This is a genomic window from Pseudomonas sp. PME37.24/025, assembly GCF_055556615.1.
The window spans coordinates 1-57671 of sequence record NZ_JBVHNK010000013.1; the positions used below are offsets into that span (position 1 = coordinate 1).

General features: G+C 54.5%; 40 protein-coding genes, 1 tRNA gene and 10 pseudogenes (1 of these 51 running past the window's edge). 26 read left to right on the forward strand and 25 right to left on the reverse strand.

Translation table 11 applies throughout. From position 1 onward, the window contains the following. Positions 1–461: 461 nt before the first annotated feature. Entirely contained in the window at positions 462–1460 is a 999-nt protein-coding gene (locus tag ACZ3HH_RS22735) for a LacI family DNA-binding transcriptional regulator (RefSeq protein WP_465807884.1), read from the reverse strand. Between the two features lie 311 nt (positions 1461–1771). Here ACZ3HH_RS22735 and ACZ3HH_RS22740 point away from each other — a divergent pair, with 311 nt between their 5' ends. Then, entirely contained in the window at positions 1772–2770 is a 999-nt protein-coding gene (locus ACZ3HH_RS22740) for a LacI family DNA-binding transcriptional regulator (RefSeq protein WP_465807886.1), read from the forward strand. 245 nt (positions 2771–3015) lie between these two features. Here the strand turns inward: ACZ3HH_RS22740 and ACZ3HH_RS22745 are convergent, their stop codons facing one another. The 8 genes and pseudogenes from ACZ3HH_RS22745 to ACZ3HH_RS22780 form a co-directional block, all read right to left on the reverse strand. Then, complete coding sequence (locus tag ACZ3HH_RS22745; RefSeq protein ID WP_465807888.1) at positions 3016–4323, reverse strand: dicarboxylate/amino acid:cation symporter; 1308 nt, start codon at positions 4321–4323, stop codon at positions 3016–3018. A gap of 168 nt (positions 4324–4491) precedes the next feature. Then, on the reverse strand, positions 4492–5235 hold the full coding sequence (locus tag ACZ3HH_RS22750; RefSeq protein WP_465807890.1) for a proteasome-type protease: 744 nt from the start codon (positions 5233–5235) through the stop codon (positions 4492–4494). A 79-nt stretch (positions 5236–5314) separates the two neighbouring features. After that, entirely contained in the window at positions 5315–6094 is a 780-nt protein-coding gene (locus ACZ3HH_RS22755; protein ID WP_465807892.1) for a transglutaminase family protein, read from the reverse strand. Then, complete coding sequence (locus ACZ3HH_RS22760; RefSeq protein WP_465807894.1) at positions 6091–7041, reverse strand: alpha-E domain-containing protein; 951 nt, start codon at positions 7039–7041, stop codon at positions 6091–6093. Before ACZ3HH_RS22760 ends, ACZ3HH_RS22755 begins: the two co-directional genes overlap by 4 nt. Positions 7042–7044: 3 nt before the next feature. Then, positions 7045–8454 carry a circularly permuted type 2 ATP-grasp protein gene (locus tag ACZ3HH_RS22765; RefSeq protein ID WP_223432649.1) on the reverse strand — a complete coding sequence of 470 codons (1410 nt, stop codon included), beginning with the start codon at positions 8452–8454 and terminating at the stop codon, positions 7045–7047. Between the two features lie 643 nt (positions 8455–9097). Further along, complete coding sequence (gene ansP / locus ACZ3HH_RS22770; protein ID WP_465807896.1) at positions 9098–10585, reverse strand: L-asparagine permease; 1488 nt, start codon at positions 10583–10585, stop codon at positions 9098–9100. A 103-nt stretch (positions 10586–10688) separates the two neighbouring features. Further along, positions 10689–11966: an oligosaccharide MFS transporter gene (locus tag ACZ3HH_RS22775; RefSeq protein WP_465807898.1), complete on the reverse strand. Its 1278-nt coding sequence runs from the start codon at positions 11964–11966 to the stop codon at positions 10689–10691. 1034 nt (positions 11967–13000) lie between these two features. Further along, positions 13001–13160: pseudogene (locus ACZ3HH_RS22780) on the reverse strand (IS66 family transposase); the annotation flags it as partial. 88 nt (positions 13161–13248) lie between these two features. On the opposite strand from ACZ3HH_RS22780, the pseudogene ACZ3HH_RS22785 reads away from it, so the two are divergent. Further along, a pseudogene (locus ACZ3HH_RS22785) lies at positions 13249–13416 on the forward strand (transposase domain-containing protein); the annotation flags it as partial. A gap of 13 nt (positions 13417–13429) precedes the next feature. Here the strand turns inward: ACZ3HH_RS22785 and ACZ3HH_RS22790 are convergent. Further along, complete coding sequence (locus ACZ3HH_RS22790) at positions 13430–13732, reverse strand: antibiotic biosynthesis monooxygenase family protein (RefSeq protein ID WP_465807900.1); 303 nt, start codon at positions 13730–13732, stop codon at positions 13430–13432. Between the two features lie 535 nt (positions 13733–14267). On the opposite strand from ACZ3HH_RS22790, the gene ACZ3HH_RS22795 reads away from it, so the two are divergent. Further along, on the forward strand, positions 14268–15827 hold the full coding sequence (locus ACZ3HH_RS22795) for a BCCT family transporter (RefSeq protein ID WP_465807902.1): 1560 nt from the start codon (positions 14268–14270) through the stop codon (positions 15825–15827). Between the two features lie 983 nt (positions 15828–16810). On the opposite strand, the gene ACZ3HH_RS22800 is transcribed toward ACZ3HH_RS22795, so the two are convergent. Next, positions 16811–17026: a hypothetical protein gene (locus ACZ3HH_RS22800; RefSeq protein ID WP_103393408.1), complete on the reverse strand. Its 216-nt coding sequence runs from the start codon at positions 17024–17026 to the stop codon at positions 16811–16813. Positions 17027–17382: 356 nt separating this feature from the next. Here ACZ3HH_RS22800 and ppk2 point away from each other — a divergent pair. The 7 genes and pseudogenes from ppk2 to ACZ3HH_RS22835 all read left to right on the forward strand — a co-directional run. Beyond that, a pseudogene (gene ppk2, locus ACZ3HH_RS22805) lies at positions 17383–18284 on the forward strand (polyphosphate kinase 2). A gap of 69 nt (positions 18285–18353) precedes the next feature. Beyond that, positions 18354–19973: an inorganic phosphate transporter gene (locus tag ACZ3HH_RS22810; protein ID WP_465807905.1), complete on the forward strand. Its 1620-nt coding sequence runs from the start codon at positions 18354–18356 to the stop codon at positions 19971–19973. A 54-nt stretch (positions 19974–20027) separates the two neighbouring features. After that, positions 20028–20471, forward strand: a pseudogene (locus ACZ3HH_RS22815) (GNAT family N-acetyltransferase); the annotation flags it as partial. Then, a pseudogene (locus ACZ3HH_RS22820) lies at positions 20472–20606 on the forward strand (malate:quinone oxidoreductase); the annotation flags it as partial. A gap of 367 nt (positions 20607–20973) precedes the next feature. Beyond that, positions 20974–22608: a malate dehydrogenase (quinone) gene (gene mqo / locus ACZ3HH_RS22825; RefSeq protein WP_465807907.1), complete on the forward strand. Its 1635-nt coding sequence runs from the start codon at positions 20974–20976 to the stop codon at positions 22606–22608. 990 nt (positions 22609–23598) lie between these two features. Continuing rightward, complete coding sequence (locus ACZ3HH_RS22830; protein ID WP_465807909.1) at positions 23599–23895, forward strand: HNH endonuclease; 297 nt, start codon at positions 23599–23601, stop codon at positions 23893–23895. A 207-nt stretch (positions 23896–24102) separates the two neighbouring features. After that, positions 24103–24471, forward strand: a pseudogene (locus tag ACZ3HH_RS22835) (AAA family ATPase); the annotation flags it as partial. A gap of 221 nt (positions 24472–24692) precedes the next feature. Here the strand turns inward: ACZ3HH_RS22835 and ACZ3HH_RS22840 are convergent. After that, a pseudogene (locus ACZ3HH_RS22840) lies at positions 24693–24968 on the reverse strand (Na+/H+ antiporter NhaA); the annotation flags it as partial. Between the two features lie 15 nt (positions 24969–24983). Continuing rightward, positions 24984–26114 (reverse strand): substrate-binding domain-containing protein, encoded by a 1131-nt coding sequence (locus ACZ3HH_RS22845; RefSeq protein ID WP_465808179.1) that lies wholly within the window; start codon positions 26112–26114, stop codon positions 24984–24986. A 326-nt stretch (positions 26115–26440) separates the two neighbouring features. On the opposite strand from ACZ3HH_RS22845, the gene ACZ3HH_RS22850 reads away from it, so the two are divergent. From ACZ3HH_RS22850 to ACZ3HH_RS22860, 3 genes are all read left to right on the forward strand, one after another. After that, the gene (locus ACZ3HH_RS22850) at positions 26441–26698 is read left to right on the forward strand and encodes a carbohydrate porin (RefSeq protein ID WP_465807911.1); all 258 of its coding nucleotides are present in this window, start codon (positions 26441–26443) and stop codon (positions 26696–26698) included. Between the two features lie 628 nt (positions 26699–27326). Continuing rightward, positions 27327–28973 (forward strand): glycoside hydrolase family 13 protein, encoded by a 1647-nt coding sequence (locus ACZ3HH_RS22855; protein ID WP_465807913.1) that lies wholly within the window; start codon positions 27327–27329, stop codon positions 28971–28973. Positions 28974–29754: 781 nt separating this feature from the next. Continuing rightward, positions 29755–29976, forward strand: a complete 222-nt coding sequence (locus ACZ3HH_RS22860) for a hypothetical protein (RefSeq protein WP_465807915.1) — start codon at positions 29755–29757, stop codon at positions 29974–29976. A gap of 5 nt (positions 29977–29981) precedes the next feature. On the opposite strand, the gene ACZ3HH_RS22865 is transcribed toward ACZ3HH_RS22860, so the two are convergent. Next, positions 29982–30752 carry an aminotransferase class I/II-fold pyridoxal phosphate-dependent enzyme gene (locus tag ACZ3HH_RS22865; RefSeq protein WP_465807917.1) on the reverse strand — a complete coding sequence of 257 codons (771 nt, stop codon included), beginning with the start codon at positions 30750–30752 and terminating at the stop codon, positions 29982–29984. Positions 30753–30834: 82 nt separating this feature from the next. Between ACZ3HH_RS22865 and ACZ3HH_RS22870 the strand changes: the two genes are divergently transcribed. Next, entirely contained in the window at positions 30835–31281 is a 447-nt protein-coding gene (locus tag ACZ3HH_RS22870; protein ID WP_465807919.1) for a MarR family winged helix-turn-helix transcriptional regulator, read from the forward strand. A gap of 173 nt (positions 31282–31454) precedes the next feature. On the opposite strand, the gene ACZ3HH_RS22875 is transcribed toward ACZ3HH_RS22870, so the two are convergent. Then, a complete protein-coding gene (locus tag ACZ3HH_RS22875; RefSeq protein WP_223432665.1) occupies positions 31455–32375 on the reverse strand; it encodes a LysR family transcriptional regulator in 921 nt (306 codons plus the stop codon). 138 nt (positions 32376–32513) lie between these two features. Here ACZ3HH_RS22875 and ACZ3HH_RS22880 point away from each other — a divergent pair, with 138 nt between their 5' ends. Further along, a complete protein-coding gene (locus ACZ3HH_RS22880; protein WP_465807922.1) occupies positions 32514–33431 on the forward strand; it encodes a DMT family transporter in 918 nt (305 codons plus the stop codon). 291 nt (positions 33432–33722) lie between these two features. Here ACZ3HH_RS22880 and ACZ3HH_RS22885 read toward each other — a convergent pair. Beyond that, a pseudogene (locus tag ACZ3HH_RS22885) lies at positions 33723–35146 on the reverse strand (IS1182 family transposase). A gap of 334 nt (positions 35147–35480) precedes the next feature. Here ACZ3HH_RS22885 and ACZ3HH_RS22890 point away from each other — a divergent pair. Beyond that, the gene (locus tag ACZ3HH_RS22890) at positions 35481–35930 is read left to right on the forward strand and encodes an antitoxin Xre/MbcA/ParS toxin-binding domain-containing protein (protein WP_465807924.1); all 450 of its coding nucleotides are present in this window, start codon (positions 35481–35483) and stop codon (positions 35928–35930) included. A 65-nt stretch (positions 35931–35995) separates the two neighbouring features. Here ACZ3HH_RS22890 and trpC read toward each other — a convergent pair. Both trpC and ACZ3HH_RS22900 read right to left on the reverse strand, forming a co-directional pair. After that, positions 35996–36208, reverse strand: a pseudogene (trpC, locus tag ACZ3HH_RS22895) (indole-3-glycerol phosphate synthase TrpC); the annotation flags it as partial. A 54-nt stretch (positions 36209–36262) separates the two neighbouring features. Next, a pseudogene (locus ACZ3HH_RS22900) lies at positions 36263–36824 on the reverse strand (inositol monophosphatase family protein); the annotation flags it as partial. Positions 36825–37639: 815 nt separating this feature from the next. Here ACZ3HH_RS22900 and ACZ3HH_RS22905 point away from each other — a divergent pair. Next, entirely contained in the window at positions 37640–38077 is a 438-nt protein-coding gene (locus ACZ3HH_RS22905; RefSeq protein ID WP_465807926.1) for a hypothetical protein, read from the forward strand. 235 nt (positions 38078–38312) lie between these two features. Beyond that, positions 38313–38444 carry a hypothetical protein gene (locus ACZ3HH_RS22910; protein WP_465807928.1) on the forward strand — a complete coding sequence of 44 codons (132 nt, stop codon included), beginning with the start codon at positions 38313–38315 and terminating at the stop codon, positions 38442–38444. A 1265-nt stretch (positions 38445–39709) separates the two neighbouring features. Here ACZ3HH_RS22910 and ACZ3HH_RS22915 read toward each other — a convergent pair. Next, complete coding sequence (locus ACZ3HH_RS22915; protein WP_465807930.1) at positions 39710–40285, reverse strand: hypothetical protein; 576 nt, start codon at positions 40283–40285, stop codon at positions 39710–39712. A gap of 1085 nt (positions 40286–41370) precedes the next feature. Here ACZ3HH_RS22915 and ACZ3HH_RS22920 point away from each other — a divergent pair. The 8 genes from ACZ3HH_RS22920 to ACZ3HH_RS22955 all read left to right on the forward strand — a co-directional run bounded on the left by ACZ3HH_RS22920 (position 41371) and on the right by ACZ3HH_RS22955 (position 53270). Continuing rightward, the gene (locus ACZ3HH_RS22920) at positions 41371–42360 is read left to right on the forward strand and encodes a DNA-binding protein (RefSeq protein WP_465807932.1); all 990 of its coding nucleotides are present in this window, start codon (positions 41371–41373) and stop codon (positions 42358–42360) included. Positions 42361–43625: 1265 nt separating this feature from the next. After that, positions 43626–44393, forward strand: a complete 768-nt coding sequence (locus tag ACZ3HH_RS22925; RefSeq protein ID WP_465807934.1) for a hypothetical protein — start codon at positions 43626–43628, stop codon at positions 44391–44393. Positions 44394–45049: 656 nt separating this feature from the next. Beyond that, entirely contained in the window at positions 45050–45688 is a 639-nt protein-coding gene (locus ACZ3HH_RS22930; protein ID WP_465807936.1) for a hypothetical protein, read from the forward strand. After that, positions 45678–47555: a DNA-binding domain-containing protein gene (locus ACZ3HH_RS22935; RefSeq protein ID WP_465807938.1), complete on the forward strand. Its 1878-nt coding sequence runs from the start codon at positions 45678–45680 to the stop codon at positions 47553–47555. Before ACZ3HH_RS22930 ends, ACZ3HH_RS22935 begins: the two co-directional genes overlap by 11 nt. Further along, the gene (locus ACZ3HH_RS22940; protein WP_465807939.1) at positions 47494–48486 is read left to right on the forward strand and encodes a TniB family NTP-binding protein; all 993 of its coding nucleotides are present in this window, start codon (positions 47494–47496) and stop codon (positions 48484–48486) included. Before ACZ3HH_RS22935 ends, ACZ3HH_RS22940 begins: the two co-directional genes overlap by 62 nt. Continuing rightward, positions 48483–50600, forward strand: a complete 2118-nt coding sequence (locus tag ACZ3HH_RS22945; RefSeq protein WP_465807941.1) for a TniQ family protein — start codon at positions 48483–48485, stop codon at positions 50598–50600. The genes ACZ3HH_RS22940 and ACZ3HH_RS22945 overlap by 4 nt, the downstream gene beginning before the upstream one ends. A gap of 495 nt (positions 50601–51095) precedes the next feature. After that, the gene (locus ACZ3HH_RS22950; protein ID WP_465807943.1) at positions 51096–52226 is read left to right on the forward strand and encodes a carbon-nitrogen hydrolase family protein; all 1131 of its coding nucleotides are present in this window, start codon (positions 51096–51098) and stop codon (positions 52224–52226) included. 3 nt (positions 52227–52229) lie between these two features. Continuing rightward, positions 52230–53270 (forward strand): AraC family transcriptional regulator, encoded by a 1041-nt coding sequence (locus ACZ3HH_RS22955; protein WP_465807945.1) that lies wholly within the window; start codon positions 52230–52232, stop codon positions 53268–53270. A 3-nt stretch (positions 53271–53273) separates the two neighbouring features. Here the strand turns inward: ACZ3HH_RS22955 and ACZ3HH_RS22960 are convergent, their stop codons facing one another. From ACZ3HH_RS22960 to lon, 6 genes are all read right to left on the reverse strand, one after another. Beyond that, positions 53274–53456 (reverse strand): hypothetical protein, encoded by a 183-nt coding sequence (locus ACZ3HH_RS22960; protein ID WP_465807947.1) that lies wholly within the window; start codon positions 53454–53456, stop codon positions 53274–53276. 161 nt (positions 53457–53617) lie between these two features. Beyond that, complete coding sequence (locus ACZ3HH_RS22965) at positions 53618–54451, reverse strand: DUF2242 domain-containing protein (RefSeq protein WP_465807949.1); 834 nt, start codon at positions 54449–54451, stop codon at positions 53618–53620. Positions 54452–54680: 229 nt separating this feature from the next. Next, a complete protein-coding gene (locus ACZ3HH_RS22970) occupies positions 54681–56552 on the reverse strand; it encodes a SurA N-terminal domain-containing protein (RefSeq protein WP_460145304.1) in 1872 nt (623 codons plus the stop codon). 102 nt (positions 56553–56654) lie between these two features. Continuing rightward, positions 56655–56731: transfer RNA gene (locus tag ACZ3HH_RS22975), tRNA-Asp, on the reverse strand. 53 nt (positions 56732–56784) lie between these two features. After that, the gene (locus tag ACZ3HH_RS22980; RefSeq protein ID WP_002552737.1) at positions 56785–57057 is read right to left on the reverse strand and encodes an HU family DNA-binding protein; all 273 of its coding nucleotides are present in this window, start codon (positions 57055–57057) and stop codon (positions 56785–56787) included. 149 nt (positions 57058–57206) lie between these two features. Then, positions 57207–57671 carry the end of an endopeptidase La gene (gene lon, locus ACZ3HH_RS22985; RefSeq protein ID WP_007901802.1) on the reverse strand. The gene runs 1932 nt beyond the window's last position, so the window shows 465 of its 2397 coding nt (coding positions 1933–2397); its start codon lies beyond the right edge, outside the window; its stop codon occupies positions 57207–57209.

Below are 57671 nucleotides of genomic sequence, written 5' to 3' on the forward strand. Positions count from 1 at the left end.
AAGCTCGACAGTCTGGGCGTGAAGCTGTTTGCCAGCGGGAATGGCGGACGTGTCTCGATTCCCAAGGCATGGCCTCTGGCCTCGGGATGGCTATGAGCAGCATCGTTCGAGTCGCAAGAAATCAGGGCCCTGTGTCATGATCCTGCGTTAACCTGACCGGCCTCGCCTCGCATTAACTTTCAGTGAAAGGGTTACTCCCAGTGGTGCTGAAAACATGACTGAACGTTATATTTACAGCACCACCGTCGAGGTCGAGCGAGATGACCAAAAGAGGGAAAAATTGACCAAAAGGTCCATTTTATCGAAAGCAAGCAGGCTAGTAAGGTCTCGTAAGGTCTCGTAAGGCGAATGCAGCACGAACGCGACCCTCGCGTAACGCTACTGAAGTTCACCCGAGATAAGAACGCATGCTGTGCCTTGCCTATCTGGCTGCCGAATGAATTGTCCGCCGCCCATAGTCGTCACCATGACTCACGCTCAACGAGGGGGCATGTAACCCTGTGAATAGTGGGTTCATCCCGGCTTTCAATCACATGCTGGGCCGCGCGACGGCCCATCTCGTAGTACGGCAGCTGCACAGTACTCAGCGGTGGATAGAACAACTCGGCAACGCCAATCATGTTGTCGTAACCAAGGACAGCAACATCGACTGGAATGCGCAGGCCTCGACCGAGCAGGTATTGATAAGCAACCAGGGCGATACGGTCATTGCCACAAATAAGCAAGTCAAAAACCGGCTTGCCCTTTGAGCCGCGCAATTGCTGTTCCAGAGCTACAACCGTTTCCCCATAGGCGTCATCGGTGGACAGACTGTACTGGGGAACATCGACCGCGGACAAGCCGGCCTCTGTAAGGGCGCGAACCAATCCCTCTTGGCGCTGCTCCCAGGCCAAGTTGCTTTGAGGCAGGTTGATGCACAGCGGTCGCCGGTAGCCTCGATTCAACACCTGTCGTACGGCCTGATACTGACCTTCTGCGTCGTCGGGTATGTAACAGGCCACGCCGGGTTCTGAACTGATGCAATTGCTCAGCACCAGAGGCAGGCTGCGCAGTACCTGGGGAATCTCGACTATGCGTAACTGCATGGTACTGAAAATGATTCCATCGGGCTGATACGACAGCATCAGGTCGATGATTTGCGGGCTAGGGGGGGTTTCGAATACGTTGATGATAAAGATGTTCCAACCATTTTCCCGTGCAGTGCGCTCTAACGAGAGCTGCATATCCACGGCAAATGGAGTGGTTGCGGTATCTAGCGCGAAGACGCCAATGGTCTTTCCACAGGAATGACCGCCACGAATCTTGCGCGCAGAAAGATTGGGGACGTAGCCCAACGTCTCGACCGCTTGACGAATTTTCGTCAGGGTTTCCTGATGGACCTTTCCCGGGGTATTGAGAGCCCTGGACACTGTCATAAAGGAAACCCCCGCCATCCTAGCGACATCTTTAACCGAAGCCATTCACGGGTGCCATTGATTGTGTGGCCGGCATCATGTCATGCCAGACAAAAGCATGCCAACACGGTGTCGGCAGCAGACGGCGAGAATGGCATTTCAGAGGGGGTGAGGGTCTTCGTGAGCGACTACGAACTACGTAACACCCTCAAACAGCAAGTCCATCGCCATCGCCACTGAGTATTCCGGCGGCCTGAGGGGACGTATTGTTGAGAACCTACTTAATAGTCAAGTTATTTGCGCCACCATTGGCATGGTGTCATGCTCCCGACGGACATGACTTTCATGCATGGAGAATAAATCAATGGCATCCGTAAATGGCCTCGGTTAAAGATGTTGCACGGTTGGCAGGGGTATCCCTGATGACCGTGTCTCGAGCTATCAATACACCCGAAAAACTCAATGCCGACACGCTGACAACTGTCCTGCGAGCCATCGAGACACTGGGCTATGTGCCCAGTCTCTCCGCACGCAAAATACGCGGTGGTCATTCCAGCAGCAAGCTGATCGGTGTTTTCGCTCTTGATACTGCGACCACCCCTTTCGCCGTGAATATGCTGCTCTCGCTAGAGCGCACTGCACGGGAAAATGGTTGGAATATCTTTATCATCAACGTATTCGAAACCCCACCTAGCCCGCAAACCATTGACCTGATGCTGTCCCATCAGCCCGATGGAATCATCTTCAGTACCATGCAGTTACGCATAGTCGAGATCCCCCAGGTACTGCGCAGCCTGCCTCTGGTGCTGAGTAATTGCATCAGTTCGGAACCCGACGTGGCGTGCTATGTCCCCGATGACGAAGACGGCCAGTATCAGGCTGTACGTCAGGCACTTCAACGTGGCTACCGGCGGCCGCTGTGCATTAACCTGCCTCGCCAAAGTATGGCTTGGAAGCTGCGCCAACAGGGTTTGTCGCGGGCGCTCATCGAGGCCGACATCTCCCTGGACAGCGTTCAGCAATATGATCTTTCTGCTGATGATGAATATGGAGAAACCATTGAAGAGCTCAAACGCCAATTGGGCGAGCCACGGACAAAGCCGAACTTTGATCTGCTGATTTGTGGTAACGATCGTATTGCCTTGATTGCCTACCAGTTCCTGCTCGGCCAAGGCTTGAAGATTCCGGCCGACATTGCAGTGCTTGGCTTCGACAATACGGTCGGAGTTGCCGAGTTGTTTTATCCACCGCTGAGCACTGTGCAATTACCCTATTACGAGATGGGACGCAGCGCAGCGCAGCACTTGATTCAAAACAAGGACGAACCCTTCGTACACAAAATTCCCTGTCCCGTTGTCAAGCGTATGTCCTGGTGACCCGAATCCTCAAAGAAAGACCAAAACACGTTCGTCATTGATATATGTGGCCGTTTCGGCTCGACCTGCCTCCGACCCGCAACCCTGTGTGTGCCTGCATTCGATCACTCCGGAAAGCGGAGAGCGGTACATGGTGGCAAGCGTCGGTTCCCACCAGCCGAGCCATATCAATCAAATCGGAAATGACCGCCTGCCCGAAGTTACGCGCATTAGCGTAACCTCGGGCATATGAAGGTGATGATTTCTCAGGCCTTCACTGACGCCCCCATTGAGGCTGCACTCTCGCGGTCAAGCATTTGCGCGTGCACCTGTGCCTCCTCTTCACTCATCAATTCGCCCTCCCACTTGGCCACCACAGCGGAGGCGATGGAGTTGCCGACGGCGTTGGTTGCCGAGCGGCCCATGTCGAGAAAGGTATCGACGCCCAGAATCAGTAATAGCCCGGCTTCTGGAATATTGTATTGGTTCAGGGTGGCAGCAATCACCACCAGGGAAGCCCGCGGTACACCGGCCATGCCCTTGGAGGTCAGCATCAGAATCAGCAGCATGGTGATCTGGGTGCCGATGGACAACTCGATACCGTATGCCTGGGCAATGAACAGCACGGCGAACGTGCAGTACATCATCGAACCATCGAGGTTGAACGAGTACCCCATCGGCATGACGAAACTGGAAATTTTGCGCTTCACGCCAAAGCGGTCGAGTGCATCGAGAATCTTCGGGTAGGCCGACTCGGAACTGGCGGTAGCAAATGACAGTAGAAAGGCTTCCTTGATCAGCACTACCAGTTTGAACACCCGCGGTCCGAGAAACAGCAGGCCAGCCAACACCAGCAACCCCCACAGCATGAACAGCCCAAGATAGAAATCGCCCATGAAGACGGCGAACTTCAACAAAATGGCCAAACCGTTCACCGATACGGTCGCGCCCATGGCTGCCATCACCGCGAGGGGTGCCAGTTTCATCACGTAACCGGTGATTTTCAGCATCGCGTGGGACAACTCTTCGATCAGACCCACCAGACGTTCGGCCTTTTTGCCCATGGCCGCTAGCGCGACGCCGAAGAACAAGGAGAACACCACGATCTGCAGGATTTCGTTATTGGCCATCGCCTCGGCAAAAGATTTGGGTACCAAGTGGAGGACAAAATCCTTCAAGGTGAAAGCCGACGTCGCCAGGTTGGTATGGGCACCAATATCGGGTAGCGGAAGACCGAGATTGTGGCCGGGCTGCAGCAGATTGGCCATGATCAGCCCCAACACCAACGAGACCAGTGAAGCTGTCACGAACCAGCCCATGGACTTGGCGAATACCCGTCCGACCGAGGAGGCATCACCCATATGCGCAATGCCGACCACAAGGGTCGAGAACACTAGCGGCCCGATCAGCATCTTGATCAGGCGTAAAAAGACATCCGAGACAATGGAGATATACCCCGCGACTTTAGTCGCCGACTCCTTGTCCGGAAAATTGATGAATACCATGTAGCCAATCACGATCCCCAGCACCATGGCGACCAGAATCCACGCTGCTGCCGGTAGTTTACGTTTCATAAAACACCTCTAATTCAATCAAGTGCTAATTGCCTCAATGGCAACCGCTCATTCGCAATGCGTTTCATGCGTACAAACCTGAACATTCAAAATTCATTCAAGAAAGCCGACTCGGCAGCAGACAAACCGCCCTGAAATCAGGGCGACGCCTGTAAAAAAGGTGACAAGCTAGTTGGCAGCCGCCGACATGTAGGCTTCAGGCGGCTCCGGCAGTGCGGTAAGCATGTCGTGCAGTCCAGCAGCCCACTGCGTTCGGATACGCATGAAGTAAGGGTCATCAGCCGTGATGCGGTAACTTTTCGCACGGAAAAAACTGTCTTTTCTGTACACCAGCAGATCCAGCGGCATACCCACCGACAAGTTACTGCGCATGGTCGAGTCGAACGAGATCAGCCCACAACGCAGGCCCTTTTCGAGTGATGCGCGGTGCGTCAGATTGCGATCGAGGATCGGCCTGCCATATTTGCTTTCACCCAGCTGCAGGAAAGGAGTGTCCTCTGTTGCTTGAATGAAGTTGCCTTGCGGGTAAATGCTGTACACCTCCATGGACCCGTCCGCGATCTGCCCGCCGACCAGAAAGGAGCAACTCAAGTCGGTCTTGCCTGCCAATTTGGTGCGATCCCGGCTGACGACTTCGCGAATGGTTTCGGCCACCAGCACCGTGGCGTCATATAGCGTGCGGACATTCAACAGATGCGGGCCTGACCCGCTGGAACGCTGCTCTAGCAAGTTGACCACCGATTGCGAAGTGGCCAGATTACCAGCGGTTTGCAACACAATCAGGCGTTCGCCCGGTGTACTGAAAATAAACAACTTACGGAATGTGGATATCTGATCGATACCGGCATTGGTCCGGGAGTCGGAGATGAACACCAGCCCGTCGGCGAGGTGCATGGCGACGCAATAAGTCATTTGCGCTAACTCGTGAATTTTTGATGAAGGTCCATATCGCCCCCATGACGGTATGGCCAATTACTGTGAAAGTTTCAGACTATTGGAGCTGAACCTTTACCCGAGCCAGCATCGACTCGACCCCGCCGCCACGCCGCATGCCGCGTACCGGGCAGGCATCCAGGTAATCCAGGCCCACCGCCAGTTTCAGATGACGCTCGGGCCGGGCCAGCCGATTGGTGACGTCGAAGCTGTACCAGCCATCATCGAGCCAGGCTTCGGCCCAGGCGTGACTGGCCAGATGGCTTTCATCTTCGGTGCACAAGTAACCGGAGACATAGCGTGCAGGAATTCCCAGGCTGCGGACGCATGCCAGGAAGACGTGCGTATGGTCCTGACAGACACCGACTTCTGCGGCAAAGGCTTCGGCGGCGGTGGTGTCCACCGTTGTAGCACCCGGGCTATAAACCATGTGATCGGCCAGGCCATTCATCAAGTCAATCAGCGCCCCGCGATCGCGCCGCGTACCGCAGTACAGCAAGGCAAAAGCGTTTAAGGCGTCATCGGCCTTAGTCAGATGGCTGGTGCGCAAGAACGGCAACGGCGACTGGGTGTCGTGCTCCACGTCCAGCGTCTGGTCGATTTCAACCTTGCCATAAGCGGTCAGTATCAGGGCGCCGTGAGGTTCGTCCATCGTCAATACATGCAATATGTTGCCGTAAGGATCGAGTTGACTGCGCACCAGGCCTGGGAGCTCCAGGTGCCACTCCAGAATGTGCTGGCGCTCGGTGTTCTTGGGCGTCAAACGCAAGAACTGAATGCTGGTGAAGACTTCGTCGGCATAGCTGTAGGTAGTGTCATGGCGTATGGATAGTTTCATACGACCTCCAGATAAGACTCGTGAACGGTCTGGCCCAGATGGCGAACCTGGGAGATGAGATCAGCCAGCCAGAGGTGCAGGCCTGAGGCTAATATCTCGTCGATGCCGGTGTAGCGCAGCCGTGCATTCAATTCGGCGGCCAAACGCTGGGCCGCCCGCCCGTTACTGCCCGGCAGGCTGGCGAGGATTTGGTCCAGTTCCTCGATGCAGGCGTGCAACGAACGCGGCACGTTGGCGCGCAACAGCAACATCTCGGAGACCTGCTCAGCGCCTGGTGCATTGCGGTAGATCTCGTTGAAGGCTTCGAATGACGACAAGGCCCGCAGCAAGGCGCTCCATTGGTAGTAGCCGCGCGCCGAGTTATCACTGACCTCCTCCGACTCCTCGCCGAACATTTCGTAACGGGAATCCAGCAGACGCAGGGTGTTGTCGGCCCGTTCGAGGAAGGTGCCCAAGCGAATAAAACAGTAGGCATCGTTGCGCATGATGGTGCCCGAGGTTGTACCGCGGAATAGATGCGAGCGCTCCTTGACCCATTCGCAGAAATGACTGATGCCGTAACGGCCCAGACCGTTCCTGGCGATGTTACGCATCTCCAGCCAGGTGGCGTTGATGTTCTCCCACATATCGGCGGTGATGCGTCCACGCACCGCATGAGCATTGGCCCGAGCGGCCTGCAAACAGCAATAGATACTGCAAGGATTGGTCTCATCCAGGGCGAAGAAATGCAACATGTGCTCGATATTGAGCTCGCCATAACGCTCGTTGTAATCGTCCAGCGTGCCGGCAGCGAGTAACGACATCGCCAGTTCGGCACGACCATCGGTGCGTCCGGTCTGGGGCATCAGCGACACCGAGTAACTGACTTCGAGCATGCGCGCCAGGTTTTCAGCGCGCTCCAGGTAACGGGACATCCAGTAGAGGTCCGAAGCGGTTCTTGAAAGCATGTCTTAGTCCTCCACTACCCAAGTGTCTTTGGTGCCGCCGCCCTGAGACGAATTCACCACCAGCGAGCCTTCGCGTAATGCGACGCGGGTCAGGCCGCCGGGCACCAGACGGGTTTCGCTACCCGACAAAACAAACGGACGCAGGTCGATGTGACGTGGCGCGATGCCGCTTTCGACAAAGGTTGGGCACGTCGACAGGGACAGCGTGGGTTGCGCGATATAGGCTTCGGGACGTGCCTTTAGTCGGGCGCGGAAGTCTTCGATCTCTGCCGCCGTGGCCGCCGGGCCGACCAGCATTCCATAGCCGCCGGAGCCTTGGGTTTCCTTAACTACCAACTCGGGCAGATTGGCCAGCACGTGGGACAACTCTTCGGGTTTGCGACATTGCCAGGTCGGTACGTTCTTGAGGATCGGCTCTTCGTCGAGATAGAAGCGGATCATGTCACCTACGTACGGATAGATCGATTTGTCGTCAGCCACGCCGGTGCCGACAGCGTTTGCCAGCACCACATTGCCCGAACGATAGGCGGCAATCAGACCAGGTACGCCGAGCATGGAGTCGGGATTGAACGACAGCGGATCAAGGAACGCATCGTCGAGGCGTCGATAGATCACATCTACTTGTTTCGGGCCGGCGGTGGTGCGCATGTAGACGTGATCGTCGCGGACAAACAGATCAGCGCCTTCCACCAGTTCCACACCCATTTCACGGGCCAGAAACGCATGTTCGAAATACGCGCTGTTGAAGCGTCCCGGGGTCAATACCACGGCCGTAGGGTTGTCCAGGGGACTGGAACACTTGAGGGTATCCAGCAGCAGGTTGGGGTAGTGATCGATGGGCGCCACACGCTGGGCGGCGAAGAGTTCGGGGAACAAACGCATCATCATTTTGCGGTCTTCAAGCATGTAGCTGACGCCGCTAGGGGTGCGCAAGTTGTCTTCCAGCACGTAGTAACTGCCATCACCGTCGCGAACCAGATCGATCCCGGCGATGTGCGCATAGACGCCACGATGCAGATCCAGGCCCTGCATCGCGACCTGATAACCTTCGTTGGCCAATACTTGTTCGGCCGGGATGATGCCCTCTTTGAGAATGCGTTGACCATGGTAGATGTCGGCCAGGAACATGTTCAAGGCCTGGACCCGCTGAATGCAGCCACGCTCGACCGTATGCCATTCGCTGGCCTTGATGCTGCGCGGAATGATGTCGAACGGAATCAACCGCTCGGTCCCCTGCTCATCGCCGTTTAAAGTGAAGGTGATGCCGGCTCGATGGAACAACAGGTCAGCTTCGCGACGACGTTGATCCAGCAACTCTACAGGTGTGTCCGCCAACCAACGCGCGAACTCTTGGTAATGTGGGCGGCAGCCACCACTCGCATCATACATTTCGTTAAAAAAAGCTCGGAACATAGCCACTCCTTGCCGCAATACAGACGGCATTTTCTTATAACTTAACTATTTCAACGGCCCTGCGTTGTTTAGTATTGCTCTGTCAAGCACTTCAAATTTACGTCGTTAACTTCCTGCCACATGCGGAATATGCTCCCCATGATTTTATGCGATCTGTTGCGTGGCCAACCTGGTTGGCTGGAACCCAATTTATGACGCTTTACTATCACTGAAGGCCATTGCCCTTATACTCCAGCAAAAGTTGTGCCCAAGTACTAAAAAAAAGAAAAATCTTCTATAAATATATTTTCGAGGACGTTTTTTTCCACTTTCAGAGCAAATAAACAATCCAACCCCTAAAACGATTCTCATCTTATATTTTGCCCAGCTCTTGAGTGGGCGAAATTGGTGCAATTTATAATTCAGGTATTTTTTATGCACCAATAAAGGGATTCTTCTACTCCGCGATCTTTATAGCCTCGCAATATAAGCGTTCAGGGCTGCGCGTCGATTACACATAGATGCACCATTAACGATCAAAAAAAACGCCAAAGATAGGCCGCATGAATTAAGCGCCAAGTATTGATGCAAAAGTAATGCAACGAAAGGACGGCCTAACCTTGCGGCCCTGCCCGTCTATATAACGGAATAGATCAACTTGGGATTATTCGAGCACCTTCTGGGTCAGAGTCACGGATGGCATCGTCGGGGTCAACATAACAGACTTGGGATTACGCAAGAGATACCAGCCGCCAATCAACAAGAGTGCGACAAAAGGTATCGTGGCCACAGTTAATGTTCCATTTGGATAATCAAAGGCCATCATTACCAGTACGCCCGCCAGAAATAGTAAAGTAAGCCACGAGGTTACCGGAGCCCCCGGCATCTTGAACGACACTGCCTGCGCCTCCCCTCGCTTTACCGCACGACGGAACTTCATCTGACAGACAACAATGAATGCCCACGTACTGATTACGCCCAGCGAGGAAATGTTCAGCACAATTTCGAATACCCGCGACGGCATCAGGTAATTCAGTACAACCCCTACCACGTAGAAGGCAACAGTCACCAAAATCCCTGCGTAAGGCACCGATTGCGCGCTCATACGCGACATGAAGGTTGGCGCCGAGCCCCCCATTGCCAACGCCCGCAGGACGCGTCCGGTTGAGTACAACCCAGAATTGAGACTGGACAGAGCAGCAGTCAACACGACCAAATTCATGACCGAACCGATCCCTGGAATACCGAGGGCTGCAAAGAAGGTAACAAATGGACTCTCCCCTGCTTTATAGGCGGTCCAAGGCAGCAGGCACACCAGCAAAATCACTGCGCCCACATAGAAAATCGCAATCCGCCAGATAACGCTATTGATGGCTTTAGGCAGTACAGCTTTAGCGTCCTTACATTCTCCCGCGGCAACGCCGATCAGTTCGATACCGGCATACGCGAACACCACCCCTTGCACCAGCACCAGGGCTGCCAACAGCCCATGGGGAAAGAACCCACCGTTTTCAGTGATCAGGTGCAGTCCTGTAGCATGACCGCCCACCGCGATTCCGCCGCCGAGCATGATCGACCCAATCACCAGGAACAACGTCAGTGCTGAGACCTTGATCAAAGCAAACCAAAACTCCATTTCACCGAACCACTTGACCCCAATCAGGTTCATTACGGTGACAAGAGCCAGCGCCACCAAAGCTGACATCCATTGCGGCACAGCCGCGAAGGCATCCCAGTACTGCATGTACAGGGCCACGGCTGTGATATCGACAATCCCGGCCATGGCCCAATTCAGGAAGTACATCCAGCCTGCGACATAGGAGGCCTTTTCCCCCATGAACTCTCGCGAATAGGACACGAAGCTGCCGCTTGTAGGCCGATGCATCACCAACTCACCCAGCGCGCGCAAGATGAGAAATGCAAAAAAGCCGCACACCAGATAAACGAGGGCCAATGAAGGTCCGGCAATCTGCAATCGCGCACCGGCCCCAAGAAAAAGTCCCGTACCGATAGCGCCTCCCAACGCAATCATTTGTACATGGCGCTTGCTCAGGTTCTGGTGATATCCCGCTTCGTGGGAGGCTAACCACGCGCTCTTATCGCCGTGTTCCGAGGGTTCCATTGACTGCCGTCCTTTTGCATTTGTTGACATGGGCGAATCTCCACTAGATAAAAAGCCATTACGGTGTTTTCAGGAATGCCCGATCAGCATCAAAGCGCATGAACGCGGCAGCATGCATGCGCTTTGATACTTACTAGGGTTTGCCTGATTGAGCCATGACAGGAAGCTCGATCAAATCAAGAGTTCTTGCCTGGGATGATTGACGGCCCGGGTCCGCCCGTAACAATGACCATGACAGCAGCAGACAGACGCCTACTACGCCAGCCATCATTACGTAAACGCTTGAGAAACCGACATGGTCGTATCCGTATCCCACAACAGATGACAGCAGCATCGCGGTTAATTGCTGGGAGAACTGGAATCCCAACACGTAGACGGAGGCCGACAGCCGGGAATCAAAATTGATCGAAATGTACTTGAATACTGAGACCAGCAAGATGGGGACTTCAATGGCGTGCAACATCTTGCAGGCGGCGATGGTCCAGGCATCCACTGCCAATCCGGAGCCAAGAATACGGATGAACATGATGCTGCCACCCAGTATCAATCCATACTTGGCGCCTGTACGTCCGACCACCCAGGGTGCGAACAACATCAAGACAGCTTCGAGCAAAACCTGGGATGAATTCAGGTACCCATAAGCTCGGGTGCCTTCCTCCGGGGTTGAAAAAAACGAGGAAAAATACACCGGAAACTGCTGTTCGTAGATCATGTAGACCCCACACACTCCGGTCAGGTACAAGCTGAATGCCCAGAAGCGCGGCAGTGTCAGCAACTTCCAGAGGTCGTTCATTCGAACTGGCAGGGCAGTTTCACCACCCAATTGCGGTTTTTTGAACTGAGTCAGATCCAGCCGGAACAGGATCAACAAGAACGCAACCCCGGCGGCGCTGCTCATGTAGAACGCAATATTCGGATCAATGTTGAAGACCGCGCCGGCGACGCCTGTCGCACTCGCCCAGCCCAGCGACCCCCACATTCTAGTAGTGCCGAACTCGAAGCCCGCATGACGCGACAGTCGCTCCGTATAGGACTCGATGACACCCACGCCCGCGAGCATGGAAAACGCCAGGAAGGCCGCGCCGACCACAGCTCCCAATACCACGTTGTGGGCCAATAGATTGGCATAGACGTAGATTGCAAAGGGGGCAGCAGCGCAGAGGAGCACACCAATCCATACCAGCAGTTTTTTGGACAGGCCAAGCCGATCCTGAAGAGCACCATAAAACGGCTGGATTAGTAGCGCCGCAATCGCGTTGGCGCCAAAGATTAAGCCGGTTTCCGTTCCATTCAGGCCGATGATTCGATGGAGCCATATCGCGAACAGCGAATAGCTGGATGACCACGCGAAGAAGAAGAAAAACAGCAGACCGCTGATGAGCCAGTACTCACGTCTTACTGATATTTGCATGTGACGTCCATCTTTGTTTTTATTGAAGTTAACGTTAACAGCGCGACGCATTACGCAACTTTCAACTGCCTGCTGTCAAGTGGCATTGAGCAATAAAAGTTCTAGAGCGGGTTGAACAAGCCCAGCAAAAGCGACTTCTCTTGCTTGCCCCGCTAAACGGTTTAGGTCTCGGGGAGCTCAGTTTCGCCTGAAGTACGCGGCTTTATTCGAAGGTTTCTGGCAGTACCCAAATACAAAAACAAGAAGTTTTCATACGAGCTTTTACGACCCGAGTCGTGCGTTTCGGCTCGCGGGGGCGATTGAATCGAAATGATAATATTCTCGATACCCAGAGCAATTTCTAACATCTTCAGGATGAACACGTTCCAGATTTCCGATTGACAATCCATAACGTCAAAACAATTGCTCAGATCAATTTGACGATGATTGAACGCTCAAATGAGCGACCACTCACTGGTCCATTTACAATTCTCAATCGAACTGAAGCTGCTGGCTGATTGATTTTGAATCAATATATTGACGTCAATTATCAATATACTGGCTTAACTGGAATCTTCAGCCTAAATTACTTTAAGATGAGTGCAACGAGTACAGTTGCTACATATAGATAACCTTGCCCACAGGGCTGACGCCAACCAATCAGGCAATTTATCATTGCAATGTTAAAGAGACCAAAACGAACAACACTAACCCTGTGACCAATTCCAACGACGGCCAAGTCGACGAAATACGCAGTTAACGAAGCCCCGCTTTCCCTGAGTCAAGGCGACATTGGCAATCGAGATGTCAGGCTGCGTGCACGTTAACGAGAAACTGAATTACACCCGATGTATTCAGGGTCGAAGTCCATGTCCGCGGCGAAACTCTGATCCAGGCGCCGGTTCCGGGCGCATGTCATCGACCAAGGTATCCGACCGCTGGTTTGCTGGTGCACGTCATGGATCGGCAAGTTCGCTGACCATCTGCCTCTTTACTGCCAGGAGTCGATTTTGGTGGAGCCGGCAAGCAATTCCACCTTTCACATTGGCTCAATGGCAGTGGCTATTATCGGGTTCGTGATGGATCAGAGTGCGCGGAAAACTGCGACGGCAAAGCGGGCGTTTAGGTTTTTGCCGAACCTCAGTCGAAGCGGGAGCAAGTTCAGCGCTTTAAGTTCGGCTTGGCCCCAATATCGGTGTCGATCAGGTCATCTACGCCACCGAATACGACAAGAAAAAGCCGTCCGGTTATGGATGCTCTACATGCCTGGATGGTTGCCCAGCGCCTACTTACCAGCCTGAAACGCCTGCGTAGCGGCAAACGGGCAGCGGCGATCATGAGTTTGATCCAGTCGGCGCGACTCAACAGGCATGATCCGTATGCTTATTTGAAGGACGTCCTCACGCGCCTGCCGACGCATCGAGAGAACAAAATTGCCGAGCTGCTGCCACATAGGTGGCAGCCTGCGTGATGGCAAATGGGATCTAAGCTGGGATCGTTGATCCAAGGTGCAAAACGGTCGCTGGGCCTGCCCTGAAGGTAGGACTGTATGCGTCAGCTGCAATCATATGAGGCGTAATGTCATGCGCTTCCAGGGCTGATTTCGACGCCCATCGCTCAATCAAAACAAATTGGTCTTCATCGTCAGTGACCCTATGAAGGTCGTATTGCAGGCACCCATCTTCATTTCTGACAAATGGGGCAAGTTTTTCAAACGCATCAATTTGCTCTGGTCCTCGCCCCGCCTGCGTAGAAATCAAAATTACCAGTTTTACTTCACTAGACATAAACAGGCTCCATGCTGGTATCAGAAATTTGATTGCAGATTGCTATGACCACCGGTGTGATGGTCATGGCAAGAAAGCATGATTTTGCCTCATGCCGCAAGCTAGAGCGGTTACTCGCCCTTAGTCTTGTGGGAAGGTGTGTTCGCCAGTCGCTTACAAACGGAGCCGTCGGCGATCTGTTGAGACGACAATTTAGCTGACTCAGGCCCTAGCATTTCGAGCAAGGATGGCAGCATCGGATGCCTATCTACCGCCGCTTGCTGAACGAGCGTGCGGTAAAGCGCGCTACCGAACCTCTTACGTCAAGCCTTTCAAAGCCCGTCGACCAGGAATGCCTTCACCCAGGTGCGTCCATGGCCAGCATTGATACCCCGCATTCTTCCGTCCACATGCTTTGTACAGCCGACACAGCTGTCGTTTTTGGACAAGTGTTAATCGTCTTCGCGTAAGCCGCAGTTCATCTGGCGAGCCACCATAGGGGGGCAATACCTATGACCCGTCGCTGCGGGTTGTACACCTTACTGGAGGAGGGAGTATGCAAAAAACATCTGAGTCACCCATCGACAAGGTCGTTTTCTGGGTGGCGGCCGTGATTTCAGCTTCATTCGTCGCCTGGGGCGCGCTCTTGCCCAAGGCCATGGCGACGACGTTGCAGGTCGTGTTAGACACTATCATCGACGAGTTCGGTTGGAGCTTTGTCGTCTCCACCGTGTTCTTCTTGGGCTTCGCACTGTTTCTGGCCTTCAGTCGTTTCGGCCGAATCACGCTGGGCAAGGACGGGGAGCAACCCGAGTTCAGCACGTCGTCGTGGATCGCGATGATGTTCAGCGTCGGCATGGGAATCGGGCTGATGTTCTGGGGTGTGGCCGAGCCGATCACGCACTTTGCGACGCCACCACACGGACTGGCACAGCCGCACTCCAAGGAAGCAGCCAAGCTGGCAATGGAGTATGCCTATTTCCACTGGGCGTTCCACCCTTGGGCGATCTATGCCATCGTTGGTCTGGTTATTGCCTATTTCTCTTTCCGCAAGGGGCTTCCGAACCTGATATCCAGCGCCTTTACGCCGCTGATCGGCGAGGCCGGTGTGCGTGGACCGTTGGGCAGGTCGATCGATGTGCTGGCGGTTCTGGCCACTCTTTTCGGCACTGCCACCTCGCTCGGCCTGGGCGCGCAGCAAATCAACAGCGGCCTGAACTACCTGTGGCACACCGGCGAATCGAATGGCATCGCGTTGACGATTATCGGGATGATGACGGTGCTCTTTATCCTCTCCGCGGTATCCGGCGTGGGCAAGGGGGTGCAGTTCCTAAGCAACGTCAACATGGTGGTTGCAGCGCTGCTATTGCTGTTCCTGGCGACGGTGGGCCCCAGCGTGTTCATCATGAACACGCTGGTCGAGTCGCTGGGCGAATACATCCGTGAGTTGGTGCCGATGTCATTTCGCACTGCGGCATTCAGTGACGGCAAGTGGCTCGCCGGTTGGACTATCTTCTACTGGGCTTGGTGGATCTCCTGGGCACCATTCGTGGGCACCTTCATCGCACGAATTTCGCGCGGCCGCACCATTCGTGAGTTCGTCATCTGCGTTATCTTCATTCCTAGCGGGGTGACGATGGTGTGGTTCTCAATCATGGGGGGCGCGGCCCTGTACTCGGAGTTGGCAGGCGCCGGCGGTATCGCCGCCGTAGTGAGTGACCAGGGGCCGGCAGTGGCGCTCTTCGCGCTGCTGGCTCAGTATCCCGCCGCGACGCTGACCTCGTTTGCAGCCATGGTGCTGGTCGGCGTGTTCTTCATCTCGGGGGCCGACGCAGGCTCCATCGTCATGGGCATGCTGTGCGCCCGCGGCAATCTGGAGCCGCCGCGCTGGCTGGTGGTGCTGTGGGGTGCTTTGGCCGGAGCGGCAGCCTCGGTGCTGCTGGTGATGGGCGGACTGGGTGGGTTGCAGACCGCAGCCATCATCGTCGCCGCGCCGTTCCTGCTGGTGATGATGGGGATGTGCGTGTCATTGTGGAAGGCCCTGCTGGATGATCTGCAGTCTAGCGAGCTGCGCGAACAGGGTGACGTCCCCACCGATCCAGAGCCTGCCGCTTAGGATTGAAAATCTAATCAGGTACTACGTTGCGCGAGCCGAGGCGGTGCTGCTTGCTAGAGCAGTAGTGCCTTCTCGACCCTCGCCATGTCGACTTCACACCGAGGCCAGGCCGCTACGGCGGCGAGAGAACGCAAATCTCGGCCCATAGCGGCTATTTTGCTTCTTCAAAGCCCCAATACTGGCTTGACCGCGACATGAAATCTGACCAACAGACTCGAGCATACAGTGAGCGATGAGAGAAATTGAGATGGATGAGCAAAAATTCGAGAAGTACAACGCCGGAGCCCCGGCACAAGTGACTCACTCCAGAATCCAGCAACTAACGCCTGGTGCATACCTACGTTGAGGAATTCTCTGTGGCCAACCTCATCGATACACCCTCTGTGCGAATGACACGCTTCATTCCTCGGAAGTCTTTAGCCTCCTCTTTTTCATAGAAATTGGTAATCAGATTTAATTGCTCAGCCTGTCTGGCAACCCTGCTACCCGTGAGCCTTGATGATTTCAGTTCCAGGGGAAATGGATCCGGGCCTGCTAGCGCGCAGAGGTCGCTATGTCGAATGATATTGGTCAAATCTCACATGACAACGGGAACACCCATCTCTATCCCTTTCTGAAGCATTGCGTATTCGTGCCCGAAACCCTCCTTACCATAGAGAGCACCTGCAGTCGGCTTGACCGCGTACTGATCGTCAATAGGTGCCTTACGGCGTGCTGGCTCTGATACACGGAGGCGATCCCATCACCGAAGCATCGCCATAAATAGGCTAGATGACGGACTTCCTTAATCCTCCCCATGAGGCCCCTTTCGAAGTTTCTTGAGCACGCTGGCGCGAGCCTTGACCCCTTTACCGCCCGTACGAAACTCTGGCTTTATGCAGCCTATCGACGCTGGGTCGCCCCACCGGGATAGCTCGGGATAGGTCAACACGCCCTTGGCCCGACCAGTGCGGCATACAGACGAAGAATCGTCACCGAGCCAATCACGCGAGCTTTATGGCTCCGCCCTGGATATCGTCACGCGCCATTCGTAAGTCATTAGCGTCTTGGTTGAGCCGGTGAATCATGTTGAGCAACCGTTGGCGTAGCACTTCGTCTTGGAGCTGCTCAGCAGCACGCATCACATCAAGCGCCGCTGCCTCATTGTTGGTGGCAACGGCGTCGAGCAGTTTGCGCATGCTTCTTGATGGTCGATTCATCTCCAACTCCCTGGATTTCAGTGACGCGAATCATATGGCCAGAATGTTTCGTCAGTATTTCAGCTGCCCGAACAGGCTTGAATCACGCTCCGGTTCATTTGACGCTAGCTGGAGGCACAACATTAGGGGTCCCTTCAGAGCATTTGGCGTCCATGCAGGGTTGGCGTCGGCTCCAAACAACCTAGCTCGAATCCGACGAGACCCTGCCGCCTAACCAGTGATGAACTCAACCCTGACCAAATCATCAATACTCCCGCCATGACCGTAGATAAATCGATTCAGCAATGCGCGTGTAACCACTTGGTAACAATTTGCGACTAGCATTGCGCCGCCATCCACGACGCGAGTTTCTCACCATGCCTTCAACCCAAGACACCTTGATACAGCGCATCCACCGCGAGCTGCTCGATCATAGTGACGAAGAGCTGGAACTGGAACTATCCGAAGACGGGCATGACCTGAATGCGCTGTTCGATGAGCACGCTCAGGAAGGAAAAAGGAAGCCCGACGACTTTATTTCAGCGAACTGTTCCGCCTGCAAGGCGAACTGGTGAAGCTACAAAGCTGGGTGGTCAAGACCGGCCACAAAGTAGTGATCGTGTTTGAAGGACGCGATGCAGCCGGCAAAGGTGGTGTCATCAAGCTCATCACCCAACGACTCAATCCTCGGGTATGCCGTGTCGCTGCCCTGCCTGCGCCCAACGACAGCGAACGTACTTCCAGCGCTACGTCTCGCACCCTGCCGGCAGCAGGTGAAATCGTGCTGTTCGACCGCAGCTGGTACAACCGCGCCGGGGTCGAAAAGGTCATGGGGTTTTGCAATGACGATCAGTACGAAGAGTTCTTCCGCACGGTGCCAGAGTTTGAGCGGATGCTCGCCCGCTCCGGCATTCAGTTGATCAAATACTGGTTCTCCATTTCCGACCAAGAACAAAACCTGCGCTTTCTCAGCCGCATTCATGACCCGCTCAAGCAGTGGAAACTCAGCCCCATGGATCTGGAGTCCGGTCGGCGCTGGGAGGCCTACACCAAGGACAAGGAAATCATTCGAACGCACCCACATCGCCGAAGCGCCATGGCGGGTGGTTCAAGCCGACGACAAGAAAAAAGCCCGACTCAACTGCATCCATCATCTGCTCGGACAAATGCCCTACGAGGAGCTAGAGCTACCGGTGATCGAACTGCTACAGCGCGTGCGGCAGGACGATTACTCCGCAGCCCTACGCCATCGGAACTCATCGTGCCTCAGGTCTATTAAGACAGGCCGAACTGGGGTGCCCTGCACCGAGCGCCCCACCTTCACATCCTCAATGAACCGGATTTCATCATGACGACCCAGACCCTGGCCACGGACTCATCGAGTTCAACCGCCCACGATTCAAGACCGCAACTCAACCGCAAGCCGAGCATGATTACCCTCGTGGTATTTTTCGCCGTGCTGGGCATCGGACTGCTATTTACCGCCTACAGCCTGATGCACGACATGCACGAACTCGGCACCGTGGTGACCACATGGACGCCGTTTCTGATGCTGGGCGTTGCGCTGCTGATCGCCCTGGGCTTTGAATTCGTCAACGGCTTCCACGACACCGCCAACGCGGTGGCCACGGTGATTTACACCAACTCGATGGCGCCGAATTTCGCGGTGGCCTGGTCGGGGTTCTTCAACTTCCTAGGGGTGCTGCTGTCGAGCGGCGCGGTGGCCTTCGGTATCATCGCATTGCTGCCGGTGGAACTGATTCTGCAAGTCGGTTCCTCCGCCGGTTTTGCGATGATCTTCGCCCTGCTGATCGCTGCAATCCTGTGGAACCTCGGCACTTGGTGGTTGGGCTTGCCGGCCTCCTCGTCCCACACACTGATCGGTTCGATCATCGGCGTCGGCGTGGCCAATGCCTTGATGCACGGGCGCGATGGCACCAGCGGCGTGGACTGGGCGCAAGCGACCAAGATCGGTTACGCACTGTTACTGTCGCCGCTGGTGGGTTTCGGTTTTGCCGCGCTGTTACTACTGGCGCTGCGGGCCTTCGTCAAGAATCGTGCGCTGTACAAGGCCCCGCTGGGCAACACTCCACCGCCTTGGTGGATTCGCGGCATGTTGATTATGACCTGCACCGGCGTATCGTTCGCTCACGGCTCCAATGACGGCCAGAAAGGCATGGGCCTGATCATGCTGATCCTGGTGGGCACCCTGCCGATGGCGTATGCATTGAACCGCACCATGCCCGCCGATCAGGCCTTTCAGTTCGCCGCAGTGGCCGAAGTCACCCAGCAAGCTCTGGTAAAAGCTGCACCGCAATCAGCCACGGGCGATCCCCGTCAGGTGCTGTCCGAATATGTGCGGAGCAAGGAAGCTACGCCGCAGCTGGTTCCTGCCCTTGCTGCTCTCACCGGCAGCATCGGCGCTCAGGTCAAGGGTTACGGCTCACTGGCCAAGGTACCAGCCGAGGCCGTGGGTAACGTGCGTAACGACATGTACCTGACCAGCGAAACCATTCGCCTGATGGACAAGAACAAAGTCGGTAACTTTGACGCCGACACTAGCGGCAAGCTGCAACTGTTCAAGCAGCAGATCGACAACTCCACGCGCTTCATTCCGTTGTGGGTGAAAATCGCCGTGGCCATCGCCCTCGGCTTGGGCACCATGGTGGGATGGAAGCGCATCGTGGTGACGGTGGGTGAAAAAATCGGCAAGACCCACCTGACCTACGCCCAGGGCGCCTCGGCGGAAACTGTGGCCATGCTGACCATCGGCGCCGCCGACGTGTTCGGCCTGCCGGTGTCCACCACCCACGTTCTGTCGTCAGGCGTGGCTGGCACCATGGTCGCCAACGGTAGTGGCTTGCAGATGCGCACCATCCGAAACCTGCTGATGGCCTGGGTACTGACGCTTCCAGCAGCGATTCTGTTGTCCGGCAGCCTCTACTGGCTGTTCACCAAGCTGTTTTGACCCCTCTATCGCCAAGGTCTCACCCAGTGAGGCCTTGAGCCCCTTCGTCGTTGGTTGCCCATCAATAGCCAGATTCTGCAGATGGTTGTCAACAATTTAACCGACATCAGCATGATGGGCATCGCACCGAGCAACCCGTTGTACAACGTTTATCAATACACGGTGGGCTACGAGGTTCATCTCACCTCAAAGCGCTCGGCGGCACCAAAGGCATCGCTGTCGAACTGATCGTTGCAACGGATGACGAAGACCCCGAGACGGTCATCGGCTTTCTGCTGTACCTGCCGGTCAAGGACGATCCCCAAGCGTGCGGCCTGGCGTATATGGCGGTGCAGGCCAGCCATCGGCGAGGGGGTGTCCCCCCGGGCGATGCTGCAAGACATGCTCGGTCGCTACCCGCATGCCGAACTGACCTGCACGGTCGCCAAGGTGCCCTGGTTCGGTCGATGGGCTTCCAGGTATTGCGCGTGGCGCCGCACTCAGGTGCTGATGAACACCACCCGCCAGTTCGTTGCGCACCTGCAAACCACGCCGAAGTTCGACTTGAAACTGTCTAGCGAAGTGCAAGACATCACCAAGAACGCAGACGGCAGCTGGCGCGTCAGCTACAAAAACCTGGATGACGCGCAACGCGAAGGCGTTTGTGCTGGAAGGTTTTAGCAAAGACCCCGTGAGGGCCTCGTCCCGTCCAGACTGTTGAGTCATTTCGGGCAGGCAGGCTGGTCGAGGCGTGATATTCTGTCGCATTGACTTGGTTTGACTTATTCAGTTTTTAAGTCCACAGACGTACCGACAGAATCAATGTCGCTCAAGTAGCTGAGCCAATAATGATAAGAAGCCAGTGCACGAGGGACATATAACTGAGGTCGAGGGAGACACGTCGGCCTTGTGTGCCCACCTCGTAAATGCAGGACCCACGGCACGCTGCCTGCGTACCCGTACACTTGGGTTGCTCATGATTGAGGGTTGGGGCGGATGGCGTTTATCATAGGTGCTACAGATGTTTAAGAAACTGAACACAGCCCTGCTGGGGCTGGCTTTGTCGATGGGGATCACATCCGTTCACGCGGAAGAGGCAAAGAAAGTCGATGTGCTGCTCATTGGCGGCGGCATTATGAGTGCAACGCTGGGTGTCTGGCTCAATGAGCTGGAACCCGACCTGTCAATGGAAATGGTCGAGCGCCTCGACGGCGTCGCCCAGGAAAGCTCCAACGGCTGGAACAACGCCGGTACCGGTCACTCCGCCCTGGCCGAGTTGAACTACACCCCGGAAGACGATAAGGGCAACGTCCAGATCGCCAAAGCCGTTGAAATCAACGAAGCCTTCCAGATCTCCCGTCAGTTCTGGGCCTGGCAAGTTCAGCAAGGCGTGCTGAAGAACCCGCGTTCGTTCATCAACTCCACTCCGCACATGAGCTTCGTGTGGGGCGATGACAACATCAAGTTCCTGAAAAAGCGCTACGAAGCCCTGCAGGCGAGCCCGCTGTTCGCCGGCATGCAGTACTCCGAAGACCCGGCTGTGATCAAGAAGTGGGTTCCGCTGATGATGGAAGGGCGTGACCCGAACCAGAAAGTCGCGGCTACCTGGAGCCCGATCGGCAACGACATGAACTTTGGCGAGATCACCCGCCAGTTCGTCGCGCACCTGCAAACCACGCCGAAGTTCGACTTGAAACTGTCTAGCGAAGTGCAAGACATCACCAAGAACGCAGACGGCAGCTGGCGTGTCAGCTACAAAAACCTGAAAGACGGCAGCAAAACCGAAACCGACGCCAAGTTCGTGTTCATCGGCGCGGGCGGCGGCGCCCTGCACCTGCTGCAAAAGTCCGGCATTCCTGAAGCCCAGGAATACGCAGGCTTCCCGGTGGGCGGCTCGTTCCTCGTGACCGATAACCCGACCATTGCCGAGCAGCATCTGGCCAAGGCCTACGGCAAAGCCTCCGTTGGCGCACCGCCAATGTCGGTTCCGCACCTGGACACCCGCGTACTGGACGGCAAGCGCGTCATCCTGTTTGGCCCATTCGCGACCTTCAGCACCAAGTTCCTGAAAGAAGGCTCGTACCTGGACCTGCTGACCACCACGACCACGCACAACGTGTGGCCAATGACCAAGGTCGGCATCAAGGAATACCCGCTGGTCGAGTACCTTGCAGGCCAACTGATGCTGTCTGACGAAGACCGCATGAACGCCTTGAAAGAATACTTCCCGAACGCCAAAGCCGAAGACTGGCGCCTGTGGCAAGCCGGCCAACGCGTGCAAATCATCAAGCGTGATGAAGCGGCCGGTGGTGTGCTGAAGTTGGGTACCGAGATCGTTGCTTCCGCAGACGGCACCATCGCTGGCCTGCTGGGCGCATCGCCAGGCGCATCGACTGCCGCACCGATCATGCTGACCGTGCTGCAGAAAGTGTTCAAGGACAAGGTGGCAACGCCTGCCTGGCAGGAAAAGCTGCATCAGATCGTGCCGAGCTATGGCACTCAGCTGAACAGCAACCCTGCGAAAGTGGCTGAAGAGTGGGCTTATACCGCTAAGGTGCTGGAGCTGACTCCGCCGCCGGCGATTGGTCAGGTGGCGGCTCCGGCTGCTCCTGCTAAGGCGCCGAAGGCTAATGCTGCGACGGATATGGCTCTGTAACTAGAGGCCTTGTCAAAAGCCCACTGAACCGGTGACGGTCAGCGGGCTTTTTTGTGGGCGGGATTCAGTGCAGATGATTCGCGAGAGCAGCCAAAAGGAGATGCTTTTGTGGCGAGGGAGCTTGCTCCCGCTGGGCTGCGAAGCAGCCCCAGAAAGGTAATGAATCATTCAACGTTGTACATCAATTCCAAGCTATTTATCCATTCATTCGTCGCGTTGAATTTTGCGCAATAAACGTCCCTTTCTGCTCCACTTAAATTAGTAAAAAACGAGGCGAAGTAATTGTCGTTGTAATAGCCCTGAGCGCCTTGCATATCGCCTGACTGTTGGCGCTGATTGAAAACTGACCCACCCTGCCGATTGAAAATTGACCCAGGGCGGATTGCTGAGTTTTACATCAGCAATTGTGGATAAGCTTAGCAGCAGTGTCCCGCTGACATAGGCATTAAGCTCCACCGCATGCAGGCATGCGGCAGGGTATTCCCGGTGTAGATCAAAACGGTTCATCGTCCTCTGTACCGTCATCGTCCTTGCGCTTTCGCTCACGTGATTTGATCTTTGCTCGGCGAGCATGCTCTTGTTGGTGGGCAGTCAAAGAACTTGCGCCGTGCATGGGCCAAGCAGCCGATCTCGGTCACGCCAAGTTCGAAGCTGGCATCACCGAAATCGACTGCCTTTGGACGGCGACTCAACGAAGGCTCAGGCACTCCCCCCCAGCAACCATAAATCTTCAGCCCCCTCGCATCTCGGGCTAGCTAGGCTGGCTCAATACTGCTGCGTTACGATGGACAGTCATCTTGACTCCTGTACGAGGATTGCCCTCCAAGTGGATCATGTTCAAAAGATGCCTGTCAGTGATGCTCGAAAACTTTTGCGCCATGTGCCGGGCAAGCGCATCACTGGCAGTAGTCAGAATCAGACTCATGGAAGCATCGACGTCGCGACCAAACGGAAAATGTCCAACATCGCCACACGATTGAGGTCATCCAAATGCGCTATGAGCGCAGCCCCGAGGCCCGGGACGCCTGTATCCGTCATCACGGTGCGGTGTGTGCAGCCTGCGGATTTGAATTCGGAAAAGCCTACGGCGCCATTGCTCAGAGCCTCATTCATGTGCACCACATCGTCCCCCTCAGCGAAATCGGCAGGGAGCACAAGCTCGATCCCATGACGGATCTGATACCACTCTGCGCCAACTGTCACGCGGTTGTTCACAGGCGAAAGAAAGCGATGGGTCTTGATGAGCTTCGAGAGTACTTGGCTTCAGCAAAGACGATGCTTGGCTGAGGGGCTGCACCCAGCACGGATGTCGTCCAGCAGATAGCGCAAACAGCTGCTCCCACAAATATGCCAACAAAGCCCAGCTCCACCAGATTGGTTCAAGAGATTGGACTGCCGTTATGCAGTCGCTTCTTCGCGTAAGCGGCTACCACTGCGAAGCGACCCGGCAAACGGGCCGCAGCAATCATGAGCTTGATTCAGTCGGCTCGTATGGATGTCGGGCGCAGTGGTTACATGGTCGCTAATGAGCTTGCGCTGAGTAATCTTCGTTTGGGCCGCACGGTCATCGTTGATTGTGTCAACCCCGTCATCGAAAGCCGAATCGCGTGGAGCGAAATCGCCTCACACTCTGGTGTTCGATTAGCAAATATCCAAGTGATTTGCTCCGATAAGCATGAACATCAGCGCCGGGTAGAAACATGGATGGTTGATACTCCCGGGCTGACTCCACCGACCTGACAGTCTGTACTGGATCATGAATATGTGCTGTGGGACAAAGCTCCGTTTTGCATAGACACAGCCCTGACCTCTCCAGTGCAAGCGGTCTCGATGATCATCAATCAATTCCTGTCCAGTGAGTAGCGTCGACTAAGCCCAAGGTGGCAGATGAAGCTTGCTGCTACGTGGGGATGCCCGTAGACCCACACTGCATTGATTCGTCACTCCCTATTGATGTAAGAGAACGCCTGATCACCAAAGATTCTTTAATTATCAGGTGACGATAGCAGGCCCGATGGCTCTCCGAAGATCCGAAGAAGCAGAGAACGAATTGGACTGGGGGATTATCGCAACCCCCTCTTCGGTCAGGATGAAGTTGATACCTTCAAGCGGCCGGGTATCAGCAGAACGACAAGACCTAAAATGGCGGAAAAATGGAGCCCAAAAGAACGCCCACCTTTACCTCGTCTATAAGGTCTGGAGCACCTGAGAATGCCAGTGCACCAATAAATAGGCTTATGGTGAAGCCAATACCGCACAAGAGCGTGACACCATAAAGCTGAAGCCAGCCCGCTACCCTCGGGAAGTTTTGCCATCCCCAAGCGAATGGCCAATGCTGCGAGGCCAAATACGCCTATCTGGCATAGAGGCTCACCTTAGCCGGGGCAGGGGCCGTCGGAATTGCCTATTTTCAAGGTGGGTTGCCACAACACCTGTAGGTTCTCGGGTGATTGGCCGTCGAGCAATGCGAGCATAAGCTCTATGATTTTTTTGCCGACGGCGAGTGGCTCGGCGGATTGCAAGTAGGTTATGTCATACCCCATGAGCGCATCTGGCGGGAGACCGTCATGGACAATAATCGATATTTCGCTGCCTAGTTTGACACCCGCCTCGATAATCGCGCGCATGGCACCCGCCCCACAGGGAGGGTTGTCCACAATGACTGCGGTTGGGCGAGGATTGCATGAGAGGAGTCGCTTCATGGCCTCATAGCCTCCAGTGCGATCCAAGGTGCCTTCCACCATGTACTGCGCTTCAATCGGCAGTTGCGCATAGGCCATCGCCTTGAGGTATCCCTCACGGGCCTGAGACACAAAATTCAGATCCAGCGGGCCGCTCAGCAGGGCGATACGTTGGTGTTTGAGGCTGACCAGTCGCTCTACTGCCATGCGCAGGCCTGCCGCTGTGTCGAAGTCGAGCCAGGCGTATGGAGTGGGAAGAAGGCTGCGTCCATAGGCCACGAAAGGAACACCTTTTTTGGCAAGGTAGGACAGTCGGGCGTCGTGCAAATGTGTTCGCGCCACGACCATACCGTCGACTCGTCGACCTTCAATCATTCGCTGGTAGGTGCGGATCTCATCGGAGCCGGACGCTGAAGCGAGCATCAGATCCATATCCGATCTACTCAACGTTTCGGTCATGCCAGCGACCACTTGTACGAAATAGGGATCGCCAAGGTCATGGACCATGAGCGGATAGACAATACCGATGGCATCCGCGCGCCCAGTGGCCAAGCGACGAGCTACGGGATTAGGGCGGTAGCCGGCTGCAACAGCGGCGGTGGTGATTCGTTCGCGGGTCTTTTCGCTGACATCCGTGTAGCCATTGAGTGCACGACTGACCGTGGTCTGGGACAAGCCGAGCTTGTGGGCGAGTTCTTTCAGATTCATTGACGATGATCGCCTGAATGGGCAAAAGCGCTGTGCGGTTGCATTGGGCGCCATGAAGTGAGGGCTTTTTCTAATACTACATTTACCCGTACGAATCCTCAAAGCGCGCTGCCTCATTGCGGCAGTGATACATGGATAACGGGCAGAACCGCCACTCAATGCAATCTCTTGTGCAGTGGCTTACCTCCTTAATGCTGACTTGCTCCATTGCTACGGACGACTGCCCAGGTAGCCGAAAAACCTGCTTGCGTCTTTTTTTGGGCTACGATAATCTTCTACCAAAGCGCTTTGGTAAAGCGCTTCTAATTTGGTCCAAACCGCTTTGGATGTGGCATGCGGTTGTCGCGGTTGGGATGGTGAGTTTGGTAACCGAACTCGACAGGACGCCAGCCGTTAATGAGAGCGATGGTAATAACGGAGGTATCCGTGCGCCGCAATAATATGTGCAGTTGATCAATGTTCCCGGACGGGACGCCGCTCGCATTTGGCATGGTCGGATTTATTACCACCGCTATGACGTGTATATCAACGATTTCTTCTATTGGAATCCAAGTGGTCTGGATACCGGCATCGATAATATTTCAGTCGGTCATGATCTCAAATTCAACTATGGCTTTTCCCGCGAAGACACTGTCGACTCCAAGGACCTGGCGAGCCATCACGATATTCAACTATCCGGCTTCCCCCCTACCCCCCCATAGAGAGTTGTAGTTGGGTCTGTCTTACATTCCTGAGCACGCTCCGCTCAGGGGGAATGATGGCGTTCAGGAGAATGCACATGGCGGTTGGTCGGTCAACGCGCAGCATACCCACAGCAATCTGTTCGGCGGCAAAAACAAACTGGGCTTTCCAGTATGGCGTCGGGCCGGATACTAGGCTTGACAGTACCGGCACCTTGACCAATGACACTCGCTACAAGAGCTACCAGATCGTTGAAGCATTCGGTTGGTAGGCTGCCCAGAATTTTGGCGGTGTTTATCAGCGTGATATTGCCCCGACCATACTTGCGCGCGCTGGAACCAGGCCGCACAAATAACAGCTGCTCCCGGTGATACGTTGTCGTCCACCGGCACCTTCGGTAAGTCCCGAGATGGCTCGACGGCGGGACTGCAATTGGAGCGGTGGCAGTAGCTCGGACGCGCTTCCTGAAAAGATAAATGGTTATAAAAACAAGATATCAATTGGCCAGTTGTAACCAAGGAGAAAGTTAATGGTCATGGCGATTTGCGCCATGGTGACGCACTAATCATATTACTTGTCCGAAGCGCCCGTTAAAGCAATTGATTTCGCCAAGTTATTTTGTCTCATGGTTAACAGAGGGGGTTTTATATGCCGGTTCAGATCAAAGAAACATTCTTGGGAAAATGCGGCGCTGGGGCAGAGTGGTGGCGCAATGCTGTTATCTATCAAATTTATCCGCGTTCTTTTGCCGACTCAAATGGGGACGGCATTGGTGACTTAGTCGGAATCTCATCGAAACTTTCTTATCTTTCCTCATTGGGGATAGATGCGATTTGGCTTTCTCCCTTTTATCGTTCTCCCCAGTTAGATGGCGGTTATGATATAGCGGATTACTGCGATGTTGATCCACTGTTTGGTACGATGGATGATTTTGATCGGATGTTGCGGCAGGCACACGACAAAGGAATCAAAGTCATCATCGATCTGGTTCCTAATCACACTTCTAGTGCCCATAACTGGTTTCAATCAGCTCTCAAGACACCTATGGGAAGTGCCGAGCGTAATCGCTACCACTTCCGTGATGGTAAAGGCGAGAACGGCGAATTGCCGCCGAATCAGTGGAAAAGCATTTTTGGGGGGGATGCGTGGTCGCGCATTCCCGGAGAAACCCAATGGTATTTGCATCTATTTGATAGCAGCCAACCGGATCTTAACTGGGATAACCCCGAGGTCCGGGCAGAATTTGAAGATATCTTGCGTTTTTGGTTGAAGCGAGGCGTCGATGGCTTTCGTGTCGATGTGGCACATGCGCTTGTGAAAGAATCCGGTCTGCCCGATTGGGACGGCCCAATTAAGGAAGGAAGTGGCATCAACTTTGGGCCGATGTGGGATCAAGAGGGAGTGCACGATATCTATCGAAGCTGGAACAGGGTGCTCAAGCAGTTTTCCGGCGATCGTATGCTGGTCGCCGAAGCTTGGGTGCAGCCACAATCCCGCCTGGCACGTTATGTACGCAACGATGAAATGCACCAGGCCTTCAACTTTGATTATTTGCTGGCTCGTTGGGATGCGATAGCGTTGAAAGAGGTGATCGATACCTCCCTGGCTGCTGGAGCCCATGTGGGCGCGCCGACGACCTGGGTCATGTCCAATCACGACACAGTGAGGCATACATCACGCTACGGCCTGAGCGAGCCTGGTTCTCGCCCCCTAGGTATTGATGCGTCAAGAGAGCAGCCGGATGAAGCTTTGGGGTTACGCCGCGCTCGTGCTGCAGCACTTCTAACACATGCATTGCCAGGCTCGGTTTATATCTATCAAGGTGAAGAGTTGGGTTTGCCTGAACATACAACCTTGGATGCCGCTCATCGACAGGACCCGAGCTTTTTCCGTACGAATGGATTGGAAATTGGCCGCGACGGTTGCCGCGTGCCAATCCCCTGGATTTCTGGGGAGGTCTCTTATGGATTCAGCACAGCGGGGAAATCCTGGTTGCCTCAGCCAGAATCATTTTCCCGGTACGGTGCAGACTTGCAGCATGGAGACTCGCAATCAACGCTGGAGCTCTATCGCCAATTGCTAAAACTGCGTCGTGACTACGAATTAGGTAACGGTACGTTGACCTGGTTGCCTTCGGCACAAGGGGTGCTTTATTTTGAAAATGGCCCCATCCGCATCGTAATTAATTTGAACGACATGGCCACCGTACTTCCTGGTGGTCAGGTGCTGATCTCCAGTGCTCCGATCGATCAAGCCGGCGTTTTACCAGCCAATGCGGCAGCTTGGCTGAAGTGAGGAGCTGATCCCCTGCCCGCTAAGCCAGGGATATCGGCTGCGGGCAGTTTAAGGCGTGCATTTGTTATAGTTAAATCAAGACGCTTTGGACTATGAAGTCGTCTGCATAACGCACCATCTGCATTTTTCGGGCTGTCCACTTGGCGTTGGGAAATGTTTCAGCCAGCCTCGCTTCCAAAAGAGCAGTGGCAGTAAAAGCGCGCAAGCAAGCTACGGATAAGCGAACTCACCCGTCGCTCAGGTGGTCGCAGTCTGCGATAAATCGTCGAAAATCTACGCCTTATCTCTTGGGCTGGAAAACTGGGTAGTCACAAACACCAGAAAATCTGGCGAGAGCTGGACGAATGGGATGAACGCCCGGATCGTTGAGCGTTATCCCGATCGCCGAAGAAACAGGGCTTATCAACGCACTGGCTAATTGGTTCGTGCACACGGCTTGCAACCAAACCTACACGTTAGCCCGAGGATCTGTTCGTTTCGACGTTTACTCGAAAGAGTTCCAGGGAGTTGGTTAGTCGAGCGCGTAAAAACTGCCTTGACCACATCTGGATTAGCGCGGGCACGACTCGAACTGGAGATGACTGAAGGCGTCATGCTGGATGATGCCAACAATGCATAGTTTTTGATAAGAACTATTTGGGGTCAGAATCGATAGATGATTTGGGTACGGGTTGTCCATCCTTGAGCTATTTGCGGTCATTCCCGTTCGATGGGCTAAAGATCAATCGTAGCTTTGTTAATAGGCTGAGCGAGAACCCGCTAATCTGGCGATCATCAAACCGTGATCGGGCTTGGCCGCGCACTCTCGGTCACGGTCACCATCACCATCACCATCACCATCACCATCACCATCACCATCACCATCACCGCCGAAGGTATTGAATCACTTGAACATCTTCAATTGCTCGATTCAGTTTGCAGCGATGAAGGCCAAGCTTATTGTCTGAGTCGGTCAATGTGTGCGAGCAAATTCGATGACTTGGTGCTATCACTAAGCGATTAGCAACCTCAGGCTGCTTGTGCCGCCTGGGCACGACTCACGACCGTCGCCAGCCGCTTGAGTCCTTCGTCCAGTCGTGCAGGGTCGATGTGGCTGAAGTTCAGGCGCATATATCCAGGATTTTTGTCCGGTTCGGGAAAGAACGGTTCGCCCGGCATAAATGCCACATCCGCCGCCAGCGCAGCCCTGAGCAGCGTACGGGTATCCAGCGGCTGCTTGAGCGTCAGCCAGAAAAACAGCCCCCCCTGCGGCACGTTCCACTGCGCCAGATCGGAAAAGTGCGTCTCCAATGCTGACTGAAACGCATCCCGACGAACCCGATAGAAGCCCCGCAACTCACCCAGGTGCTGTTGGTATTTCTCAGTGCCGATCCATTGCAACGCTTGCCACTGCCCGATGCGGTTGGTGTGCAGGTCGGCCGATTGCTTGAGCCGCAACAAGTGCGGAAACAGGTCTGGGCTGGCGATCAGGTAACCGACCCGCAGGCCCGGCAACAGGGTTTTCGACACGGTGCCGGTGTAAATCCAGCTGGCCTTGTTCAAGCGACTGACGATCGGCGTGGCACTGCCGCCGTCGAAGGTCAGTTCGCGGTAGGGTTCGCCTTCGCTCATGCCGTATTGCCCCATGGACAGCGGCATGTCCGCCCACTCTACTTTCGGCAGCATGGCTTCGGCCGGCAAGCCACCGGCGAACGACATCACTTCCGGGCGCTGGGCAGCGGCGAGGATTTCACGGATCAAAGAACTTTTAAGGCGCGAGACACGTTCGGAAAAAGCCATGGGGGTCACCGGTAGCGAGGCCTGAGGAAAATGAGTCAAACTGATTGACCGAAATTACGACAGACCGAGCGGATACGTCAACATGCTTGACCTTAAAAATCCCAGCACTCAGCAACAAGCCATGGAAGCGTTTTTCTTCGGCTACCAGGCCTTCACCGCCAAAGCCGACGAAATGCTCGAGCGTCGCGGTTTGAGCCGGGTGCATCAACGCATCGTGTTCTTCATCGCCCGTTACCCTGCCCTCAGCGTCAAGGAGTTACTGGCGTTGCTGGGCGTGAGCAAGCAGGCGCTGAACATTCCGTTGCGGCAATTGGTGGAAATGCATTTGGTGAACAGCGTCGCGTCCGAGACCGACAAGCGTAAGCGGTTGCTGGAACTGACCGACGATGGTGCGCGGTTCGAGCAGTCATTGCGGCGCGAGCAGGTGAAATTATTGGAGCGGGTGTTTGCCGAGGCCGGGGAGGCAGCGGTAGATGGGTGGTTGGCGGTGAATCTAGCGTTGGGGAAAACCCAAGCGCCAGCAGAGTAACGCTCATTCCCACGCTGGGCGCATTAGTGACAGCGCAATATCCATAATTCGACTGGCTCAATGGCTGTTTTTGCGTTTGCAACTCTTCGCGACAGGTGGAAATCGGCCATAAACCGCCCATCGCGACTGACCCGGGCCGTAACAGGAGATTGGGGCTCGTCAGAAGTCTTTATCTACTCAGGGACATTGGCAGGCTGGAAGACGCTGGCGGTGGTTTGCCTGACCTGCTCTCGCAGCCATCGGTGAATAGGTTCGGCATCGTGTCGGGGATGCCAACTCATGGCGATGTTGACCTGCGGCGTAACCACTGGCAATGCGAAGATGCGTAATTGGCTGGAGTGAGCGCTCCAGCGCGCGAATGGCTCGGGTATGGCAGCGATGAAGTCTGAACTCATGGCCATGGCCAGAGCCGCCTGGAACGATGGAACCACCAGGGCTACGCGACGCTTAACGTTTACCGCTGCCAGCGCATGATCAATCGGGCCATCGGCCACTCCACGCCGCGATGCGTTGACATGGGGCCAGGCAATGAACTGCTCTACACCGATGTTCTCAAGCCCGGCTAAAGGATGATCTACCCTTACAACCCCCATGAACTGCGTCCTTAGAAGTGTTTGAGTCTTGATTTCCGGCGCGTCGCCATCGAGCACACCCAAGTCCAGGTCCACCTCGCCGCTGCGCAACGCTTCCATGCTTTTTTTTGGTCGCAACACGAACCGCAGGGTAATCCCCGGTGCCTGATCCAGCAGCCGAGCACACAGCGCCACAGCCCATGTCCCGATCACGCCATCGCTGGTACGCAAGGTAAAGGTGCGCTCCACTTGGGCAAGTTCGATGGCCGGCGGAGCAAGGATGCCCCTCACCTCTTCGATCAGAGTACGCACCCGCTCACGGAGATCCAGCGCCCGCTGGGTAGGCACCAACCCTCGCCCTGCCTGTACGAACAACGGATCAGCCAATGCGTGCCGCAAATGCGCGAGGCGACGACTCATCGCGGGGGCACTCAGGTTCAGGCTCCTGGCAGCGCCAGCAACGCTGCCCTCGCTGAGCAATGCGTCTAGGTCAATCAAATGGTTGAGGTCGAGATTCTTCATGATGAATGCACCTGAAAGAAGGAGCGCTGCCTGGCAACCGCTGCAAATTATGCATGCATAGATTGCTATCGTTGCAGTTTATTTAATTAAGAGGTTTAGCAAAAATCCACCGGACTCGTTCTTTTCAAGGTTCCGATCATGCCTGACTCGTCCAGCCTTCTCGTCACCCGCCGGGCGTCCATCGCGGACACTTTTACTTCCTCGCTTGCACCGCTGTGCGCCGTCTTCATATGGGCTGGCAATACCATCGTCACCAAAGCCGCCGCCGTCGCCATCCAACCAGCCTCCATTGTGTTCTATCGATGGCTGCTGGCTTTTGCCCTGTTAAGCCTGTTTACCGGCAAGGGCGTGTGGTGCAAACGCCACGTTGTGGTGCAGCACTGGCCCAAACTGATGGTGTTGGGCGTGCTGGGCATGGCGGTATATCAAGGGCTGGCTTATCAGGCGGCACTGACCACATCAGCTATCAATATGGGCGTGCTGATCTCGCTGGCACCGCTTATATCGGCGCTGCTGGCCTGCGCCATCGCGCGTGAGGCTGTGCCGGTACGCACGCTTACTGGCGCGCTGATATCCATGACGGGGCTGATCTGGCTGACGAGCCAAGGGCAGCCCCTGAGCCTGCTTCAGCAAAGCCTTAGACCGGGCGACGGGCTTATGCTGATCGCCATCTTCGCCAATTCGTTGTACGGCTTGTTGCTCAAACGCTGGGCTTTGCCCCTTTCAACCTGGCAGCAACTGCATGTGCAGGTAGGGTTTGGTGTGCTGGTGACGTTGCCGATCTGGCTGGCGAGCCCTATCTCTAAGGTAACCGTCAACAACGCACCGCTGATTCTTTACGCGGGCATCGCCGCATCAATCGGCGCACCATTTTTCTGGATGAAGGGAGTGCACCACCTGGGCGCGCCAAAGGCCTCGTTGTACTTGAATCTGGTGCCGGTATTGGTCGCAGCGGTGGCCTGCATACTACTGGGAGAGCGCCTGCATGCCTATCACGCTATAGGCGGTGCGCTGGCATTGATGGGAGTGGCGGTGGGGTTGCGCAAGAAGAAATAGAGAAAGGTCGACAATTTTTATCTCAGTTGACGAACTCACTCCGCAGGCATTCGCGGCGGGCATTATGGGGAGTAATTGGTCTAGCGTCTCAGGTTACCTATTGGCCGCTTTGAGTCCAGGCCGTGTGAAAACGCACTGAATACGTCGAAAGCTGAGAGCTACGGGCGTTGTTTGCTAAACAAGCAGGCGGAAGCGCGAATTGCCCTAGTCAGCGACATAGGCGTTCGTAAATGCTGTTTGGGCCGCGTCAGCGGCCCAAACAGCCACTCACGGACGAGCAAGCGGCTGGATTTACGCCCTGATCGCCTCAAGCAGTCCTGCGATGCCGAAGATGCTCATCATTCGCTTGAGGTTGTAGGCGAGGACATGAAGGCTTATCTCGGTGCTTACCCTCGGCAGGGTTTTGGTCAAGAAGTGGGTACTTCCCATCCAGTATTTGAGCGTTCCAAAAGGATGTTCAACGGTCTGGCGGCGACGCCTCATCATCGTTGGATCATGATCCAGCCGAGCCTGCATTGCATCGACTACGGCTTCATGTTCCAAGCGCTTTACCCCGCGCTCTTTACCCGTGGTGCATTGCTTGTGCATTGCGCAGGACTGGCAGCCCGAGAACCAATAACAGTGCAGAAGCATGCCATCTTCCACCGAAGAATGCCGCCGGGTCAGTAACTGTCCCGCAGGGCATCGATACTCGTCCGATGCAGCAACGTAGATGAAGTCCTGCTTGCCAAATCGGCCTTCGGCTTTGCTGCCCGATGTCAGGGGTTTCGGTACGAAGGTAGTGATGCCGGCTTGTTCGCAAGCAAGGATTTCCAGACCTTTGTAATAGCCTCGGTCGGCGACCACCGTCAGCGATTCAGCCTCGATTTCTTCACGCGCCTGGTTCGCCATATTGCTCAGTTGCCCACGATCATTACCAACATTGGTCACCTCATGGGCAATGATCAGATGGTGTTTGTAGTCGACAGCTGTTTGGACGTTGTAACCGTTCCGGTGCCTCGGCCGCTCGTGGCCATTGAGCGTGCATCTGGATCGGTAAGAGAGATTTGCTGGTCTGGACTGTCGTGGAGCTGCGCCTAGATGTCCTGGAGTTTCTGCATCTGTTGTTTCAGCGTTTCGATTTTTTCTTTCAGTCGCTCGGCCTTGGCCTCACTTCGGGTGTTGCCCGATCCGCCGAATCCATCGCCGCCAGATAACGGTCAATGCTCTGCTCGATCTGCTGCATGCGTGCCTTCACTTTGCCCTGGGTGAAGTTACGGTCACGGTTGTTGACGGCTTTGAATTTGCTGCCGTCGATGGCGATGATTGATTGGGAGAAGAGATTGAGGTTGCGACATAGCACTACGAACTGGCGGCAGACGCTGCGAATGGCTTTGCCGTTGTCTTTGCGAAAGTCGGCAATGGTTTGAAGTCCGGGGCCAAACGTCCCGTCAGCCACATCAACTCGACGTTGCGCTCGGCCTCGCGTTCAAGCCGGCGGCTGGACTGAATCCGATTGAGATAGCCGTAGATGTCTTCAGCAAGATCGCGGGATGGTAGGCCGGACGCCCCGTTGAAGCAGGATCGACACCTTCAAACCCAAGTGCACCCAAGTCGAGTTCATCGACAAAAACGTCGACCACGCGCACTGGGTTTTCTTCGGCTATGTAATCGTCCAGACACTCCGGCAGCAAAGTGACTTGCGTCCGAGCCTCACCTTCAATGAATCGTTTCATGATCGTCGCCGATACGATCTAGACGATCAGAAGGTTAGACAATCACTGGCGTTTTCACACAGCCTGGGTTGATTTCTGCCTATGACCGCCGGCAGCAATGAGCAGCGCTCTACCGACCATGATTCCTAACCTTGCTGGTCAAGTCCGACGAAAATGGCTGGTCAGATGCAATGCAAACTAGTAATCCGTACGGATGCAATCAGATGGTCACGTGGAGGGCAATTCCGCATCCAACTTCATCGGACCGATGACATATGGGCAAGTCTGCTACCGTCAACATGACGAGTTTGCCAGATGCCCTATAATATCTGCCGCCTTCCAAAGGTGCCTTACCATGATTGCTGGCGTTATGCGCAATGATGCTTACCGTGACTATCGGGTTCGGTTGGAACTGCTCCTCCATATTCCCACCAACGCTTCAGATCAGGATATCCACGAACTCATTGAGGCTGGTTTCTTGGCGGATAGCGCCATGGCTCTTTGCGACGTAGGCGCAATAGGCCCATCCGAGCGCAATCAGATTATTCCGCTCAAAACTCTCAAAAATAGATTGGCAACATGTCAGCGACTCACGATGCACGAGAGCGATCGGGTGTTCCGATTTGCTCACATCACAGCCATGGCCATGACGCTCTTCGGGAGCGACGAGAAGGCGAAGCGTTGGCTATCCAAACCCAAGGATCGTTTTTCGGGAAAGGCCCCATTTGCGATGCTCTCCACATTCCAGGGCACCCGTCTAGTTGAGGAGATGCTGATTCAGGCAGCGGAAGGCTTTGCATTTTGATCCTGCACACGACACGAATCGGATCAATCCTTGGCGCTATTCACTTTGGGTAGTGAAGGACTTTCTCACTCGTCTGGACAGAAGAGCCGCTGCAATTCGACGCCCGAGCTTTCGGCGCGCATGAAAGCTTCAGCGACTAAAAAACCACACACAACGTGGGACTCCATCAGTGTTACATTACGCCCACGGACTACGTCGCTTTCTGCGATAACCAGGCGATCTCGAGGCATCAGTGGTAACAGATCCAACGTAGTTTTAAGGTCCCGGATTGTGTGCAGTTGAAGAGGCCAAACACAAACGGCATCATCTGCTCGAATGACTCGGGCAACGGGTCAGTTGACGATTTCCGTGAAAATACGATCCCATTCACGGGCCAACAAGAGGCGGCACGCCGACACTGAACCACCGAAGCAGCGTTGTGAGACCGTTTGCATATGGGCTTCAGTAACGTATGTAATCGGTTGTCCTCGCTCATCGAATAAAACGCCGCCTGCGCCTCTCAAGAGTGCGTGGCCTGCGACAACGTCATGCGCAGAAACTGGATAAAGAGAGACGCCACAGACCCCCTCCCCGGCGGCGACTTTGGCGAGCCTGTAGGCAATCGATGGCATTGCCACAAAAGTGCTGGGCTGGCAGAGCTCGCTGTTAAGTTCTGGCTTATTGATGGGAGCGGCACTGACCATCACGAACTCGTCGCTCGACAACGTTTTGGCAGAAAGCCATGTTTTGATTGGCTGTCCATTACGGCTCACCTCGGCCATGCCTTCTGCCCAGGTAAAGCAATCAGGCGCCCCTTCAATGGTGACGGGGGCATACACCTAACACCGGCGTTTGCTCGTGCAACAGACCGATGGAAAGGGCTGAGCCTTTGAGTCCCTTAAGGAAGTCCGCGGTCCACGGACGGCACGGCCCAACACGAGGCCACCTTCCCCAATTTGAGGACTGATAACGCCTAAAATTCTAGGCATTACAGGGATAAATCTGGCGTTGCGCCTAAAATCCTAGGCATTAGCTCGATGAAGTGGTTGGTCGCACGATGGTCTGGCGACCGCGAGGACTGCTGGAAAACTCGCACTGGTTTCGGACGAGGGTGGCGCTGAAACGAACCCTCTCGCCTCTTGAAGTTTCGACGAAGGCACGGGTTCGAAACCACATACCCTTCACATTTTACTTCACATATTTTTCTGACAGCGCTTCAGCAACTACAGGGCCTACAGACCAGCGTGCAACACACATAAGACTCAAGGACTTCACATTTTTTCCGCGCGCCTTCCAAGCGTATAAAATGCCGCATGGCCACGCCACACAATGGCTCCCGGCAAGCCCAACACCTCCGAAACGCCCTCCCCTTGCGAGTCGACCATCATGCGCCTGCGAAGTGGCCAACAGGCAAGTGTCCGAGCCGCAGGGTGTAAGGATGACGTAGGCAGCCTGGACTAACGGGCCGCAAGATCAGCTCGACCGCGGCAGAGGACGGAGACGCCAAGATCGATAACAGCGACGTCAGTCGGATGGAGACCAAAAGACCGTCGGCGGGCGCGACCGAAGCAGTAACATCCAAAGACGGTTTCCCGGCGAAGATGGCGAGCGATCGCTGAAGGCTCACGGTGGGTACGCCCCAACGCCGCCCTTCAAGGAGGCAGCATGCCAGTAAAGAAAATCGAGGTCCGCCGCAGATCAGACGCCATCTCCACATTGAGCTGTCGGCAATGAGCGGACACACAACAGACGTGTACCTCGATTTCCTCGAGGTCTTGAACCGTGTTTTTCTCGGCACCCTGCCCCAGGCAGCGGCCGATAAAGAGGTGCCTGCCTCAAGCCGCAGCGTGCCCGGCACGCTGAACCCGCGCACCTTATTCAGGGAGGCGGTCATACTGGCGGAGGCGCGGCAGTTGATCCTGCAAGACGGCGACTGGGTGACCGCGGCGGGCTTGTCCCAAATCACCGGGCTCGAACCGGCAGCGCTCGCCACCGGCCTCCCGGCGTGGCTGTGCGACGGCCGTCTCATCAGTGTGAGCGACCGGAGCCAGGAGTACTTTCCAGCGTTCGCGTTTGGCGACGCAACGGAACCGCGGCCCATCGCCGAATTCGCCGCGGTGGTCAAAGTGCTGCGCGAAAAAAAGGACGGCTGGGGCATGGCGTTCTGATTCGCCACGAGCAATCACTTCTTGGGAGGCAATCGCCCCCAAGACCTGCTGCGACTGACACCGAAGCGCGTGCGCGATGCGGCTGAAAAAGAGGTGGCGTGGCAACTGGATGGCTAGTCCGGAGGTCGCTTGGGAGGCAAGCCGGTGTGTGATGGCGGCCTGGTAAACCCATATGCTGGTGAAACAGCCTGCCTGACACAGTACGAAAATGTCGGGAGGTGGAGCATGGCCCGCGGTGGCATTACAAGACGCTGATGCAGGACGCCTGCACAGTGTGCGCAGCCGGGGGCAGCATCCGAACATCTATACGGTGCTGGTGCAACTGGGCCATACCGGGACCCGGGTCAGGCACTGCGCGAGCAACTGAAGTGGCAAAACGAACATCAGCTGCAGTGACGCAATGGTTAGTTGCGTCACGTGCAGGGATAAAACACGGCCAGCCAGCCAGGAAACGCTCGCCTGCTCAAGCGTGACAATGAAGCGTTGTCCAGCAGCTCACGACCAAACAACAGCACGCGCCCCCACTCGACAAGCAGCTTCGGGCTGTCACCCAACAACACGACCAACTCCGCGTCCACCTTGAGCCGCAACAAGGCACTAAGCGACTGCTCTCTACTCAATGGAGCAAAGCGCAACGCACCCTGCAATTGAGGACGCTACGTTGCCAGTACCTGGGACTAACTTTTACTGGTCGCCTGCACTGGTGAAATGGGACGGAAGGCGCGGGCCAGTTCCCGCCAGCAACCCGACCGGTTCCACGTCTCTACCCGCCGACAGGGCGACGTCCAAGAATCGATTCGCCCGTACCGAGCGCGCCCTGAGCGCCGCCTGCGCCGCGGCCTTGTAATGCTCAGCGACCTGCCATTTGTTCGTTTTGACTTTGCGCTTACCTTTCATCACGGCTCTCGAAGTGAATCACAAACGTCTACTCCCGACAGGCCTTGAGACATGAGCGGAAGGCCTTGGGACTTCTCCCGACCCCATGCTCGTTGCTCCAAAGGTACCACTCACGTTGATCAGGGTCGGCCACGCGTCTCCTCGGCGTACCGCCCATCGAGCCTCTGAGCACCAAACACGCGATCAGGTTTGAGAATCTTGCTTTCTCAAACCTGAGAATTTGATCGCCAGAACGGTCAACGGCAGTACTGTACAGGTGTAATTACATGGCCTGTAGCGCGATACGAAATCGTCCGCTACGCAGTCATTTTGACTCATCCGGATTACGCCGCCAGTCGCCGAACGGTGCATCGGCCTCCACGTAGCGCATGGCCGTGTGCACATCACGCCAGCCGACATACTCCATCAAGGCTTTGGGACTCCATTGATTGCGGTTGGATCAGGTCGCAAAGCCGCGGCGCGGCGAATGACCGCTGTAACGCTCGCCGACTAACCGCACAGGGTGTGTTGGGCAGATACTTACTGCAAGTCATATGCAATAGGGTGTTCAGGTCCGATACAATTGAATATGCATGTCCTTGCAATTACGCACGCCAAACTAAAACTCAGAAAAACACATCGTCGAAAATCTAAAACGGCAAAGGGTTAACCGTCATAGAAATTTAGTTCTTGGGCTACCGGTGACTGGATACCGCTGGAATCTACGTGACGTCCCTTTGACGAGGGATCACGGACCTAGCCATGCATGACTCCGCTTGCTTCTTCGTGTGCAGCTGAAACCACGCGGCTTGGCTCGGTTGAAAGGAGGTCCTGCGGGCGCTTGCCTCCCAGCCATCCGTTGGGAGAGATAAACCAGAATGAAACGCCCCAACCATCTTTCATAGGACAGAGAACAGATAATACATCTCTAAGGCCGGGAATCGGACTGGCGTCGCCTTGCGATGGGAACGCGTAAACTGGGAAAGACCTGCAGCCATCGTGATCGATCGAGAAAATTCGGTGGTCCGCCTCCCACTCCATAAGTGCGGGACTCAGGAGCTCAACGTGGATACCCAGATGGTTAGCCAGGTCCTGAACTAGAAGGAAATCGCCGCACGTCAGAATATGAGTTCTGGCGAGGGCAACCATCTCCTCTTCTCTTTCTTCGATAGTCCGACGCTTTTCATTTCCTCCTGAAGGCGCCGCCCCTGGACGAGGACACACGACTAGCCCATGGTCCTTTAGTGGTTTATCCTCAGGAGCAGAGATCTCGGCCCGGTTGAATGCCTGGTTCGCAGCAACTTTGACATCTTTATCGGGATCATTTTTCATGAGTTCGCCTCCCAGTTACCTTCCAATTCTCCTGCTGCATGAAGCGCGGCTGGTGGAGCAGCGGGCGCGGCGCCTGACACCTCAGGCGTCAACATCCCTGTGGCTTGATTATATGACGTCAGAGTCAATGATTGCCGTCTCTACGGCCTTCCCCAGCAACGTCGATTTCCGCTAATTCGGTTTGGCGGAAATCGCTAAAAAGAAAGTTCATCAGAGATCCCCGGGAAAGACATTCTTGTAGTGGTCAATTCATCCTGGGGCATCGTACGAGCAGCATCCGGCCATTTCCGTCGCGGAGGAAGGTGGTTTGGTCGGAAAACCCCGTCAGCAGGCCCCAATGTGCAAACCGCGCCCCTCTCGCCGGCTCAGCCAATCCATGTTGCGACTCATCGGCGCGATGGGGATTGGGCTACCGTCGCGGGCCGGTGACCTGCCAGTGATCCGACCGGCTCCAGCTCTCGACCCGCCGCCAGGGCGACGTCTAAGAATCGATGCGCGCGTAGCGAGCGCGCCCTTAGCCGCCGCTGAGCCTCGGCCTTGAACTGCTCAGCGAGCTGCCACTTGGTCGTTTTGACTTTGCGTTTACCTTTCATCACGGCTCCCGAGGTAGTGACGGCCGTCGACTCCCTGACTGGGGTTGAGCCATGAGCGGAGCGTGCTGGGCTCCTCCCGAACCCGCCCGGCAGGCCGCTCGACCCAAAAAATACCACACCCTTCGGTGTTCAGGGTGGCGCCCAGCAACGGAAGGCGGCGCGATTCGCCCGGAGGTGAAAAAACTCCCCTTTCCCCCGCCCAGCCCTTTGCATCACTGCAGGCGTCCAGCCCACCCCGCGAGCGAATCCAAAAGAGAACTACGCTGAAGAGGAGATGGTTCGCTGTAGGCTCGCGCGCGTCCGCCGAAGTGCGGAGTGGCCAGTGCGGTGTAAGGCAAAAAAACCGCGAAACCGGAGAGAAACGCCGCTGACACGGGGTAAGCCCGGCTTACCCCGTGTCAGCAACGACTCTAGAAAACATCGCCAAGGAGGGTTTCATAGCGCGTAATTACATGACACATGACACAGTACGAAATCGTCGGGAGGTTGATCATGGCCCGAGGTGGAATCAATAAAGCACTGGTGCGAGACGCATGTGCGGCCCTGCGCGGCCGCGGGCAATACCCGAGCATCGACGCAGTACGTGTGCAGCTGGGCAATACCGGCTCCAAGACCACTATCGCCCGCTATCTAAAAGAATTGCAGCCGACGACAAATGCCACGTCACCGTCGATCAGGGAGCGCATCAGTGCACCCATACTGCATGTGGTGGACGAGCTAACACGCCAACTGGAAGCGGAAATGCAGCAGGTGGTGGCGCAAGTGCGGGCAGAACAGGCCGAAGAACAAGTCCGCCATGACAGCGAGCAGCAGGAGCTGCAACACGCCTTGCAAGTGCAGACGGCGCAGATAGCCGAGTTACAGATCCAGCTCAAGTCGACCCAAGCGCAACTTCAGCAAACGCTGACCGAGTTAAACCATCAAAACGCGCAAACACAGCACAGCCAAACGGACAATCAAGGGTTATTGATCCGTGTCGAAGAAAAGGACGCGCAGATTGTCCAATTGACCGCACAGCATGCGCAGACCCGGTTGAACCTGGAACATTATCGAGAGCAAGGGCAGACCCTCCGGGAACAGCTGTTGCGCCAGCACGAACACCAATTGCAGGTACTCAATGGCGAGCTGCGCCATTTGCAGGGTCAATACACGGTCAGTCAAGAGGCACTCGTGTTGCTCCATCGCGACAATGAAGGATTGATCCAGCAACTGACGACCCAACAGCAACGGGTGCATCAGCTCGATAAACAGTTACGCGCCGTGTCCGCAAACCACGACAGTCTCCGTGCTCAGCAAGATCAGCAGCAAGGCATCAACCAGTTGCTGTCCAAGCAATTGAGCGAAACGCAGCACTCGCTGCAGCTGCGCACGTTGCGCTGCCAACACCTGGAGACCGAACTTGCGAGCTGGGTTCAACTGGCCAAGGCCGAGGGTTGGTCACTCAAACCCGCTCCCGTCCCAGAGAATACCAAGCCGGGTTAACATCGACAGATCCACAGCCCCACCCTCGCAACACGCCGCTGCGGCATCGATACAACGAATGCAGCGCAGCATCGCCAAAAATCGATCCTCCCGCCGCGTCCAGCCGTCTCAAACTTTGCAGAGTTTGCTCTTGCCTGGTTTGATCTGCGTGCTCCAACACATGACACACCGCTCGCCATTGCGGTTCGTTTCGCACCAGCGGTGTTCTCCAGCAGCGTTCGTGAAGAGCTTGCCAGTACATCACGCGAAAGTTCAGCGCCTCATTATCACTTAGCACGCGAGGGAGGAGATTAAACCCGGAAAGGTATTCTAGCCAGCAACGAACCAGTCCAACGAGTGCATACCGCGCGGGATACCAAATGCTCTCGGCGCAAATACGACTTAATACACTGGCAATGGACTCTAGAAGCCGTAGTGAGCAACCGCGACTCGCAACTAATAACAGGCACACGGTCAATCGATCAAGGTTGTTACAACGTGACAACCATTGTTTCTGCTTAATTAAACCCATGCGTATGAAACCCGAATAATACCGGTTCAACAAAGTGTCCGCACTTACCTGAACCCCAGCCGCACTCAGTTCCAATACGCGCCAAAAGGGGTGATCCACTAACCGCTGCACCGCGGGCACCCGGTTCACGATGCAACGAAGGTGGCCTTCGCAGTCACTGTAGCCTTGCAAGGTTAACCGCCAGCGTTCGTTATTTTCACTTAACCCTGCTCTGTCCATCATCTGCTCGAACGCACGTGCTAAGGCGCGACCAGTCGCGGTAACTCCCTCCTCCTTGCAAAACAATAAGAGCGCCACCTGCATTTTCAAGTGTCGACACTTTTGACCTTCGCAAACAGCCATCACGTTTATCTCCACGACAGCGATCGGTCACTGGTGGTGCTTCGCATACTTCTAAACATTACATCCATTTGCGCAATAACAGTGATAAACATAATTAACGTTTCGCAAAATCAAACAAATGTTTAAACGAAAATACTTGAAAATTCATCATGTTAAAATCAATTATTTATATAATAATACTAACCGCAGCACTGTCGAATTGAGGCTTTGAGGGGGATACTGAAACCGTCAGCGTTCAAGGTGATTTCCATATTTACCAACGGCAGCGTCTACCTCCCTAATTGGAGCTGCGCGTTTCCTTCCGGTACATGTCCGCCCCGGTAAGGCTATATTGCCCACGCCCTTGGATCGATTGATGCGGGTAAGTCTCAGTCCTTGGTAGACCCGCTCTGCGATTCAGAGGAGACATACGATGAACACCTTAAACACTCGCTATTCACCAAAGGTGTATTGCGTCGGCGGCCGGATGTACCGGACGGTTGTTCTCACCCCGACCCGCCTGTGCCTTGAAGACCTGCTGGATGGACAGTGTTTGTCTTTCACGCGGGATGAAGCGCAGCAGATGATCCAGCAACAAGACCTCGTCAGGGTCAAGCGCTCGGCCTTCTGGTTCCTGTGTCAAGACGACCCGCGCTACCGTCGTCACCTGCCCGATTGGCCACTGCATGACGATCGCAAGCCCTGGACAAAAACAACGGCTCAGCGGGCTACGGGGATGCCGTGCCCCTCGATCACTCCGCGCGGCGCTCCAGCTGACTCAGCACCATGGCGCAAAGGCGCTGCGGAGCGTCAGTACCGTTGCGAATTGCTGGCCCAGTGCCGACATAAGGGCTTAAGCGAGCGCCCGTTGGGGCTCGTGCAATCGGTGGTCATTATGGATGAGTTAAGTCGCTGCCGAGGTTATCAGCCGATGACGCTGGCGGAACACCTTCCAAACTCGCTGAAGCCCAAACGACTCGTGCGACAACCGGAAGACATCCAGCAACTCATTTTGCGGGAGGTGCAATCAAGTTACCTGATACGAGGAATGCCGGGGCAATCACTGGCGAAGCACATTGCCTGCCAAATCGTAGGTGTCAATATACTGCGGCCTCCCAAGGAGCAACTCAAGCTGCCCTCCATGACCACACTGCATCGGCTGATTCGTGAACTTCGCAAGCAACTAAAACATCCTCTCTGACGGAGCACTTGCTATGTCTAAGTTTGTATTCCGCACTACTGATGAAGATCTGGTCATCTGCGACACGCAACTGCTGCCTATTAAGGAATCCACAAAGCGCGCTTACCATTCAGTGGCAATGCACGCAGTTTCTGCGTGATGTGCTTGGATGGAATCTGTCAGACTGTTGCTCGGTCTATCAATCATTACAGTACGCAACCATACGTGGCCAATGGGAGACATTGCGTTAAAAAAGGAAACCTTATTACATGGTGGATTCCGGGATGGACTCCAGAAGAATCGTACAAGCGCTGAACGATATCAACCTAGACGTGATGCTCTGCAACTCAATGCCCCACGAGCAGAGCGCGAAATTTTAACGGTTTTTCCGAGCATTTAATCGCTACATTCTTCATATGACAGACGACCGGAATTTAGCAAAGGAGAACAGCATGACACTGGCAGAACTACGTAGACAGTTCGAAGAGTGGTTGAAGATCTGTAAGCAAGGGCCGGGCGATCTCGATACTCGCAAGTCTGGCCAAAAGCCCCTTCAGAATTCCTCCCTCAGTGGCGGAGACAATCATATGCGCAAACCTAGTTAATCAATCGGGAAATTATAGCGATTTTATCTAGTTCCATGATTAGACCTATGCCTGATGTATTGGAGGCAATCGATGGAAAGCCAGATAGCGATCCGCGAGATTACGCGACGAGACGGATACGGCAAACACCTACTGTTTTTCCCTTCTCGGAAGAACCACACTCAGGTGGTGTGCCATAGCACCCTCGAAGCCGACTATTGTGTGCACTTAGAATACGATCTAGCAGTGATTCAGTACGTTAGTCAGCCAGGCGAACTGCAACTTCTGATCAATAATCGCCAGCGCCGATACCGACCCGACTTCCAGGTGGAAACGTCCGAGCAATGCTACTACACCGAGGTCAAGGTCAACTTCAACGAACTGTCTTCGCGCTGGGCGACAACACTTCGCGTAGCACAGGAAACATTACGCGAGAAAGGGATCCAATTGGTATTGGCCGACCTCGCCAAAATTCGTCCCGCTGAACGGCTGAGGAGTCTTAAGTTCCTATACTTTCATTCATTTAACGTCAGCCCTGATGAGTTTGGCTGTTGTATGCGGCTACTACCCGCACTGCAGTACCCGGTCAGCTTGCGGCAACTATTGGTGCACCCATCCCAAGTCCGTGAGCGCGCAATCTATAGAGCCCTGTTTGAACGCTTGCTAGATTTTGACCTCAGTCAACGCCTGACCCTTGAAACTCCGATTTGGGGGGCTCGTGATGAACATTAGCGAACCAAAGGTCGGTGCGCAGTACAGGCTAGATGGTCAAATCTACGAAGTCATAAGTATTGATGGTAACGACATTGCTATGTGTTCGTTGATTCATCAATACCGCCGCTTCATCGAGCGCGACATGTTTGCCAGCATGGAGCAAAAGGGAAAGTTGCTTCTGCACCAATGTGCGCCCATTGACATCAACCCCGCTGTCCGCTTTGCATCAATGCCTGAGCCACAGCAAGAAAAGGCTCACTCACATTATGCTTACGCAATCGAGTGCTTGGAGAGCCTCGGAGGCAGGCTTCCACGCGTCGCAGCCGAGGCGCTGATCAAGCGCGTCGCCTCCAGAATTCACGATGACAATCCACCGAGCCTGATTTCCGTTTGGAGATGGAAAAAGAAGTTATCGGATAACAACTGCAATCCCTTATCACTCCTCAGATTGGCACCTAAATCTCGTCCCAAACGACTACCAGTTTGCACTGAAAATCTCATACAGCACTACATAAAGACAGTTTACCTTCAAAAGGAGCGACCATCTATAACTCATACATATAAGTTACTAAAGGGGCATGTCGCAAAAGAAAACAGAGAGCGTATTAAGTATAACGGCGAGACAATTGAAATACCGTCGTACGCAACCTTCCGTCGCAGGATATTGCAAAAAGATTGTTACTACGTCACCCAACAACGAGAGGGTACCAAAGCCGCCAAAAAAAAGAATAAGTTTAGCGGTCATCTGTTTATCGATGACGATCCATATTCCGTGACTATTTTTGATAGCCACGAGATGAACGTGTATGTGAAAGATAAAAAAACAGACGTGGTCGGACGACCAATACTTTCCGCACACATCGTTCCCGCCACTCGGGAAAACTCTGGATGGGATATCTCACTTGGCGCCCCATGCGCGGAAAAAATGATGCGAGCGACGATCCGAGCGATCATCAAAAACGGCAAGATGGCCGGAGTCGTAGCAGATCATGGCTCGGAAATATTGAACAACTGGGCCATTACCACGTTTAAGACCTTGGGTATCAACCCTGATTACGTTCCCGTTGGTGATCCTGACGCGAAAGCTATCATGGAACGTTTCTTCGGCACCGTCAGTACCGGCTTTACCAACAATCTTCCAGGTACAACCAAAGGCTCGCCAAAGGCACGAGGTGATTATGCCTCGGAAGAATGCGCATGTTTAGATCTAGAGCAATTACGCACAGCCTATGCATCTTGGCTGGAGGTATACCATAACACTTGGCACGACGGGTTATATTCCAGCCCAGCACAAGCGAAGGCTCAATTAAGCGCACTCGCGCCCCCCGCTGAACGATACACCGAAGAAGAACTAAAACAACTGTGCGTAAGCAGATGGTATTTGAGACTCGACGGGGGACGAGTCAATACCGAACATCTTACTTGGTTTGGGGCTGGAATACCTGAGGTTCGCCAGAAGCTTAAACGGGATCAAAAGGCAGTGATCTACTACAATCCTTGTGACCTCGGCACCGTCTGGGTGGCTCATCCCGAGACACCAGATGATAAGCATCCGGCGATTGGAACTAATCCGAAATATCAAAATGGTCTGACACTCAGCGATCATAAACTAATAATGGAGCAGCTATCGCGCGAAAAGAGAGCATTTGACGAAAATATCGCACTCATAAAGCTTTACGAACTCAATGAATACGTGGAGGCCTGCAAACTAGCTAACAACAAAGCAAAAAACAAAAAACATAACAGTACTAAATTACCGATTATAGGAGGAGAGGTAGACACTGCTTCATCGCATGTTTGTAGCACAGGAGGCTTCAGCGTGGATGACGAAGATTTTGAAACGCTTTACACGGGTGTTGGAGATAATGATGAAACCGAACATTAAAGCGAAACTGAAGCAATTCAAAGAGTTCACTATCCTCCACCCTTCCTATTCAGAAGCGCTGGAGACGCTCCATCGTTCGATTGAGGCTGCAGATGTGCTGGGTGGAAACTGTGGAGCAGTACTACTGGGCGATTCGGGCACAGGCAAAAGCCGTATTTGTCAACAACTGACCAATGAATATCCCCGTGCACGTTTTGTAAAATCGGAAGATGGTGTTCAAAAAATTGTGCCTGTCGTATCTTGCCTTGTTCCGAACGAAGCAACGGTCAAATCGCTTATGGCCAGGTTGTTGAGGGAGTTTGGAGCTTATCGAGCCTACCAAAATCAGGAAACACTAGAAACTTGTCTTTTTCAAACACTTGTGAGCTGCCAAGCCAAACTGCTTATACTAGATGAATGGCCACACCTTTATCGAACAGGCACCAGTAAAGCCATCAAGAACACCGCAGATTTTTTGAAAGTACTCATGGACATATTTCAACGACCAGTGCTACTGGTTGGAGAGTGTGATGCCGAAGAAATTATCGATTTGCGCGCCGCACTCACTGATCGCTTTCCGTACCGTGCCTATTTGCAACCTTTTTCCTTGAGTACACCGGAAAACTGGAACACCTTTTCCAAGGTACTTCGAGCCTATGCAGTTCATTTAAAGGCTGAAATTGGCTTCGCCAATATTCCCGCGCTCACAGATGAAAGATTGGTACTTGCCTTTTACGTCGCTACAGGTGGAAACTTCCGCGGCCTATTTAACACTCTATTTTCCGCTACAGCGAATGCACTCAAAAGAAACGACGGAGATTTGCTGATTGAAGATTTAGCTGTCGGCTGCAAGTACGTCAAGGTGTCACTACGCCTTACAAAAGAAAACCCATTCGAGATGACCACTGCACAGTTGAAAAAAATAATCACAGTTCCCAGGAAGAAAAAATGAGTCCACTCGTATTTTTCCCGCTTCCGAAAGATCAGGAAAGCGCTATGTCGTTGATATATCGTTGTGCTATCGGCAATGGTATATCAACAAAGCAGCTTCTTCTTGACGCCCATAAGCATTATCACCGCTGCACAACATTCTCTCGGCTTCTGCAAGCCCATGCGATCTGCAGTTTACTGGCCAGTCACCCACTTTTCGACCAGCATGAAAAAGCCAGTATCAAAGCGTGTTTTTACACTACCACACAACGAAGTTCGCTCCACGAAATTGAAGTTGGCGGGGTATTTTTTGCTTCGACGTTGTTGAGAACAGACTTGGCTCTTTGCCCTGGCTGTGCTCGGGACGGCGTTCTCAACCAGATGCATTCTTTCAATTTCTCCGATGTATGCCCAATACATGGAGAATCATACATTGAGATGTGTCCCAAATGCGAAAATAAACTCGAGTGGCGCAGTATAAATAACTACTTCTGCCCCTGTGGCTTCGACCTACGTCTGACTCCGACTGTGTTACTAAACAAAAACATGAGTCAATTACTCAGCACGGCATTGAATCAAAAAGATGTGCAGTTCTTTTCTCTCTTCGCTTCAGCCATGACCGCGATGCGCTTCGCTCACGCACATGAAAATCGAAAAATTATTCTAGAGTGTTGCACAAGAATAGCGACAGGTAACAGAACCTTTTTTTTTCGAGAAGTGGAAAAGTTGCAGGAACGATTTCCAAGCCTCCACCGCCGTGCGTTACTTGCCCCTTTTCTACTCAGCGCAAACTCCATGCTCAGTCAATACGCTCAAGAATACTATTTCAGTGCAAGCCAGACTCGACCTAAGAGCCATGCTGCCAATTGCTCGTGCGGCGAACTGGTTTTTGAAGCTCAAGAGATGAAGCTAATATTCGGCACTTATGAGAATTTCATGGCATTACGAAGTGATCGCCGCTGTGTAGGTTCATCTACTCGGTACTCCGTGCGAAAAACCTTTCAATGCCCTCAACTATGCAAAACGATATACACCCACAAGGACATTGAATGGGAACGAGATGACATTCCTGCGGAGCCATTGCCAGGATTCGAGTTATTGAATCACATAGCGGCAGCTGAACTCTTAGGTTCGACCCCTTCAACCGTACGCAGACTTATAAAAGCCGGCCTACTAAAAGGGGCAAAAATCGATAGCTCCTCAAGATTAAGCACTACTTTGAAATTAGCCCAGGAATTCAATGCAAAATATATACTGAGGAGCGAAATAACTAGAAACAGCGGATTACTGAGCAACGAACTCAGACCCCTTCTTTTAAACCTAGCGCCGATAGCGATACGAACTACCCGCTACGGAAAAAATCTTTTGATATACCAAAGAAAACAGCTACCCGAAATTTTGCGCCACCGACTAGATCAGCGAAACATGAAACTTTTCAAGGCAGCCCCCCCTCCTAAAGGAATGATGACGTTCAACGTAGTTTCCGAGCATCTAGGCATGCCCGCAAAAGACGTCTACGCGCTTGTAAAATTAGGGATATTAGAATCCGCAGCCGGACCGGTCCAAAGGGCGAAAAAAATACCTAGGCAATACTGCACCATTGAAGGATTGGAAAAGGCACTCAATTGGAGGAAAGAGCATCTATCTGTTTCGGAGTTCGACGAAATAACCGGCTGTGACTCCCGCATCATCCACACACGATATATTGAAACCGGTTTTATTCAATTTATTAATCTAGAGAGGGCTTATATCACACTTGAGAATGCAAAAAAGATTTATGCACACTACAGCACATACATTACACTGACCACTCTATGCATAAAATTTCGAGTTTCCAAACCAGTAATAGTTGCACTTATAGATGCAGGAAAAATTAGACCTCTGCCACCCGACCATCCAGATGCTATCAATGGGCATACAATCATAAGATTAGACGAAGCCAATAATGTACTAAATGGCCGACATAAAACCCCCAACACGACACGTAGGCTACGAAATACTATCAAGCCCATACGTAAAATCTACAACCATTATCTGACGTCTTCTGAGACACTCAAAGCCATAGCCGAATCTATAGGCATCGATCCCATTAAAAAGCTCGACACAAATAACAAATCACCCTCAACCACATCATAAGCAGGAACAACACAACATCCAATTTGGAAATTATTCACGCAAAGTTTCTCGAAGACGACTGACACCAAACTAACGATCAATCATATATATTAGTGAATTTGCTAAGAAATGAGCAAACCGAGACCAATATTGTTTATCTTATACTCGGCCTGTGAGTTTCTAAACCATCGCCAGCTTTGTAAAAATTACAGCTCAAAGAAATCGCCACTAGCAAACATTCCGACATCTGACCGACGCCCGCACTCATCCAGTAACAAATCTCTTCCCCAAATGATCCAGATTCCCCCTTGATAATTCATTCAATCTTGCGCCCTGACACAGGGCAAAGGCTCTGATTGCAAAAGCGATGCTCTACTTTTCGAAAAACACCAACTTAAGTGGAAAAAAGATTTCTCATAGTGAGAAAACTTTCTGGTAACCCATTGTTTTTGCTGATGCTACAATTTCGGGACCAATGAAAACCCATGCCTGCACACGGCCGTTAACTGTTTCCCCATGCGCAAACTTTTGTACCTGACCTTCTCCATGGCGTTGATCGCCGCCCTCACGACCTACGCAATGTGGGCCGCGGACCGTCCGGTGGGTCATTACCTGTCGGACCTGCGCATCAATCTCGCGGTCGATCAGGGCACTCCCGCCGATCGTGGCAATCTGCTGGGTATCCAGCCCGAGCTATTCCCCACCGATTATCAAAGCCCCGAACGCCTGCACCGCAAACTCGCGGCCTACTTGCAGAAGGCTCAGGATCAGGGCCTGCTGAATGAAAAAACCATCGTCGTACTGCCCGAACACGTCGGTACCTGGCTGATGATCAGCGGCGAAAAGGACGAGTTGTACCAGGCCACTACGCTCAAGGAAGCCATGAACTGGCTGGCGGTGAGCAACCCGTTGCTGTTCATCCGCGCCCTGATCAGCGCCGAAGGCGGTAGCCGCCTCGACGACGCGCACTTGCGGATGAAAGCCAAGAAAATGGCCAAGAGTTATCAAGCGCTGTTCGGCGGCCTGGCGAAAGAATTCCGTATCACTCTGGTGGCGGGTTCCATCGTGTTGCCCGAGCCGAGTGTCAGCGATGGCACCCTGAAGATTGGCCGCGGTGCCTTGTACAACAGCAGCGTAGTGTTCGGTCGCGACGGTTTGCCGATTGGCCAGCCTCAACGGCAAATGCACCCGACTTTCGCTGGGCACGACACTGTCGAAGCCAGTTCCGAGCACACGATCAACGTCGTCGATACACCAGCCGGGCGCTTGGGCGTTCTGATCGGCAGCGACAGTTGGTATCCGGACAACTATCGCAAACTCGACGATCAAGGCGCGCAACTGGTGGCGGTCCCGGCGTTCGTCGTCGGGCGCGGGTCCTGGGATCAACCGTGGCGCGGCTACAAAGGCCAGTCCACGCCGAACTCTGTGAGTCTCAAGGCTGGCGAACTCAGTGAAGGTCAGGCCTGGCATCGGCTGACGCTGATCGCCCGACCGTCCGGCAACCAGGCCATCGCCGGCATGAGCGTGTTCCTGCGCGGTCAGTTCTGGGACAAGGGCAGCGCCGGTCAAAGCTTCCTCAGCAGCAACGGGCAACAATTCGCCGACGGCGATGCCCGGGGCGCGCGTTTGCTGAACCTCTGGCTGTAAGCGATGAAACCGCAGCCGATGCGCCTCGGGGATTTGTCGGTGGGCTTCGTCCATAGCTTGGCCGACGCCGTGCGCAGCCATGGCCTGGACCCACAACCACTGCTCGAACAATACGGCCTCGATGCCGCACGGCTGGCCGAAGCCGGCGCCCGTCTCTCGATCCCGCGCTACATGCGCCTGGGTCACGGCGCCATTCAACTGACCGACGACCCGACACTGGGTTTGCGCATGGGCCAGCTCAGTCGCCTGAGCCAGGCCGGCCTGGCCGGAGTCACCGCCGCCCAAGCCCCCACCGTGCGGGAAGCGGCGCGCTGCCTGATTCGCTTCGAAGCGCTGTATGGCTCCAACTATCGCGGCCAGTCGAGCTTTCATGAAGACACCCAAGGCGCCTGGCTGCGGTTCTATTCCATCAGCCCCTACAACGCCTACAACCGCTTCGTGGTGGATTCGATCATCGCTGGTTGGTTGCAGCAGTTGTCCAGCGTAAGCCCTGCCCCGCTACGCGCCGAACGGATCGAGATCGAATTTGCAGCGCCGGATTACCGCGAGGCGTACGCCGTGCTGGGGGATTGTCCGATTCAGTTTGGTGCCGAACAGAATCAACTGCGCCTGAGCCTGGACAGCCTCGCCCAGCGCAACCCGCAGCACTGCCCGAGCACTTGGCGGCACCTGCTGCAACTGTGTGAACGGGAACTGGAGCAACTGACACGCACCCGCAGCCTGCGTGAACGCATCACTCAGTTACTGGGGCCGTTGCTCAATGGTGGTCGGGAACCCGACCTGGAAGAAGTGGCGGCACGCCTGAAGCTGCCAACCTGGACCTTACGTCGCAAACTCGCCGAGGAAGGCACGCAATTTCGTGCAATTCTCAACGATACACGCCGCGACCTCGCCATGACCTACATCCGCGACACCGAACTGGCGTTCGGGGAAATCGCCTACCTGCTGGGTTTTGCCTCAGCCGAAGCCTTCCAACGGGCCTTCAAACGCTGGAACGGCCAGACCCCCGGCGAGTTTCGCCGCAGTCATCGCCAATCCGCGTAAGGCTTACAACTCTGTAGCGTCTTCGGCCGGTTCCAGCGGGTCCAGTTCAAACGCCTGATACTCGAGCAGTTCTTCTTGATAATCGTCCATTATTAAACCCCCATCGCCTGTTGAAAAAATCGTTTGAATAAATGACCAGCGCCCTGAGCATAAAGTGTCCGCATGAAAGAAAAATGACGCGGGCATGACACTACATCGCTACTGAATAAAACGTAGCAGGTGGTCAGGAATTTATCACAGGATTTTTTCGATACGAGCTGTAGGAATACGGCTCGATTTGATGTGGATCAATCTTGGAAAGTGTTACGGGATCGGAGTCGTCTGACCCGATCCGTAACATCAGCCTATTACTGGCCGGAGACAGGCATGGCCGAAATTGGCTCGGTCGGTGCCGGCATGGTGCTTGAATCCGCCGGTGGAGTCGCCGATTCCGTGGACGAACTCGGCTCGCTGCCCTGCTCCGGGGTAATCGGCGCCGTTTCAGCAGGAGGCACAACAGGCTCCGAACTGGCTGGTGCGGGTTCAGCTGCTGGCGCTGGAGCAGGCGCAGGTTCTGCCGCCGGGGTCGGCGCCAACTGAGCCGGCGCAGCCTTGGCTTCAGGCACACCCAGATCAGTCTTTGGCTTCTCGATAATGTGCGCGGCTTTCTTCGCTTCCGGCGGCAGGAACAACTCGACCAAGGCAAAGAAACGCTCGTAGAACTTGGCCGAGGATACGGTTTCGCTGGCGACTTTTACCATCGAGTCATCGGACGAGCCGATCGGCATCGATACCGAGCCCAACACACCCACACCGAGGCTGGCGGAGTTGTTGGTCTTCTTCAGCGCATAACGGTCCTGAAGAGCGTTAGCGAACATGGTCGCGTGGTGCCCCTCGCTGCCGTCATCGGCACAGACCACACTGAAGCTGATCTCCATGTGGGTATCGCCAGTCTGCTGGAAGCTCTTGTGCCCACTGACCAGTTTCGGATCGGCGCTGGTGATGATGTAACCCTGGCTGAGCAAAGCCCGACGGGCGGCCTCGCAGGTCTGCGCATCGGTCACCGGATAGTTGCGCGAGAACGTTCCGGAATCGTCGAAGTTCTCATGCTCGTAGATGGCGGCTTTCTTCGACGAACAACCGGCAGCGGCGGCCAGCACCAAGGCCAGCCCGAAAACACGCATGGGAATTGATTTAAACATTGAACATCCTGAGAAAAACGGTTCGGGGCGTATTGTGCAACAGATCGATGCTTAGCGTCGCACCGTTTAGTGTCTTGAAACAGTTACAAGTCTACTGACTGTTACTGACAGGAAAAAGTCGCGCGGTAAATAAGCAGGCGACGGGTAGCTCATGCCGTTTTTGTTTCACCCATAAAAAACCCCAGCCTTTCGGCCGGGGTCTTTGTGTCGCGCAAAGCTCAGTCAAGCATCAGAAACGCTTGATCTCAGCCTCGCTTTCCAACAGTTTGCGGTAGGCCGCAAAGTCTTGCTGGCCAATGCGCGAGGCGAGGAAGCGACGGTATTGAGCCTTCTCTTCTTCGGTCGGTGCCGCAGCTTCGTTCACGCCGTTCAGACGCACGATCACCAGGCTACCATCGGCCAGGGTCACGCTGCTGAAGGTCGGCTTGTCTTTGGCAACCGGTTTCGGCATGCGGAACAGCGCTTGCAGCACAGTTGGGTCGACCCCTTCCTGAGCACGAGTCGCAGCTTGAGTCACTTTCCAGTTCTGGCCGTCGATCGCCTTGTCCAGTGCAGTCTTGCCATCGCGCAGGCTGACGATCAGTTGATCAGCCTTGGTCTTGGCGGCAGCACTGGCATGCTCCTTGGTCAGTTGCGCACGGATGCTGGCAGCCACGCTTTCCAGCGGCAGCTGCTCAGGCTTGCGGTGTTCCTTGGCGCGCAGAACGATCACGGTTTCCGGGTCCAGCTCGATGGCGGTGCTGTTGGCACCCTCATCCAGCACTTCAGGACTGAACGCAGCGGTCACCACGGCACGGTTGGCGGCAACACCTTCGCCACCTTCACGGCCGAATGGCGCGGAGGTGTGGACGGTCAGCTTCAGGTCCTGTGCTGGCTGGGCCAGATCGGAGGCCTCGAACGAAGAGTCTTCCAATTGCTTGGTCGCCTCGACGAAACGCTGCTCGACCTGCTGGGTTTTCAGCTCGCGGGTCAGCTTGTCTTTCAGGCTGGCAAACGTCGGCACTTCAGGGGCTTCAACGCCCAGCAGCTTGATCAGGTGGAAACCGAAGTCAGTGCGAACCGGCTCAGAAACCTGATCCTTGGCCAACGAATACAGGGCTTTTTCAAACGCTGGATCATAGACGCCTGGACCTGCATAGCCGAGGTCACCGCCGTTGTTCGCCGAGCCTGGATCCTGGGAGAATTCCTTGGCCAGGGCCTCGAATTTCTCGCCTTTGGCCAAACGCGCCTGCACTTCTTCGATTTTGGCCTTGGCTTGCGCCTCGGTCACCTTATCGTTCACTTCGATCAGAATATGCGCAGCCCGGCGTTGCTCGGACAGGTTCGCGGTTTCTTTCTGATACGCCGCTTGCAGGTCTTCGTCCTTGACGCTGACCTGATCAAAGAAGGACGCCTTCTTCAATTCGAGGTAGTCGATGACCACCTGATCCGGCGTCATGAATTCTTTGGCGTGTTCGTCGTAGTAGGCTTTGACTTCGTCGTCAGTCAGTTTCACCGCCGCAGGATCTGCCTTGATGTTCAAGGTGGCGAAATCGCGGGTCTGTTTTTCCAGACGGGCGAAGGCCAGAACCTGTGCATCGGTGACAAAGCCGCTACCGGCCAAGCCAGCGCGCAGCTGACCGATCAACATTTCCTGAGCCAGCATCTGGCGGAATTGCAGACGGCTATAGCCGAGTTGACGGATCACCTGATCGAAGCGCTCGGCGCTGAACTTGCCATCCACCTGGAATTCAGGTGTTTGCAGGATCACCTGATCCAAAGCCGCTTCAGAGAAAGCGAATTTCGATTTTTCTGCGCCTTGCAGCAGCAGTTTGCGATCGATCAGGCCTTTGAGGGCCGATTCACGCAACATTTTTTCGTCGAGCAAGGAAGCATCGAAATCCTTGCCCAGCTGTTGCATGAGCTGACGGCGTTGCATATCGACCGCCTGGCTCAGCTCGTTCTGGCTGATTTCTTCGCCATTGACCTTGGCCGCATCATTGCTGTGCGTCGTGGCCTTGAAAATGGCGTCGAAACCGGTCAAAGCCATCAATGCAACGATGACCCCGATAATGGTCTTGGCAATCCAGCCTTGTGAATTGTCCCTGATATTCTGCAGCATGCGTCCCCCAGAAACGGTTGAACTTCAAAATTAGGCAACCGTGGAGCGTGGGTAGAATCCGGATAGAAGAAAGGCGCATCCGAGGATGCGCCTTCTCGTAACTGGCGGAGCGGACGGGACTCGAACCCGCGACCCCCGGCGTGACAGGCCGGTATTCTAACCGACTGAACTACCGCTCCGCTGCCAAGTCAGGAATGACCCCGACCCGGATAGGCAAAAACCTGAATCGAACTTAGTTGACAGCTTCTTTCAGTGCTTTACCGGCTTTGAAACCTGGTTTTTTGGCGGCGGCGATTTCCAGCGTCTTACCAGTCTGTGGGTTACGACCGATGCGAGCTGGACGATCGGTCACGGAGAAGGTACCGAAACCAACCAGAACAACAGAGTCGCCAGCCTTGAGAGCGCCAGTGACGGATTCGATTACAGCGTCCAGCGCACGGCCAGCAGCAGCTTTCGGGATATCAGCGGATGCAGCGATAGCATCAATCAGTTCCGACTTGTTCACTCTAAGTCCCCTTATATCTATTTGAGTTTGATTCTAAGTTTTTTGGTGAAAGCAAAAAAACGAGTGCTGAATGGCCTACAGACACTTAAGAGCCGCTTTATAACAAGGGCTCTAAAAAACTGTCAACAAGCCCCCCAGGCAAATGCGTACTAATGCGTGCTAATTCTTTCCTTAGAGTCAGACTCGCGTTTTTCATCCTTTGCAACGATCTCCGGAACCACATCCGGCAAGGGCTCCGGCGCGTATTGCAGCGCAATTTGCAGGACCTCGTCAATCCATTTAACTGGTTTAATCTGTAGATCTTGCTTGATATTGTCAGGAATTTCCTTCAGATCGCGTACGTTCTCTTCAGGAATGATCACCGTCTTGATTCCGCCACGGTGAGCAGCCAGCAGTTTTTCCTTCAATCCACCAATCGCCAGCACCTGACCACGCAAGGTGATTTCGCCGGTCATGGCAACATCTGCGCGTACAGGAATGCCAGTCAATGCTGACACCAGGGCCGTGCACATGCCTACACCGGCGCTAGGGCCATCTTTCGGCGTTGCCCCTTCAGGCATATGGATATGCGTGTCGCGCTTCTCGTGGAAGTCCAGAGGAATCCCCAGGCTCTT

Excerpts from the sequence above, each read along its gene's own strand:
- ACZ3HH_RS22735 (WP_465807884.1), bottom strand. The coding sequence starts at position 1,460 with ATGGCTTCGGTTAAAGATGTCGCTAGGATGGCGGGGGTTTCCTTTATG.
- ACZ3HH_RS22740 (WP_465807886.1), top strand. The coding sequence starts at position 1,772 with ATGGCCTCGGTTAAAGATGTTGCACGGTTGGCAGGGGTATCCCTGATG.
- ACZ3HH_RS22745 (WP_465807888.1), bottom strand. The coding sequence starts at position 4,323 with ATGAAACGTAAACTACCGGCAGCAGCGTGGATTCTGGTCGCCATGGTG.
- ACZ3HH_RS22750 (WP_465807890.1), bottom strand. The coding sequence starts at position 5,235 with ATGACTTATTGCGTCGCCATGCACCTCGCCGACGGGCTGGTGTTCATC.
- ACZ3HH_RS22755 (WP_465807892.1), bottom strand. The coding sequence starts at position 6,094 with ATGAAACTATCCATACGCCATGACACTACCTACAGCTATGCCGACGAA.
- ACZ3HH_RS22760 (WP_465807894.1), bottom strand. The coding sequence starts at position 7,041 with ATGCTTTCAAGAACCGCTTCGGACCTCTACTGGATGTCCCGTTACCTG.
- ACZ3HH_RS22765 (WP_223432649.1), bottom strand. The coding sequence starts at position 8,454 with ATGTTCCGAGCTTTTTTTAACGAAATGTATGATGCGAGTGGTGGCTGC.
- ansP (WP_465807896.1), bottom strand. The coding sequence starts at position 10,585 with ATGTCAACAAATGCAAAAGGACGGCAGTCAATGGAACCCTCGGAACAC.
- ACZ3HH_RS22775 (WP_465807898.1), bottom strand. The coding sequence starts at position 11,966 with ATGCAAATATCAGTAAGACGTGAGTACTGGCTCATCAGCGGTCTGCTG.
- ACZ3HH_RS22790 (WP_465807900.1), bottom strand. The coding sequence starts at position 13,732 with ATGTCTAGTGAAGTAAAACTGGTAATTTTGATTTCTACGCAGGCGGGG.
- ACZ3HH_RS22795 (WP_465807902.1), top strand. The coding sequence starts at position 14,268 with ATGCAAAAAACATCTGAGTCACCCATCGACAAGGTCGTTTTCTGGGTG.
- ACZ3HH_RS22800 (WP_103393408.1), bottom strand. The coding sequence starts at position 17,026 with ATGAATCGACCATCAAGAAGCATGCGCAAACTGCTCGACGCCGTTGCC.
- ACZ3HH_RS22810 (WP_465807905.1), top strand. The coding sequence starts at position 18,354 with ATGACGACCCAGACCCTGGCCACGGACTCATCGAGTTCAACCGCCCAC.
- mqo (WP_465807907.1), top strand. The coding sequence starts at position 20,974 with ATGTTTAAGAAACTGAACACAGCCCTGCTGGGGCTGGCTTTGTCGATG.
- ACZ3HH_RS22830 (WP_465807909.1), top strand. The coding sequence starts at position 23,599 with ATGCGCTATGAGCGCAGCCCCGAGGCCCGGGACGCCTGTATCCGTCAT.
- ACZ3HH_RS22845 (WP_465808179.1), bottom strand. The coding sequence starts at position 26,114 with ATGAGGCAGCGCGCTTTGAGGATTCGTACGGGTAAATGTAGTATTAGA.
- ACZ3HH_RS22855 (WP_465807913.1), top strand. The coding sequence starts at position 27,327 with ATGCCGGTTCAGATCAAAGAAACATTCTTGGGAAAATGCGGCGCTGGG.
- ACZ3HH_RS22865 (WP_465807917.1), bottom strand. The coding sequence starts at position 30,752 with ATGGCTTTTTCCGAACGTGTCTCGCGCCTTAAAAGTTCTTTGATCCGT.
- ACZ3HH_RS22870 (WP_465807919.1), top strand. The coding sequence starts at position 30,835 with ATGCTTGACCTTAAAAATCCCAGCACTCAGCAACAAGCCATGGAAGCG.
- ACZ3HH_RS22875 (WP_223432665.1), bottom strand. The coding sequence starts at position 32,375 with ATGAAGAATCTCGACCTCAACCATTTGATTGACCTAGACGCATTGCTC.
- ACZ3HH_RS22880 (WP_465807922.1), top strand. The coding sequence starts at position 32,514 with ATGCCTGACTCGTCCAGCCTTCTCGTCACCCGCCGGGCGTCCATCGCG.
- ACZ3HH_RS22890 (WP_465807924.1), top strand. The coding sequence starts at position 35,481 with ATGATTGCTGGCGTTATGCGCAATGATGCTTACCGTGACTATCGGGTT.
- ACZ3HH_RS22905 (WP_465807926.1), top strand. The coding sequence starts at position 37,640 with ATGAGCGGACACACAACAGACGTGTACCTCGATTTCCTCGAGGTCTTG.
- ACZ3HH_RS22915 (WP_465807930.1), bottom strand. The coding sequence starts at position 40,285 with ATGAAAAATGATCCCGATAAAGATGTCAAAGTTGCTGCGAACCAGGCA.
- ACZ3HH_RS22920 (WP_465807932.1), top strand. The coding sequence starts at position 41,371 with ATGGCCCGAGGTGGAATCAATAAAGCACTGGTGCGAGACGCATGTGCG.
- ACZ3HH_RS22925 (WP_465807934.1), top strand. The coding sequence starts at position 43,626 with ATGAACACCTTAAACACTCGCTATTCACCAAAGGTGTATTGCGTCGGC.
- ACZ3HH_RS22930 (WP_465807936.1), top strand. The coding sequence starts at position 45,050 with ATGGAAAGCCAGATAGCGATCCGCGAGATTACGCGACGAGACGGATAC.
- ACZ3HH_RS22935 (WP_465807938.1), top strand. The coding sequence starts at position 45,678 with ATGAACATTAGCGAACCAAAGGTCGGTGCGCAGTACAGGCTAGATGGT.
- ACZ3HH_RS22940 (WP_465807939.1), top strand. The coding sequence starts at position 47,494 with ATGACGAAGATTTTGAAACGCTTTACACGGGTGTTGGAGATAATGATG.
- ACZ3HH_RS22945 (WP_465807941.1), top strand. The coding sequence starts at position 48,483 with ATGAGTCCACTCGTATTTTTCCCGCTTCCGAAAGATCAGGAAAGCGCT.
- ACZ3HH_RS22950 (WP_465807943.1), top strand. The coding sequence starts at position 51,096 with ATGCGCAAACTTTTGTACCTGACCTTCTCCATGGCGTTGATCGCCGCC.
- ACZ3HH_RS22955 (WP_465807945.1), top strand. The coding sequence starts at position 52,230 with ATGAAACCGCAGCCGATGCGCCTCGGGGATTTGTCGGTGGGCTTCGTC.
- ACZ3HH_RS22960 (WP_465807947.1), bottom strand. The coding sequence starts at position 53,456 with ATGCCCGCGTCATTTTTCTTTCATGCGGACACTTTATGCTCAGGGCGC.
- ACZ3HH_RS22965 (WP_465807949.1), bottom strand. The coding sequence starts at position 54,451 with ATGTTTAAATCAATTCCCATGCGTGTTTTCGGGCTGGCCTTGGTGCTG.
- ACZ3HH_RS22970 (WP_460145304.1), bottom strand. The coding sequence starts at position 56,552 with ATGCTGCAGAATATCAGGGACAATTCACAAGGCTGGATTGCCAAGACC.